Raw genomic sequence first — 57,671 nt, 5'->3', positions numbered from 1 at the left:
GCTGGCCGCCACGCGAGGCGGCCTTCACACTCTCGCCCCGGGCGAGCAGCCCCTTCACCAGCGGGCGGCCGACATGCCCACTCGCGCCGAGCACCAGAATCTTGCCTGCCATAGTCACTCTCCTTAGTATCCATTGGAAACCATGTTTCGATGGACTACATACTCTCTCAACGGAGAGGCCGGAAGAGAGCACTTGCGGCTCACATGGTGGCGTCGAGGAAACCGACTTGCGGAACGCCGCCCGCCGCACGACAACGAGTGAGACCGCGATGCGCTATGCCTATGACGTTTATGAGGATCGCTGCCCGACCCGGCTGGTGCTCGACCGGCTAGCCGACAAATGGGCGCTGCTGATCCTCGACCGGCTGGAGGGCGGGCCGGTGCGGTTCAACCATCTGCGCCGCGACATCAAGCTCATTTCGCAAAAGGTTCTGTCGCAGACGCTGAAGAAGCTGGAGCGCGACGGGCTGGTGACGCGCACCGTGTACCCCACCGTGCCGGTCACGGTGGAATACGCACTCACCCCGCTCGGCCGCACGCTGGCGGAAACCGCCGCCGCCCTCACCCATTGGGCCGAGCACAATATGGACGCCATCCTGGCGTCCCAGGCCGCCTATGACGCGGCGCTGGCGGAAAGGTAAGCTGCCCTCATCCCCGGGCTTGGCCCGGGGGCCCACGCCTTCCGCTGCCTGCGTGCTTCGAGGCCGGCCGTGCGGCCGGCACCTCAGCATGACGGCCTTCGTGGACAGGAGCGCGCCGCGGCCCGTCATCCTGAGGTGCGAGCGCAGTGAGCCTCAAAGGACGCAGGGCCTCTCCCCAGCTCCCCCCTCGCCCTACTCTCACCCCTTGCGCAGAAAATCGCCGATGCGCTGCACCGCCTCGCGCATCTCGTCCGGGGCGCCGGCATAGGACAGGCGCAGATAATGGTGGCCGCGATGCGGGTCGAAATCGACCCCCGGCGTCGCCGCCACATGCGCCTCGTCGAGCAGCCGCCGGGCGAAGGCGGCAGAATCGTCGGTGAAGCGCGAGACGTCGGCATAGAGATAGAACGCACCGTCGACGGGCAGGAATTCCGGCAGGCCGACGGCGGGCAGGCCGGTGGTGAGGATCAGCCGGTTCTCCTCATAGCCATGCTTCACCGCCTCCATCTCGCTGGCGCCATCGAACGCCGCCTCGGCGGCGATCTGCGAGAGGGTGGGCACCGAGATCATCAAATTCTGCTGCAGCCGCTCCACCGCGCGCACCAGACCTTCCGGCATCACCATCCAGCCGACCCGCCAGCCGGTCATGCAGAAATATTTCGAGAAGGAATGGATGATGGTGGCCTGCAGGCTGATCGCCGCCGCCGTGGTGGCGGGGAAGGCGTAGTCCAGCCCGTGATAGATCTCGTCGGAAATGAAGCGGATGCCGGCGCCCTCGGCGGTGCGGACCAGTTCGGCCAGCGCCTCGGGCCGCATCATCGTGCCGGTCGGGTTGGCGGGGCTGGCCACCAGCACGCCCTTGAGCGGGGTGCGCCGGTGCGCCTCCAGTAGCGCCTCGGGCGTGATCACCCAGCGCGAGGCGGCATCGGTCTCGATCAGCACCGGCTCGCAGCCCAGCGCCGTCAGGATATGGCGATAGGGGGGATAGCCGGGATTGGCGATCGCCACCCGGTCTCCCGGCTCGAACTGGGCGAGGAAGGTGAGCAGGAAACCGGAGGAGGAGCCGGTCGTCACCACCACCCGCGCCGGGTCGATCTCCACGCCATAGGTCTCGCCATAATGGCGGGCGATGCGGGCGCGCAGCGAGGGAATGCCGAGCGCGGTGGTGTAGCCGATGCGGCCATGGTCGAGCGCCCGACGCGCCGCCTCGCGGGCGGTGGAGGGCGCGGGCGCCGCCGGCTGGCCGACCTCCATATGGATGACATGGCCGCCCGCCGCCTCGATGCGCGCCGCCCGCTCCATCACGTCCATGACGATGAAGGGGGCGATCTCGCTGCGGCGGGAGGCGCCAGCCAGATTTCCGCCGACCAGAGTTCCGCCGACTAGGCTTGCAGCGGCCTCGAGGCGGGGAGAGGAAGGTGTTGCGCTCATATGTACCAACCTTGCCGAACCTGCCGTATCGCCGCCGCATTTTCCGGGCCGTTTCGGCGAATGTTCAATAGAAGATGATGAGGCCGAGGCTTGACCCTGCCGTCCCGACAGCGTCAGTTCGCCGCGAACCCACCGTGTCGATGGATGATGCCTTCCCTGCTGCTTGACAAGCCCTCGCCCACGCGGCGCCTGCACCTCGCCCGCCACCTCCCCGGCGGCCGCCTTGTCGCGCGCCTTGGCGCCGGGCTGGCGCGGGGCGCCACGCTGCTGGCCGCCGCCGCGCTTCTCGCCCCCGCCGGGCCGGCGCAGGCCCAGAGCCGCTCGCCGGGCATCATCCGCGACGCCGAGATCGAAACGCTGATGCGCGACTATACGCGCCCGATCTTCAAGGCCGCCGGGCTGCAGCAGCAGAACATCCAGGTGGTGCTGGTCGGCAGCGACAGTTTCAACGCCTTCGTCGCCGACGGGCGGCGCATCTTCATCAATACCGGCGCGCTCAAGCAGTCAAAGGTGCCGAACGAGATCATCGGCGTGCTGGCGCATGAGACCGGCCATATCGCCGGCGGCCACCTCGCCAATATGCGCCAGCAGCTGGAGACGGCGCAGACCGCCTCCATCGTCGCCATGCTGCTGGCCGCCGGCGGTGTCGCGGCCGGCGCGGCGAGCGGCGCCAATATGGGCGGGGCAGCGGCCGGCGCGGTCATGGCCCCGCAGGAAGTCATCCGCCGCACCCTGCTGTCCTATCAGCGCGGGCAGGAAGCCTCCGCCGACCAGGCGGCGGTGAAGTACCTCACCGCCACCAAGCAGTCGGCCAAGGGCATGCTGACGACGTTCGAGCGCTTCCAGAACGACCAGATGTTCCTGAGCCAGCGCATCGACCCCTATGTGCTCAGCCACCCCATGGCCACCGAGCGCATCGCGCTGCTGACGGAGATGGCGAAGAAGAGCCCCTATTACGACGCCAAGGATTCGCCCGCCCTGCAGGCCCGGCACGACATGATGCGGGCGAAGCTCGTCGGCTTCACCCAGCCGCCGGACTCGGTGAGCCGCACCTATCCGCGCTCGGACAATTCGATGCCGGCGCGCTACGCGCGGGCCATTTCCGGCTACCGCTTCGGCAGCATTCCCGACGCGCTGAACCAGATCGATTCGCTGATCGCCGAGCAGCCGAACAACCCCTATTTCTACGAGCTGAAGGGCCAGGCGCTGCTGGAGGCCGGGCGGGCGCGCGAGGCGGTGCCGCCGCTGCGCCGCGCGGTGGCGCTGTCGGACGGCAACCCGCTCATCCGCATGCTGCTCGGCCAGGCGCTCGTCGCCAACGAGGACAAGGCCTCGATGGAGGAGGCGGTGCGCGAGCTGACCTTCAGCCTGCAGCGCGAGCCGTCCTCGCCGGCCGGCTGGCGCTATCTTGCCATGGCCTATGGCCGCAAGGGCGACATTCCCAATGCCGACCTCGCCTCGGCGCAGGCCGCCTATATGAGCGGTGATTTCCGCCTCTCGCGCGAACTGGCGACAAGGGCCCGCAACGGCTTCAAGCTCGGCACGCCGGGCTGGCTGAAAGCGGACGACATCGTCAACTACAAGCCGCCGGTCGATCGCAACGCCCGCAGCAAGAAAGCCGGCCCATAAATGGCCGCGCCCGCCCCCTTCCCCCTGGAGAACCCCATGTCGTCCCTCAGCCTCTTCCGCCGCGCCGGCCGCGCGACCCTCGCGCTCGGCCTAGCCGCCGGCCTGCTGCTCGGCGCGGCCCACACGCCCGCCTCGGCACTGGACGACGCCCAGCGCAAGGAATTCGAGGGCGTGATCCGCGAGTATCTCGTCAACAATCCCGAGGTGATCCAGGAGGCGATCATGGTGCTCCAGAAGCGCCAGGCCGCCGCCGAGGCCAAGCAGCGCGAAACCGCCGTGGCCGAGCTCAAGCCGCGCATCTACGACACCACGCGCGGCATCGTGGTCGGCAACCCGCAGGGCGACGTCACGCTGGTGGAGTTCTTCGATTACAATTGCGGCTACTGCAAGCGCGCGCTGGCCGACCTGACCGAGCTGATCCAGGGCGACCCGAAGCTGAAGGTCATCCTCAAGGAATTCCCGGTGCTCGGGCCGGGCTCGGTGGAAGCCGCGCGGGTCGGCGTCGCGGTGCGGCTGGCGGCGCCGGACAAGTATTTCGACTTCCACAAGAAGCTGCTCGGCGAGCGCGGGCAGGTCAACAAGGACAAGGCGATCGAGGCCGCGCTGGCCGTCGGAATCAACAAGGCGGCGCTGGAGAAGGCGCTGGAGAACCCCGAGGTGAACGCCACGCTGCAGGACGACCTGCAGCTGGCCGAAGCGCTCGGCATTGACGGCACGCCGAGCTATGTGCTGGGCGACCAGGTGGTGGTCGGCGCGGTCGGCCATGACCAGCTCAAGGGCGCCATCGCCTCGGTGCGCAGCTGCGGCAAGACCCAGTGCTGATTTCCCAGCTGCCCGCCCAGTGCTGAGCTTTTACTGAACGGATCCCCCCGCCGGCGGCTGATAGTGTTGCCGGCCGGGGATAATCCTGCGGAAAGCGCGGCGGGGCTTGGCGCGGGGCTAGCCATTGCCTATAACCCCGCGGCCGTCCCGGCATGGGGCCGCCGGCGGCTGGCTGAATGAGGCGCGATGCCCGACACGGTGCATGTTCTCAACGGACCGAACCTCAACCTGCTCGGCACGCGCGAGCCGGAGGTGTACGGCCGTGCGACCCTCGCCGATGTCGAAGCCGCCTGCCGCGCCGCCTGCGAGCGCCACGGGCTGCAACTCGTGTTCCGCCAGAGCAACCATGAGGGCGAGCTCGTCACCTTCCTTCAGGAAGCGCGCGGCTCGCGCGGCGTGGTGCTGAACGCGGCCGCCTACACCCATACGTCCGTCGCCCTGGCCGACGCCATCAAGGCGGTCGGCCTCATTGTCGTCGAAGTCCACCTGTCCAACGTCTTCGCGCGCGAAGCCTTCCGCCATCATTCCTATATCTCGCCGGTCGCCCGTGGGGTGATCTGCGGCCTGGGGATCGATGGCTACCGGCTCGCCATCGACGCGCTTGCCACCGCCGGTGGCAGGATCAGCTGAGGGAGACGGGCGAGCGACCGTCACGGGATCATGATGAAAACCAACAAGCCGAACATCGACCCCGCGCTGGTGCGCGAGATCGCCAACCTGCTCTCCGAAAGCGACCTCACCGAGATCGAGGTGCAGCAGGAAGATTTGCGCATCCGCGTCGTCCGCGCCCCGCCGACCGTCTATGCCGCCGCCCCGGTGGCGGTTGCGCCCGCCCCGGCGGCGCCCGCCCCCGCGCCGGTGCCCGCCGCGCTGGCGCCGGCGGCTGTGGACGATGTCTCCAAGCATCCCGGCCTCGTCACTTCGCCGATGGTGGGCACCGCCTATCTCGGCCCGGAGCCCGGCGCCAAGTACTTCATCGATGTCGGCTCGGTGGTGAAGGAAGGCCAGACGCTGCTCATCGTCGAGGCGATGAAGACCATGAACGCGATTCCCGCGCCCCGCGCCGGCACCGTGACCCGAATCCTCGTGGAGAATGCGCAGCCGGTCGAATATGGCGAGCCACTCCTGATCATCGAGTGAGGCGCGCCTGATGTTCGGCAAGATCCTGATTGCCAATCGCGGCGAGATCGCCCTGCGCGTGCTGCGCGCCTGCAAGGAAATGGGCATCGCCACCGTGGCGGTTCATTCCACCGCCGACGCCAACGCCATGCATGTGAAGCTGGCCGACGAGAGCGTGTGCATCGGCCCGGCATCGGCCAAGGACAGCTACCTCAACATTCCCGCCCTGCTCGCCGCCTGCGAGATAACAGGCGCCGAGGCGGTGCATCCGGGCTACGGATTCCTCTCCGAGAATGCGCGCTTCGCCGAGATCCTGATCGATCACGGCGTCGCCTTCATCGGGCCCAAGCCCGAGCATATCCGCGTCATGGGCGACAAGATCGAAGCCAAGCGCACCGCCAAGAAGCTTGGCATTCCGTGCGTGCCGGGTTCCGAGGGCGGCGTCACCTCCGATGACGAGGCGATCAAGGTCGCCAATGAGATCGGCTACCCCGTGCTGATCAAGGCCGCTGCCGGCGGTGGCGGACGTGGCATGAAGGTGGCGCGCTCTGAAGACGAGCTGTCCGCCGCCCTGTCCACCGCGCGTTCGGAAGCGCGGGCCAATTTCGGCGACGACGCGGTCTATATCGAGAAATATCTCGGCACGCCCCGCCACATCGAAATCCAGGTTTTCGGCGACGGCAAGGGCAATGCGGTGCATCTGGGCGAGCGCGACTGCTCGCTGCAGCGCCGGCACCAGAAGGTGCTGGAGGAAGCCCCCTCCCCGACCATCACCGCCGAGCAGCGCGCCCGCATTGGCGAGACCTGCGCCAAGGCGATGCGCGACATGAAGTATCTCGGCGCCGGAACCATCGAGTTCCTGTACGAGAATGGCGAGTTCTACTTCATCGAGATGAACACCCGCATCCAGGTGGAGCATCCGGTGACGGAAGCCATCACCGGCTTCGACCTGATCCGCGAGCAGATCCGCGTCGCGGCAGGCGAGGCGTTGAGCTTCACCCAGGACGATGTGGTGCTGAACGGCCATGCGATCGAGTGCCGGGTCAACGCCGAGCACCCGCGCACCTTCCGGCCCTCGCCGGGCAAGATCGGCTACTGGCATGTGCCCGGTGGCCTCGGCGTGCGGATCGATTCGGCGGTCTATCAGGGCTATTCGATCCCGCCCTATTACGACAGCATGATCGGCAAGCTGATCGTCCACGCCGCCACCCGCGAGGAGTGCCTGGCACGTCTGCGCCGGGCGCTGAACGAGTTCGTGGTGGAAGGCATCGAGACCACGCTGCCGCTGTTCCGCGAGCTGGTCGAGAATGACGACATCAAGCGCGGCGCCTACGACATCCATTGGCTGGAGCATTTTCTGGCCGAAGGCGAACCGGGCGCCTGAGGCACCTGCGCGATCACCATTCGATCAACGTCATGGCCGGGCTTGTCCCGGCCATTCACGTTTTTAGGACACGGGGCCTTGTAGAATTGTGGATGCCCGCCCCAAGGCCGGGCATGACGGCGCCCCCCTTCCTGCTTGCCGTTTGCCCTGCCCCCGCCTTCACAGCGCCGCCCATCTCCGTCATGCTGGCGCGATGTCACGCCCGCGCGAACACCAGGTCGAGATCACCCCGGAAGTGCTGCTGAAGGCCTATGCCTGCGGCATCTTCCCCATGGCCGAGAGCGCCGACGACCCCGGCCTCTACTGGATCGAGCCGGAACGGCGCGGCGTCATTCCGCTCGACGGCTTCGCCATTTCCAGCCGCCTCGCCCGCACCATCCGCTCGGACAAGTTCGAGATCCGCATCGACCATGACTTCGAGGCTGTGATCGACGGCTGCGCCGCCCCGGCCGACGGGCGCGGCTCGACCTGGATCAACCGGCGCATCCGCAAGCTCTATTGCGACCTCTATGCGCGCGGCCATTGCCATTCGGTGGAAGCCTGGCAGGACGGGGCGCTGGTCGGTGGGCTTTATGGCGTGCGGCTCGGGCGCGCCTTCTTCGGCGAGAGCATGTTCCACACCGCGCGCGACGCCTCGAAAGTGGCGCTGGTGCATCTGGTGGCGCGGCTGAAGAAGGGAGGCTTCGTGCTGCTCGACACCCAGTTCGTCACCGACCATCTGAAGAGCTTCGGCGCCATCGAGGTGCCGCGGCGCCAGTATCACCGCCTGCTGGCGCAGGCGCTGGAGGCGGGCGAGGGTGATTTCTACTGCTGGCCGCCGGGCGAGGCGATCACCGGGGCGGTCTGCTTGCAGTCGGTCAGCCAGACATCATAGATCGGGTGCTCGACGCCGTGCAGGCCGGGGCTGGAGGCGAACATCCAGCCGCCGAACAGCGGCTCAACCTTGCCATCCAGCGAAATCTCCTGGATCTCGACAAAGCCGGTCGTGTTCTGCTGCTCGGTCTCGGGCCGCGTGTAGCAGGCGCGCGGGGTGATGCGCAGCGCGCCGAACTGCACCGTCTCGTTGATCGCCACGTCGAAGCTGGTGATGCGGCCGGTGATCTTGTCGAGGCCGGAAAACACCGCCGTGCGGTTCTCAACCTTCTGTTCCGGCGGCTGGATCACCTCGATATCGCCGCTGGGGCCGACGGTGGCCTGGCCCGGCACTTCCGCCGGGGCCTGCGCCGGGGCGCGCGGCGCCCCCGCATCGGGGTCGTCCATGATCGAGGGCACGCCCACCCCGCCGGGCGGCGAATCGGGGTCCTGCACCGGCCCGTCCATCACGCCGGGGGGCGGTGCCAGCGGCTGCGATTCGACGCCGCCCTGCCAGCTCTGCTGGGCGGCGAGCGGGGAAGCGAACGCGGCAAACGCCACGGCGGCAAGCAGCGTGGACCGCAGGAAGGGTCGGAAGGCGGAAATGCCGTGCACCGGAAAGCCTCGCGAAGCGCACCAGCCCTCCGGCGCGCGCAGGGGGCCAAGATGCCGGGCAATGCGGCGATGTCGGGGCGGGCGCGAAAATGCCGCGCGCGGCCCCGCCTGCCCTGCCGGCGCGGCGAGCCTCACTCGGGCGTCCAGGCCTTGTAGTCGCCCGTCACTTCCGGGCGATGGCCGAAGCCGATGGCGGAGCCCGGCGGGTGATAGGCGTTGACCGTGCCGGTCGGGTTCGGCCGGTGCGGCTTTTCCCATTCATGCGCCACATAGGTTTCCTGGCTCGGCGGCACGTCGGAGCGCTGGTGCATCCAGGCGTGCCAGCCCGGCGGAATGGCGGTGGCCTCGGCGACGCCGTTATAGATCACCCAGCGCCGCTCGAAGCCGAGCGCGGGGTCGATCTTGCCGCCCTTGGTGCGGAAATAACGGTTGCCGAAATCGTCCGTGCCGACGAACTCCCCATACCGCCAGGTGTGGAAGCGCGTGCCCATGGTCTGGGCATTCCACCAGGTGAAGGTCTCGGTGATGAAGTCGGAAAGCTTCACGAAAATCGTCCCTGCGCCGGCCGTAAATCTCGCGCGGAACATGCCATCCGCACCGCCCGAAGTCCAGTCGCACAAAGTCCCGCCGCACGACGTCCCGCCGCGCACGCGCCGGCGCGGCGCTTAACCACGTCGGCGGAACTCGGTGGCGTAATAGGCCAGCGCCAGAACCAGCACCGCGCTGCCCGCCACCGTCACCGCGCTCCAGCCGCCCAGCGCATAAAGCGGGCTGGCCAGCGCCGAACCCAGCGCCCCGCCGAAGAAGAAGGTGGCGATATAGAGCGCGTTCAGCCGCGAGCGGATCTCCGGCGCCAGCATGAAGATGGCGCGCTGGCCGAACACCAGATTGGCCGTCGCCGCGCAGTCGAGCACGATGGCGCCAAGCGCCAGCACTACCACCGAGGAGGTAGCGACGCCGAGCTGGGTGACGAGCAGGCCGGCGATCGCCAGCAGCAGCGCCGCCCCGGTCGCCAGCTTTGAGAATCCCCGGTCAGCCAGCCAGCCGGCAAGCGGCGAGACCACGACGCTGGCGGCTCCGGCCAGCGCGAACAGCGCGATGCCCTGCTGGCCAAGGCCGAAGGCGGGCGACGAGAGTTCCAGCGGCGCCGCGGTCCAGAACAGGGTGAAGGCGCCGAACATCGCCGCCTGATAGGCCGCGCGCCGGCGCAGCACCGGCTGCGTCCGCAGCAGCGGTCCCAGCGAGCCGACGAGGCGGCGATAGCTGGAGCGCCCGCTCGGGCGGCGTGCCGGCAAGGCGAGCCGCAGTCCCACCGCCAGCGCCAGCATCGCCAGCGCGGCGATGAGGAACACCGCCCGCCAGCCGAACCAGTGCGCCAGCAGCGAGGAGACCGGCCGCGCCAGCAAGATGCCGGTCATCAGCCCGCTGACCACGCTGCCGACCTTGCGCCCGCGCTCTTCCGGCCGGGCGAGATGGGCGGCGAAGGGCACCGCCACCTGCGCCACCACCGAGCCGATGCCGAACACCAGCGCCGCCAACAGGAACAGCGCCGGCGCGGTGGCAACGAAGGCGACGCCCAGCCCCGCCGCCGCGCAGAGCAGGATGGCGCCGATCAGCCGGCGGTTCTCGACAATGTCGCCGAGCGGCACCAGCAGCAGCAGGCCCACGATGTAGCCCAGCTGCCCCACCGTGACGACGAGGCTCGCCAGCGTTTCGTCAAGCCCGATATCGTCGGCGATCAGCGCGATCAGCGGCTGGGCGTAATAGAGATTGGCCGCGCCGAGGCCGGCCGCCAGCGCCAGCAGGAAAAAGGTCAGGGCGCCGGCGGCGGGGGGCGCGACGGGGGCGGAGGTCATGCAATGGCCGGGTTGGATGGCAGGGTTGCTGCCATTTGAGCCCCCTCGCCGCCGCTGTCCAGATGCCGGTGGGTCAGCGCGGCCTTGCCAGCGTGCCAAGAGACAAAGGCGAAAGCCAAAACGTCACGCCATGCCCGTCATCCCCGCTGTCCACCGCCCGCGCGGAAAGACGCGATTGGCTCTGGACTCAGGGGCCGAATCCCCCACGGATTGTCGTTCGGCCCTGGCAGCCGGACTGTTGCATCACCATCTACATTTAGAGATTTTTCACATACTCCACACTAGAGTTTGTGACATCAGGTTGACGCGTAACAGGGAGTCGGCCAGTTTGGCGCCGTCGCCCGCAGCGTGTGTTTTGTGGGCCGGCATCATCCATATTGAAGCGGGCTCCAGCGCCGGTACCACCTTCCGGCGGGCGTTTGTGCGTGCCACGTGCGTAGCAACAACACACCGGAACGGTGCGGCCATTCGGCCGTTCGATTCCGGGATGACGGGGTTATGCGGACGCAGGTCCGAGGCTTTGAAGATCGACACGCGGGCCGCGGACAGGTCCGCCCGAACCGGGGACGAACCAGAATGCGCATCCAGCGCCGTTACACGCAGGCCGGCCGTTCACCCTATGCGGACATCGCGTTCCGCAAGGCGACGAGCGAGATTCGCAATCCGGACGGGTCGGTGGTGTTCCGTCTCGAAGCCATCGACGTGCCCGAGCATTTCTCGCAGGTCGCCACCGACATCATCGCGCAGAAGTATTTCCGCAAGGCGGGCGTACCGGCGCGGCTGAAGAAGGCCGAGGAAGAGACCGTCCCGTCCTTCCTCTGGCGCGGCGTCGCCGACGAGAAGGCGCTCGGTGCCCTGGCCGAGAAGGACCGCTTCATCGGCGAGACCGATTCCCGCCAGGTCTTCGATCGTCTGGCCGGCACCTGGACCTATTGGGGCTGGAAGGGCGGCTATTTCGATTCGGAAGAGGACGCGCAGGCCTTCTTCGACGAGCACCGCTACATGCTGGCGATGCAGATGGCGGCGCCGAACTCGCCGCAATGGTTCAACACCGGCCTGCACTGGGCCTATGGCATTGACGGCCCCAGCCAGGGCCATTTCTATGTCGACCATGTCACCGGCCAGCTCACCCGCTCGGCGACCTCCTATGAGCACCCCCAGCCGCATGCCTGCTTCATCCAGTCCGTCTCCGACGATCTGGTGAACGATGGCGGCATCATGGACCTGTGGGTGCGCGAGGCGCGCCTGTTCAAGTATGGCTCCGGCACCGGCTCCAACTTCTCCGCCCTGCGCGGCGAGGGCGAGAAGCTCTCCGGCGGCGGCCGCTCCTCCGGCCTGATGAGCTTCCTCAAGATCGGCGACCGCGCGGCGGGCGCCATCAAGTCCGGCGGCACCACCCGGCGCGCCGCCAAGATGGTGGTGGTCGATGTCGATCACCCCGACATCGAGACCTATGTCGACTGGAAGGTGAAGGAGGAGCAGAAGGTCGCCGCTCTCGTCACCGGCTCCAAGACCGTCGCCAAGCACATGAAGGCCGTGATGAAGGCCTGCGTGAACTGCGAGGGCGAAGGCGACGATTGCTACGACCCTTCGATGAACCCCGCCCTGAAGCGCGAGATCCGCGCCGCCAAGAAGGCGCAGGTGCCGGAGAACTATATCCGCCGCGTCGTGCAGTTCGCCAAGCAGGGCTACACCGACATCGAATTCCCGATCTACGACACCGATTGGGATTCCGAGGCCTATCTCACCGTCTCCGGCCAGAACTCGAACAATTCGGTGCGCGTCGACGACGCCTTCCTGAATGCCGTCGAGGCCGATGCCGACTGGAACCTGACCTCGCGCATCACCGGCAAGGTGACGAAGACGCTGAAGGCGCAGGACCTGTGGGAGAAGATCGGCCACGCCGCCTGGGCCTGCGCCGATCCCGGCATCCAGTTCCACACCACGATCAATGACTGGCACACCAGCCCGGCCGGCGGCCCGATCCGCGCCTCCAACCCGTGCTCCGAGTACATGTTCCTCGACGACACGGCGTGCAACCTCGCCTCGCTGAACCTGCTGCAGTTCCGCAACGCGGACGGCACGTTCGATGTCGAGAGCTATGAGCATGCCTGCCGGCTGTGGACCGTCGTGCTCGAAATCTCGATCCTGATGGCGCAGTTCCCCTCGAAGGAGATCGCGCAGCTCTCCTACGACTACCGCACCCTCGGCCTCGGCTACGCCAATATTGGCGGCCTGCTGATGACCTCCGGCATCCCCTATGATTCGGACGCCGGCCGCGCCTATTGCGGCGCGCTCACCGCCATCATGACCGGCGTCGCCTATGCCACCTCGGCCGAAATGGCCAAGCAGCTCGGCCCGTTCCCGGAATATCAGCCCAACGCCGCCCACATGCTGCGGGTGATGCGCAACCACCGCCGCGCCGCCTATGGCGAGCGCGAGGGCTATGAAGGGCTGAGCACCAACCCGGTGCCGCTCGACCATGCCAAGGTGCCCGAGGCGCTGCTCGTCGAGCGCGCCAAGGCGACCTGGGACCTCGCCCTCTCGCTCGGCGAGGCGCATGGCTACCGCAACGCCCAGACCACGCTGCTCGCGCCCACCGGCACGATCGGCCTTGTCATGGATTGCGACACGACCGGCATCGAGCCCGACTTCGCGCTGGTGAAGTTCAAGAAGCTGGCTGGCGGCGGCTATTTCAAGATCATCAACCGCGCCGTGCCGGAGGCGCTGCGCACGCTCGGCTATTCCGAGAGCCAGCTCGCCGAGATCGAGGCCTATGCGGTCGGCCACGGCTCCATCACCCAGGCGCCGGCGATCAACCACTCGACCCTGCGCACCAAGGGCTTCGACGACGCCATGCTGTCGAAGATCGACGGCAGCGTGAAGGCGGCCTTCGACATCAAGTTCGTGTTCAACCGCTGGACCCTGGGCGACGAGGCGCTGGCCAAGCTCGGCGTGCCGGCCGACAAGCTGGCCGATCCGGCCTTCGAGCTGCTGCCCTTCCTCGGCTTCTCCAAGAAGGACGTCGAAGCCGCGAACATCCATGTCTGCGGCGCGATGACCCTGGAGGGTGCGCCCTTCCTCAAGCCCGAGCACTATCCCGTCTTCGACTGCGCCAATCCGTGCGGGCGCATCGGCAAGCGCTATCTCTCGGTGGTCAGCCACATTCTGATGATGGCGGCGGCGCAGCCCTTCCTCTCGGGCGCGATCTCCAAGACCATCAACATGCCGAACGAGGCGACGGTCGAGGACTGCAAGGAGGCCTATCTGCTCTCCTGGCGCCTCGCGCTGAAGGCCAACGCGCTCTACCGCGACGGCTCCAAGCTCTCCCAGCCGCTGAACTCGCAGCTCATCTCCGACGAGGATGACGAGGAAGACGCGGTCGAGGCGCTGCTGGAAAAGCCCGCCGCCGCCCGCGCCACCCAGATCACCGAGAAGGTGGTGGAGAAGATCGTCGAGCGCGTCATCGCCATGCGCGACCGCGAGAAGATGCCGGACCGCCGCAAGGGCTACACCCAGAAGGCAGTGGTCGGCGGGCACAAGGTCTATCTGCGCACCGGTGAATATGATGATGGCCGCCTCGGCGAGATCTTCATCGACATGCACAAGGAAGGCGCGGCGCTGCGCTCCTTCATCAACAATTTCGCCATCTCGGTGTCGCTGGGCCTCCAGTACGGCGTGCCGCTGGAGGAATATGTCGACGCCTTCACCTTCACCCGCTTCGAGCCCGCCGGCCCGGTGCAGGGCAATGAGGTGATCAAATACGCCACCTCGATCCTCGACTACATCTTCCGCGAGCTCGCCGTGTCCTATCTCGGCCGCCACGAGCTCGGCCATGTCGAGCCGGGCGAGTCGAATTTCGACGCGCTGGGCAAGGGCGTGGACGAGGGCAAGGCCTCGGCGACCTCGGCCGCCTCGCGCATGGTCTCCAAGGGGCTGATGCGCGGCAAGAATGTGAGCCTGATGGTGGTGCCGGCCGGCACCCCCATCGCGCCCACCAGCGCGGCGTCGAACGTCACCGCGCTGCGCGGCGGCATCCAGGGCGCCACCGCGCTCAAGGCCGAGCCGATGGACGAGGACGAGCCGGAGCTTGGCAGCACCGACGCCCTCCCCTGGGCCGCTCCCGCAGCGGCGCCGGCCGCCGCCGGCCCGACCAAGGCGGAAGCCCGCGCCATGGCCCGCGCCAAGGGCTATGAGGGCGAATCCTGCCCCGAGTGCCAGAACTTCACCATGGTGAGGAACGGGACCTGCCTGAAGTGCGAGACCTGCGGCTCGACGACGGGGTGCAGCTGAGCTTCGGCAGAGAGTTGACTTGACGCGTCACTGAATCTCGCTCAACGGCGCAATAGTTCGCTCAAACGTCGCACGAAGTTCGCTCACCCCGATTTTTAGGGGTGAGCGAGGGTTCGAAGCGGCATTTGCATGATGTGTTGGATTTGCGGCGTGACGACAGACTGGCGTTTCGCTCGAAAGCTGAGCTGTTGTCGTGCCACCCAAAGGTTGAGCATTTGACGCCATAGTTTGGCTCAATGGCAGCCAAAGGTTGGCGCGGACCAGAAAATCAAGGGCTGACGACGCTTCAATGCGTTGTCAGCCCTTATTTTTCCCGAAATGCGAAACGGCGAGACCAATGGCATGGGCGAGGCCGAAGGACGTCGGCTGATCTCCCTTAGAAGCCCCTCGAGTGCCCCCTCAAAGACGTCCGCTTTGCGCCGCATCAACATCGACGATGACGGCGTGGTCGAGATCGATCAGGTAGTTGGTCGCGTAGGCGAAGAAGGCATGCCCATTCAGCGCGCCGGTCCACTGCGCGGGGGGCCGATTTCGACACGAACTTCGGCTTCACCTCGCTGGCCGCACCCCAGGCCGCCTCGTCGAGCGTGTCGAGATATTCCTGAACCGAGCGGCGGCTCTCGGCGAGGGCGTTCCAATCGACCGCTTCCAAACCCACCGCAGAGCGCTGCTTGTTAGCGTCCGCCTTGATCAGGCTGGCATCTACGGCGAATCCTTCGCCCCCGACAAGACCTTCCTCGATGCAGCGACGGACCGTCGTCTCGAACAGCTCGCGCAGTAGGTCACTGTCGCGGAAGCGGCCATGCCGGTTCTTTGAGAAGGTGGAATGGTCAGGCACGTACCCTCCCAGCCCGAGCCGACAGAACCAACGGTAGGCGAGGTTGAGATGCACCTCCTCGCATAGCCGCCGCTCCGAGCGGATGCCGAAGCAATCGCCGACGAGCAGCATACGGATCATCAGTTCCGGGTCGATCGAGGGGCGCCCGGTCTCGCTGTAAAATTGGCGGAGATGTTGACGTGCTCCCGCCGATTTAGGCCGGTCTGAACTGGAATTTTCCACTTATGATCCCTGTGTCGGGGACGAGGAGAGTTCCATGAAGACGTCGAAGTTCACGGAGGCGCAAATCGCCTTCGTGCTGAAGCAGGCGGAGGATGGTGCGCCGGTCGCGGAGGTCTGCCGGAAGGCGGGCATCTCGGACGCGACGTTCTATAATTGGCGGAAGAAGTATGCGGGGTTGATGCCCTCGGAGATGAAGCGGCTGCGTCAGCTCGAGGAGGAGAACGCCAAGCTGAAGCGGATCGTCGCGGACCTGTCGCTCGACAAGGCCATGCTCCAGGACGTGCTGTCAAAAAAGCTCTGAGGCCTGCGCGTAAGCGGGAGCTTGTCGACAAGGTTCGCAGCGATTGGAAGGTGTCGGCCAGGCGCGCCTGCGCCGCCCTCCGGATCGATCGGGCTCTTTACGTCTACAAGTCGAAGCGTGGCACGCAGGCCGAGCTGAAGCAGCGCATCAAGGAGATCTGCGAGACGCGGGTACGGTACGGATATCGCCGGGTCCACGTCCTGTTGCGCAGAGACGGATGGGCGGTCAATCCAAAGCGGATCTATCGTCTTTACAAGGAGTTGGGGCTGCAATTGCGCAACAAGGTACCCAAGCGCCGGGTGAAGGCGAAGCTGCGGGACGACCGTCGGGTGGCCACCCGAACGAACGAGACCTGGGCCATGGACTTCGTTCATGACCAACTGGCGACCGGGCGAAAGATCCGCGTGCTGACGATCGTCGATACATTCTCCCGGTTCTCACCGGTCGTGGATGCGCGGTTCAGCTATCGGGGTGAGGATGTGGTGCTGACCCTTGAACGGGTCTGCGCGACTGAACCGCCCCTAGATTCCTGGACGCCTTCTTCCCTAAATTTTGAGGCAAGGAGGCCCCAATGGGCAAGGCGAACTTCACCGAGGACTTCAAGCGCGACGCGGTCCTTCAGATCACCGAGCGGGGCTATCCGGTTGCGGAGGTGGCGGCGCGACTGGGGATCAGCAAGTACTCGCTCTACGAGTGGAGGAAACGGTACGGCAAGCCTGCCGCCGTGGCCCGCGATGACGATCAGGCTGCGGAGGTCCGCCGGCTGAAGCGCGAGTTGCAACGCGTTACGGAGGAGCGCGACATCCTAAAAAAAGCAGCCGCGTACTTCGCCAAGGATGCAAAGTGAAGTACGCGTTCATCGCTGAGCATCGCCTGCTGTTTTCGATCCGTGCCATGTGTCGGTGCCTGCGTGTCCAGCCCAGTGGCTTCTACGCCTGGCTGAAGGATCCGCTGAGCAAGCGCGCGCAGGAAGACCACCGACAGACCGAGCTGATCCGCGCGGCATGGAGCGAGAGCGGCAAGGTCTATGGCTACCGAAAGCTCCACGATGACTTGGCGGACATGGGCGAGAGCTGCTGTCCCAACCGAGTTGCGCGGCTGACGCGGCTTGCCGGCATCCGAGCGCAGATCGGCTACAAGCGCCGCCCCGGCCACTATGGAGGCAAGCCATCCCTGGCGGTCGACAACACGCTCGATCGCCGGTTTGACGCGGAGGCGCCGGACAAGGCCTGGGTGACCGACATCACCTACATCCGCACCCACGAAGGCTTCGCCTATCTGGCGGTCGTGATCGACCTCTTCTCCCGCCGCGTCGTCGGCTGGTCCATGCAGGCCCGGCAGACGACCAACGTCGTGCTTCAGGCGCTGCTGGCCGCCGTCTGGCGACGCAAGCCGAAGGGCCGTGTGCTGGTGCATTCGGACCAGGGGAGCCAGTTCACCAGCATGGAATGGGCGTCGTTCCTGAAGCACCACGACCTGGAGCCATCCATGAGCCGGCGCGGCAACTGCCATGACAACGCCGTGGCCGAGAGCTTCTTCAACCTGCTCAAGCGCGAGCGTATCCGCCGCAAGGTCTACCGCACGCGCGACGAGGCACGCGGGGACGTGTTCGATTACATCGAGATGTTCTACAACCCCACCCGCAAGCACGCACGCAATGGGATGCTGTCCCCAATCGAGTTCGAACGGCAGCACAAAGCCAAAGCCGAGGGCGTCTAGAAAACGCGGGGCGGTTCAGGCCGTAGTCGCACGCTCAACTAACGACGCTACCAAAGCAAGGGCCACCCCTAAACTCAGGCGTGTGTTTTCCCGCCCCACCTCAGAGGCTGCCAACAGCTTCGAGCTGATTGGCTACGGCGGTCTTCGTTGGATCGAACAGCCGCGTCGCGACAAGCGGACGCTCTTAACATCCGATAAGGGGCAGTTTCGGCCTCGGACATTCATCGGCGATATGTCCGCTTCTCGTCTGAATTCCCCAAGACCGGCCAGTCGTCTTCCGGCCCCAAGGCCGCCGACAAACCCTCGCTTGCCGTTGCTGGCCGGCGCAAGTCGCACGGGCGACCTGACCGTTGTCACATACCAGCAACATTTCGCGTAAAATGGCGACTCAACCACAAGTAAGCCAGCAACCCATCTTGGCTTCCCCTCCTTTCTCGTCCATTCAGGAGCGGGGAATCGACTAAAGTCGGAGGCGGGAATGAGGGTCGTTGGCACACCATCGGTTGTGGCGGGGTTGGTATTGTCGGGAAGCGTCTGGCTGGCGTTCCCTTCCGCTCATGCCGACCCGGCCTGCACGAATGCCGGCACGGTGACCTATGAAGGCACCGTCACGATACTCACCTGCACCGATGAACGTCTGTCGGCGACGGCCACCGGGCCCGCCGCGACGCTGAATGTCGACAATGGCTATTTCGATTCCGACACTGATGGTGGCCCGGGCATCCTGTTCAAGGCCAATGACGACGCCGCCAATCCCACCGACATCACCTTGAATCTGACCGGGTCCACCACGGTTCTCGGGCAGCTTTACGATGGCGTCGACGTGCGCACCGTGCGCGGCGACATCACGGTCAATATCGGCGAGGGAGTCCTCATCTCGCCGGACCAGACCGGCGTCTACGTCGCCGCCACCGAACCGGGAAGCTGGCCGGACGGCGATACCTATGTCGGCGGCAACGTCATCATCACCAATTACGGCACCGTCATCGCCGGCACCTCGCCCGATCCGATGGGCACAAACGGCATTTTGGGCCTCGCCAATGGCGGAGGCGTGTCGATCGCCAATTACGGGACGGTTTCGACCACCTACACCACGTACAGCGCCTGGGATACGTACGGCATTCTGGCTGACGGCGGCTACGCTGCGCCGGAACCTGTCGCGGTCAGCATCTACAATGACGGTTCGGTCACGGCGCTGAACGACGGTCTTCGCGTCAACAGCTATAACGGCCTCGCCAGCGTGGTGAACGATGTCAACGGCGTCGTGACCTCGAATGGTCGCCGTGGCGTGGTCGTGTGGTCGGACAAGAACACCGCCATCCTCACCAACCGCGGGACGATAACGTCCTATGATGGACCGGGCGCCAATGTGTGGGCCGGCGGATCGGTCTCCGGCGACGCCACCATCGTCAATAGCGGCTCGATCACCGCCTATGACAACCCCGACCGGACCGTTTACACGACGCTCTACAACGGCGTGCACATCTGGTCGCAGACCGTCGGCAAGGCGGAACTGGTCAACCTCGCCGGCGGCCGCATTGTCGCGCCGAACGGCTGGGGCGCCTGGATGATGAGCACCGATGGCGACGTGGTCGTCGACAATGCTGGCCTCATCAAGGGCGCGACCACCGCCATCCACGTCGGCGCGCAGGACGGCGCCGTCATCGTCGGCGACATTCCCGGCTATGAAGGCGCCATGGGCGGCGACCTTACCGTCACCAACAGCGGAATCATCACGGCCTTCGCCACCGTGGCGGATCCTCAGGGCACCTTTGGCCTGGTCACTCTGTCGGGTGACGTGGGCACCGCCTCCTTCACTAATGAAGCCGGCGGCGTCGTAGGGGCAGGCCTCGACCTTGATGACGGCTTCGTCGCCGGGCGCATCGGCTCCCTGTCGATGACCGAGCTGGGCGGCCTGGCCGACGCCGCGGGCAACCTTGCCATCTTTGCAGCGGTCAAGGCCGACGAGGTGAACATCACCAATGCGGGCCTGATGTTCGGGCGCGTCGTCGTGGAGGCGCCGGCCGCCGTCTCGGAGGGCATCGACGTGCCGGACACGACCGGTGCGGTCGAGGTCAGCAATTCCGGCACCTGGGTTGTCACCGGCGTGTCGTCCATCACGCCGAACGCCCTCTCGGGCGTCTTCAGCAATAGCGGGGCGCTCTGGGCCCTGGACAAGACCGGCTTCGAGGGCGACTTCGCCAATAGCGGCGTGATCCATCTCGTTTCGACCGGCTCGCAGGCCGGCGCGACCGCGATCTTCGGCGACTACGCCGCCAGTGGTGCCGCCCGACTGCTGCTTCATTCGTCGCCCGGCTTCGGCCTTTCCGCCCTTCCCAGCCTCACCATCGATGGCGACGTGAGCGGCCGGACCGAAGTTCTGCTGGCCAATCCCTTGCAACTTGCCACGCTCGACTGGCGAGGCACGGCACCTGTCACGGTGGTCACGGTGGCAGGCGACGCACCGGCGGGCGCGGGCCACTTCTACATGGACCAAGACGTGGGTCTCATCAGCTATGGGCTGAACTACGCCAGCGGCGAGGACGAGACCTGGTCACTGAGCCGTGGGCTGAATGTCGATGCTGCCGCGGCCCTCAGCAGCACCGCCTATGCCGCGCGCAATCTTCTCACACTGTCGACCCAGCTCGTCACCGAGCGCCTCGACGACCTGCGTGATTCCCTCTTCACCGGGATGCCCGTTCCGGCCGCACCAATGGCCTATGCGCCGACCAAGGCACCGTCGTCGGCCTTCTCCGGCGTCGACAAGGGGTCTTCGTCTCCGACGGCACGTGCGTGGCTGAAGGCGAGCGGCATGACGTCGACAGGCGACGGCTATGACATGGATACCGGCATCTTCCAGGGCGGCATCGATGTCGCCCGCGAGCTCGGCCATGACTTCGTCGCCGCGGGACTTATTGCCGGCTACGGGCGCTCGACCCTCGACTTCAACGCCACCGCCACGGATGCCACGGTCGATGGGCCGGTGTTTGGTGCCTATGGCACCTATGTCACCGAAAGCGGGATGTTCGTGAACGGCATCCTGATGGGGCAGGTGTTCGACGTCGACATGTCGCTCGCCTCCGTCAGTACCGATTTCAGCGGATCGAGCGTCGGCGGTCGGGTCGAGACGGGCATTCGCCTCACTTATGGTGAGCTGCTGGTCGAACCCTCCGTGGCGATGCAGGCGAGCTACACCTCCTTCGATACGGTCGATGTCGCCAACATCGCCGCCGGCTTCGACGACACCACCGGGCTCGCCGCCGAGGGGCGCCTGCGCGTCGCGGCCAATATCCGGCGCGAGACCGTCCTGCTCAAGCCCTACGCCATTGCGACGCTGGGCTATGAGTTTTTGGCGGACGACAATGTCACCGTCACGGCGCTGGATGCGAGCTATGTTGGTGACCAGAAGGGCCTCTATGGCGATCTGAGCCTGGGCCTTGCGGTCAGCGACCTGAGCAACAGCTATAGTGGGTTCGTGCAGGGCAGCTTCGACTTCACCGAGGACCGTACCGGTGTCGGCATCAAGCTGGGCGGTCAGCTGCGTTTCTGAGAAACGCCTCAAACAGGTGCGGGTTCTGTCGTCCGCCGGCTGCCTCGCGGGTACAGTCATCCACGATTATCCGTACAGCGTTCTTTCTGCGCCGCATGGTGTAGCCCCGGCGGATGGCGTTGGCACCCTGGTGCGCCAACTGGCGCTCGATTGAGTCGGCACTCCATTGGCCCATCTCATCTCAGCGGGACCGTGATCGCGGGCCTTCCAACGCGCGCCGACCCGGCAGGATCATGCCGCCAGAAACAGGTGTTTTGCGACGGGTGGTGCCGTCCGAGTGTGAGCAACCAGGACGGCCTGCGGAAGAGACCGATAATCCCCGCCGCATTGGCTCGATTGCGAGCCACGGCAAGCGAGGGCTTGTCGGCGGCTTTGGGGCCGTATCCGGAATGGCGGCTTTTGGCGTCAGATCAGTCAAGAGCGGCCGTCGTCGTTAACCGACGTGGCGTCCTGAGCTGACCCTTTTCGGACCGAAAGCTTGCTTACGGGGTGGATGCTAACCGAGCGGATCGCTTTCTCTCAGCGTTCCGCGTCCGGAAAAGGATCGAGCGCGCCAGAGATCTGAAATGGGCGGACAGCGATCTCATGACTTTGGACGACATGTCATAGGTGACGCCGGTCGGCTGCTCTTCGGGCTCGCGTGCCCGCCCACTCATCGAAGAGGTCGCTGCCGACCAGCGGCGCAGTGGAATCCCAGCTCAGTCACGAAGCGGGAGTACGAATATCGGCCTAACGCCTGTGCCAATCCCGCCCCAGGAGCGTGAGGCCGAATATAGCGAGACCGGCGAGCGTGAGGCCGAAGCCGGCCCAGACTGCCGAGAGGAGGCCAAAGCCCGCGTCAATGGCGAGCCCGCCGCTCCAAGCGCCGAGTGCATTGGCTGCATTCAGCGAAGCGAGGTTCATCGCGCCCATCAAGGTCGGGGCTTCCGGGGCGAAGGTGGTGAGGCGCACCTGGATGGTGGGGATCGCCACCATCATCGCCGCTCCAACGCCAAACAGACCCGGCAGCAGCAGCCAGACTGACGTGCCACCCATGGCCAGCCCAGCCATCACGACCAACGCGCTGCCATAGCCAATTGCGATCCCCAGCGCCGGATGGCGATCCGCAAGCCAGCCGCCAAACAGGTTGCCGGCCGTCATGCCCAGCCCAAAGGCGCCCAACGCGATCGGGATCATGGCAGCGGGCAGGCCAGCGGCGTCCGTAACGATGGGACCGATGAACGTGTAGACGGCGAAGATGCTGCCGACGCCGCTGGCGGCGACCATCATCATGCCCCACACCGACACCTTGCGAAGCGCGGACAGCTCCTGGATCACCGGCACCCCATCCAGCGCCGAAGTGCGCGGCACCCACTGCCAGAGGGCCGCGAAGGCGAAAGCGGCGAGGATCGCGACGGCTAGGTAAGTCTCGCGCCATCCCAGAGCCTGCCCCATGAAGGTGGCCAACGGCGAGCCAAAAATGGTGGCGACGGTCAGCCCCGTCATGACGATAGCGAAGGCCCGTCCCGCCTGTCCGGCGCCGACCACATGGGCCGCGACCACGGCGCCGGCACCAAAATAGGCGCCCTGCGGAAGGCCGCTAATGAACCGCGCCGTCATCAGCCAGCCTAGGTCGCTTGCCACCGCGGACAACAGATTGCCAGCCATGAACAGGGCCATCAACGCCAGCAGCAGCGTGCGGCGATTGAGCCGGGCGGCGGTCAGGGTGACCAGGGGAGCGCCAACGACCACGCCGAAGGCATAAGCGGTGATCGCGCCGGTTGCTTGCGGCACCGTAAGTCCGAGGCTTTCGGAAAAGAGCTGGATGATGCCCATGCTCGCGAATTCCGACGTGCCGATCACGAAACTCCCCAAGGCGAGCGCGAGGAGCGTCGGGGTGCCCCCGCGATCAGCGGCGGTGTCCCGAGTTTGCTGTCGGGACGAGGAACGATCGACATCGACCGGAAGGGAGGCGGAGGGGGAGGCGGACATGTCTGCGATCCTTTCATTGCGGGCCGAGCCGGTGGGCGGTGGCCGTCGCGGGTTGAGATCGCATGGCGCCGTCGCGCTGATTAGACGGCCGCTTTTCACTGGATTTTGGAGATTGCTTCACAGATCGCGGGACGGAAATCAGATGGCGTGTTAGGTCGCCCGTTCGGGCAATCCAGATCAAAGGTCCGGCATGGACAATCGCGCTGGCGAGATGATGGTGTTCGTTCGCGTCGTCGAGGCGGGAAGCTTTTCCGAAGCGGCCCGGCTGATGCTGATGACGCCGTCGACGGTGTCCAAGCTGATCGCGCGCCTGGAAACGCGGCTGGGGGTGCGCCTGATCGAGCGATCCACCCGCCGGCTGGCTCTGACCAGGGAAGGCCAGTTCTATTACGAGCGCAGCCAGGCCCTACTTGGCCAGCTCGACGAAACCGAGCAGCAGATCGCCCAGGGCGGCGCCGAGGCCGAGGGCGTGGTCCGCGTGACCTCATCGGTCAGCTTCGGCTCCGCGGCCCTGGAGCCAGTCCTGCCGGCCTTTTTCGAGGCTTACCCGAAAGTCATCGTCGATCTCTCACTCTCGGACGAGGTGGTCGACCTCTATCTCGATCGTACCGATGTTGCGATCCGGGTGGGCAAGCTCATGGATTCCAATCTGATGGCGCGCAAGATAGGCGAGACGCGACGGCGCATTGTCGCCTCTCCGGCCTATCTCGCGCGCCACGGCACGCCCGCCACGCCGGAGGATCTCGTCCACCACAACTGTCTCGGCTTCAATTTCCGGCGGGCGATGCCGGTCTGGCCCATGCGCGAGGGCGGACGGATCGTTGAGCGGATGTTGAGCGGGTCCCTGCTCGTCAACAACGGCGACACGCTCCGCCGCATGGCGATTGCTGGCGTCGGCATCATCAGGCTCGCCGACTACCATCTGCGTGAACCCATCGCCCGGGGCGAACTGGTCGAGCTTCTGGCCGATAGCGACCTCGGCGTCGCGGACGATGTCCATGCCCTCTTCCGGGGCGCGCAGTTTCTGCCCGCGCGCGTCCGGGCGTTCCTGGATTTCGCCGTGCCGCGCATGCAAAAATTTCTGGTGCACGGCTAGGCGCTTCACGCCATGTGCCCCTTTACACGCAATGCCACCGCGTCCGAGGCGGGGCCTTTGACGCGGTGGCGGGAGATTAGATCGGAGTGTCAGCCCACGCTGGGGAGTGGCGCCGCCGGATTGACGAGGTTGCGCTCGCGCAGTTCAGCCCAGAACGCTGCCGGGATGGTCTCGCGTAGGGCGGCGCCGTCCTCGGCGATCCGCTCAGGGCGGCTGGCGCCGGGAATGACAGCAGCGACGGCAGGATGGGCGAGCGCGAACTGTAGCCCGGCCGCCTTCATAGAGATGCCGTGGCGGTCCGTGATGGCCTTGATCTCCGCTATGCGGGCGTTCATGGCGGGCGTCACCGGGGCGTACTCGAAGTTGGGTCCGCCGACGAGCGCGCCCGAGCTGTAGGGACCACCGACCACGATGCCGAGGCCGCGCTGTTGGACTAAAGGCATCACGCGCTGCAGGGCGTGATCGTGGTCGAGCAGCGTGTAGCGCCCGGCCAGGAGGAAACCATCAGGGCGCGGCTCCTCCAGCGCCAGCAGCAGCTCGATAGGCTCGACTCGATTGACGCCCAGGCCCCAGGCCTTGATGACGCCTTCGTCGCGCATGCGGTCGAGTGCGCGGAAGGCGCCCTTACGCGCTTCCTCGAACCGGGCGAGCCATTCGTCGCCATAGAAGTCCTGCGCCACGTCATGGACGAAGGCGATATCGATATGGTCGACCTTCAGGCGCTTGAGGCTGTCCTCGATGGACCGATAGGTGGCGTCTTCCGAGTAGTCATTCACGATCTTGTTGGGGCGGCCATACTTGAAGACCTCGCCCTTCTCCCCGAGATCGCGGGCGCTGACGTCCTCGATCTCGTCGAGGATCACGCGTCCGACCTTGGTGCTGATAACGAATTCGTTTCGCGGTTTGCCGGCCAGCACCTCGCCCATGCGGATTTCGGCGAGGCCCGCGCCGTAGAAGGGTGCGTTGTCGTAGTAGCGGATGCCGTCATGCCAGGCTGCCTCGACAGTCGCGCGCGCCTCAGCCTCCGGGATGTCCCGGAACATGTTGCCGAGGGGCGCCGCGCCAAAACCGAGTTGCCCGCGCAGAATATCCTTGAGTGCCATCGTCTGAACCTTCCATTGTCGGCCCGAACCCAACGTTCGGTGTCTCGGAAGGGATAGGGTGCGCGAGAGATCCGAAATAGCCGGGCAGTGCTCTCAGGACTTTGGAAGGAGGTTCATAGGTGGCCGCTTTGGTGGCGCATCCAAGACCCGTAAAACGGTAAGAAGCAAAGTCTGCTTTCAGGAAATCGCAGGTGCGATCTCTACGGCCGAGATGAGGGCGCAAAGCGGACACTTTCGATTCGGCAGCCATGCGTCTTTAAAGGGCAGAGATGGCCGCATTTTCCTGACGCTGACGTGCCGGCGGCCGCCGACGCATGGCCAGTTGATCGGCACCGCGCCATGGGCTGCCAGCGTCATCTCGCACAACGGGTGCGTGGTAGCTTCTCTGGCATCGGTTCAAAAATAACGAGTCTCGCATTTTTTGCCAGTCCCGTTATTTTTGAAATCGTCGGTCTTGTGTCTCGACCTTACTGTCGCCTGCTGCCCAGGGACTTCCAGCGAATCCGGTCAGGCCCGCTCTGACCCAAAGCAGCCCTCCCGACACACTGATGCGAAAGTCCGCCGTGCGCCGCCATCTCGGGCATTCAGGCACGCAGAAGGGTCAGGCCCTCGCCAGCCGCTCGATGATGAGGTCCGAGAGGGCGCGCAGACGTGGCAGGCGCCGCAAGTTACGACGAAAGCCGATCGAGGTGTCCCAGGAGCGCAGCTCCTCGTAAGCTTTTCTGGGCGACGCTCGTCAGTGGTAGTGCTTGGAAAGGGGCTCCTTGGGGGGCGGCAATGCGGACGTGCCGAGGCGATACCAGCGACTGAGAGTGCGCGCGATTGTCCGGTCCTCGCTGATCCACAGAACAGGACTGGTCGTGATCCATTGATCGCCCAGATGCGGATGGCCCACCGACTCCCCGATCAGCACCGGCATCTCGCCGTCGATCGCAACCATCCAGTTTTTCAGACCGACGGCGCCGATGAGATCGGTCTCCGAAGGCCGCCATCCTTTTGCCAGACGACGCAGATCGGCCGTCGCGGAAGCGACTTTTTCAGCCAAGCTGGGCATCGCTCGTTCTCCTGTCATTTGCATGGGAGTGATGCAATTCCGTTCAGACGGAAGGCACGCCAGCGCCGCGCCAGTCGCGCAGCGCCGCCGAGAGGTTGGCCCACCTTCGCTCGCGTGAGGGCAGCGGTGCCGAGCGCCGACTGCCCGAGATGCTGGTCAGCGGGTCCGGGCGTCCGCGCCGAACTCGGCTTTCGCTCGCTCAAAAGCGATCCGTCTCCGGATTATGTCCGCCAGCGCTCCGATGATTGTCTCGATCTCGGAATCCAGGATCTCCGCGAGCTCACCCGCGGCGCCGAGCAGCCTCTCAACGTCCGGCCCGGCGTTTGTCTGTTTGTCCACTATGAACCTCCATTGACGGGCATCAGGCACCCTCGGCACTGGCGTGGGCGGCGTGCGCCTCTTCGCGGCAGGCATGTGCACGCGAAAATTACCCGCGGCCCCGGGCTATGCGCCTGCGTCGAGAGCAGAACTCGTCTTCAATGGCCTCGCCGAACGAGCAATCGAGGATGAAGCTCAGATTTGGTTTGCCACTCTCAGCAGCGTACTCGGCTCGCACCGTAGATCATCGAAATCGGCATCGATGACGTCATAGATTTCGTCATCGATGAGAATTGCCAACCTGCTTTGATCCCTCACCTTGTAGCGTTGGAGTGTTGCCAGATTTCTTTTGCGCCTGCCGGGACCTCGGCGCTCACCGCTGTTGGCGGTCAGTAGAGCATTCGTAGATTGAAAACGTCGGTCCGTGATCATGCGGCTCTCCACGGTTCATTGATGCCCGCAGCCAATCATGGCTGCCAAAGCCCTTGAATGATGGGAACGAAACGCACTTCCGATGAACGGATGGATGGGTCGCTCGGCTAGATTGCTTGCAGCGAACCTAACGGCATCGCCGAGGCAAATGAGACGCCTTCATCCTATGAAAATAATTATAGCATTGATATAAATTTTGTCCACACGTTATGTCATATATGTTTAACGCCCAACTTCATCTGGTCCGCCTCTTGGCCGATCGCGAACTGAGACTCTCTTCCTCGCTCGACCGATATACGACCACTCCGAGGACATCTTCACCGAACACGAACTGCGCGCCTCCGGCTTCGAGTGCACGTCGTATACGGCCGATTATCTCATCGCGGGGCTCGACAAACCCGTTTTCGAAATCATTGATGGTCTTCTTCGACACGGCGGCCTGATGCCAAAGCCACGCCTGCGACACGTTGAGCAGGGTCCGCGCGGCCTGGCAAAGAAATCCAGGAATTGGCACTCCCGGCCGCAGAGGCATGAAGCTTGTCGAGGCCAATGGAAGGGGAGAGGCATTCTTCAGGTGAAATATTTTTATAGCACTGGTATAATGCCAGGATTGGATTTGGTCGAGCTGCCGTTCCGGCTGGTCCAAATGACGACCGCCTTTCGAATGGGATACGTTCGTCGAAATCGCTCGCCTCATCGGATTGCCGTCGCGCTTCCGTCACCACTCGCCGCGAATTCCAAGCAGATCAACGCTCGAAATCTCTACCGTCGGCCAACAGCGTATGACGAATCCGTGGGCCTTGACGTAATGATACACCAGCGAAGCCCTAATGCGGTTAGGCATAGGATATGGGCCTTTCCGACAGACAAGTTGCGGAGTGCCCTGGACGGCCGATCGCGCCGTGAATCCTTGCTCTTCAATCCTGAGGGACCAGGCAGCCCTCAGGAGATGACACATGCGCAGCCCGAACCGAGGACGGGGTGCCGTGAACACCAAGCCGAGTAATTTCCAGGTATTCGCCTTTCGGATCTTGCATTGCCTCTCGACGCCGGGTATCAGGGTGAACTCTTCAGAGGTAACCATGCACTCCAACGACATCATAGCGATACGCGATCGGCGGCACGTCCGCGGTCGGGTCAATGTCTTGGCAGTGCGCACTGCCTGAGAGCTACCCTATCCGCTACGTCCCGCCGTCAAGGCCTCGGATTTGATCCGTGGCTCGTGCGGGAATGCAAAGCTGATCACTTCCCTCCCGGACTGACTTCGAACCCCGCGAGTGATCGCGGGCTCACCTAGAGGATGCCGCGCCCACCGGTGACGATCGACAGATCGAATCCGGGCGGGTCTGACCATCCTCCGTCGTCTGCAACCAGCGCCAAGCGCTCACCAGGAGGAGTGGTCAATGTTCGACGTCATCGATTTCCGCCGCGCCCTCCCCAGCACCCGTCTCCCGATAGCGCGCTCGATACGCAGCGCGGGCTGAGCCCCGTTCTGCTTCGACCGCCGAAATCAACCGCGCTGTTTCAGCCGCGGAATCAGGAGATATGCGCCGTGAATACTTCGTCTGACGCAGAAATTTATTTCCCTGAGCGGAGCCGCGCCTCGCGCCCCATGCCTCTGCGCTCCACCGCTTCCTATCGTGGAACCATCGTCGACCGCGCGCGGAACAGAGCGTTCAACTATGAGAGCCACCTTGAGCGAGACTTCCTTTACGTAACGTTGGTCTCCCGCGACGTGGCCGATGTCCATGAGCAGCCGCCCGCGGTCTATTACAAGGATCGGTCCGGCCGCCAGAAGAAGCACACCTTTGACGCACTGTTGCTCCTGCGCGATGGCCGGCGGGTCGCGGTGGCGCTCAAGCCGAGCGGGCGTGTCGCTCGGTCCGGGATCCAGAGCACTCTGGAACTCATCCGGGCCCAGGTCGGCCCCAACTTCGCCGATCTCTACGTGCTCCGCACCGAGCAGCATGCTCATCCCGATGACGCCGCCGATGCTCGCCTCGTTCTTCGCGCACGGGGCTTTGTCGACCCGATGGCGGATCGCATCGCGATGGAACTGGCGGCGAAGCTTGATGGCTGGTGCCGCCTTGGAGACCTCGCGCGCGCAATCGGCGCCGGTGGCTCCGGCTTCAATGCCGCGGTGCGCTTGATCGGTTCGGGCGTCCTGATCGTCAAGGACCAGACCCGCATCTCGGCCGACTGCCTCGTCCGCATCCGGCCGAACTGAAACCAACCCGAACAACGGAGGTGCACATGATGACCAGCGCGCAGCCTGATTACAGGCCCCGCGGAAACTTTGGCTTTCCGGTCGGGCATGTCTTCGCCATCACCGGTCCGGAAGAACGGCTCTATCAGTTCGTCAGCCGGATTCGCGATGTGGTGACCATCCGCCCGGTGGCACCGCCGCATTTGGACCAGCTCATCAGCGGACGGGAGTTCGACGACCTTGTCGCCACCGGCAAGATCGATCCGCGCTACGAGGACAACAAGCCGAGCATGCGCGCGGCCCGTATCCGCCATCACGGTGCCTGCCTCGATGTTCCGCAGGAAGAACGGAACGTGCTGGATTTTCATTGGAAGCTCTGTCGGCGCATCCACGACATGCATGCAGCCCGTGAGATCAGCATGACCGACGAAGCCATGCGTCCTGCCATCGCCCAGGTGGCAGCTGCGCTGACCTTTGGCGAAGAGGCGGCCGCCGAGGAGATGTCGAACGGGAATATCGGTCGCAGGCGCGGCAGCAAGAAGGCGCTTCCCGCCGCAAGAGAACGCAGGCTCAAGGCCCGCAAGGCTCGGGTGGTGTTCGAGGCCCCCAGCCCGAGCACGGTCCGCGCCTACATCCGTCGGCTTGTCGACGGTGAATGGGACATCCGGGAACTCAGGGATCGGCGGAAGGGGCGCAGCGGGTTTCACGCCCCTCGGCTCGCGACCGCCCAGTCCTACCAGATCATGCAGCGCTGGGTGATGGCCTATCTCGACCGGAACCGCCCCACTGCCGCTCTGCTGCACAAGCTGATGATCGGGTCTGCTTGCATCGAGAATCTCCGTGCAACCGGAGAGCATGAAGACCTCGACACCTTTGCGAGCGTGAACGCGAAGCGGGCCAACGATAATCTGCCGCCTTTGCAGGTTCCCTCGCTGAGCACATTCGAACGCGCCATTCGAAGGATCGACAAGTTTCAGGTCGTGTGCGCGCGGCACGGGCCCAAGGCGGCCCGTGCGCAGTGCCACATCGTCGGTCGTCGCGTCGGCCCCCTGGCTGCGGGCGAACGCGTCGCCATCGACAATTGGCTCGGCCAGCTCATGGTGCTGAAGCTTCCCAAGGAATTCTGGAGCGGCCTGGACGACGAGAGCGTCAACACCCTCCTCAAGCAGCGGCTTACCGTCTGCATCGCGATCTGCGAAGCGACCAAGGTCGTTCTCGGCATCCGGCTGTCGCTCAACCCGAATGAGCAGACGTCGCTGGAAACGCTGGAGATGGTGTGTCGGGACAGGACCGACGTGGCATTGGCCGCCGGTTGCCGTGAAGCATGGAACCATGTGCTTACCCCCGAGGAGGTGGTCAGCGACTCGGGTAGCGAGTTCATCGCGTACCGTTTCCGCGCCGCCGTGACGGATCTGGCGTCCCACAATGAGATCGGCAAGGCGGGGCATCCGGACGCGAGAGCCTGCATCGAACGGTTCAACGGGACGCTGGATCGCCAGCTCATGCCCCTGTTCCAGGGGCGCACCTTCTCCGGGATCGCAGAGAAGGGGAAATACGATCCGGCCGCCGTTGCCAATGTCACGGCTGAGGTTCTCGGCAAGGCGCTGGTCCGCTGGGTCGTGGATGTCTACCACAACGAGCCTCATGCCGGTCTCGGCGGAGAAACCCCGAATGACGCCTGGGCGCGGCTTAGCGAGGAATACCAGGTGCGCCCTCCGCCGTCCCCGGCCGTGATGCGTGCCGTCTTCGGCTTCAATGACCTTCGTCAGATCCAGAACCGGGGCATCCGGTTCATGGGCCTCTTCTATCGCCGCAGCGCCGACAACAGGCTCGCCAAGCTGCGCCAGCGGATCGGACAGAAGAAAGTCCGCATTCGTGCTGATCTGCGCAACCTCGGCGCGATCTCGGTCTGCGCGGATGAAGCAGGGGCCACCTGGTTCACCGTTCATTGCGACTTCGACTGGATGGAGGGGGTGAGCGCCCATGAATGGCTCGCCACCGTGAACCGCACTCGGCAGCGGCACGCTGACCTCGCGAAGCTGCGCGAACCTGTCGTTCTGGCCGCCCTTCAGGACATTCGGCAGATGGCCAGGGTGTCGGCCGTGGCGGCTGGGATCGGTCCCTCCACCATGACGGCGGAGATGCTGCTGCACCACGAACAGGAGGCGTGCAAGCACCTGGACATCAGGCCCGCTGAAGAGAGGGGCACCACTTTCGAGGGGATCATCGACGCGCCTTGGAATTCGTGTGTGGCGAGCGTTGACGAAGGCGGCGGTGAACCCGTGGCGATGAATGAAGATGCAGCGGACAAGCCCGAAGGCTCCGTTTCCCGCCGGCGCCGTGGTCTCGGGTCCAGCTTTCTGAAGGAGGGGGAATGACCACGACCATTTCGGAACCGACGAAGGACGACGCGTTCCTTCAGCGCGTCCTCGAAAATCAGTCCGAGAAGCGGCGCCGCGTGAATGAGGCGATGGCGCGCGTCACGTCCGTTTACCTGCCGACGGAGTTCGGTGACCAGGTGAGTCAGCAGATCGACTGGCTGCTGGATTCCATGCTGGTTGAACTCGGTCGGCAGCCCGGAGCGCCCGTGCCGAAAGGGACCATTCGGGGTGGTCGGGCATTGGTGATCGTCGGTGAGGCGGGTGCCGGAAAGTCGCGAATCCTGCGGCACACCTTCCAGTCGCGCCCGGAATTCAGCGGGTTCGGAACGGAAGATCGGTCCTCGCCGCTCCTGTCCGTGGTCGCGCCCTCGCCCTTCACCCTCGGCGCCCTCGGCAACGAGATCGCCCGGCGCCTTGGCTACCATGGCAGGAGAGAGATCAAGCACTCCCAGGTGTGGGGCTTCGTTCGGACTCTCATGAAGGAGAATGGAATTCGCATCCTCCACATCGACGAGGGGCAGCACGGTGCCGAGATCATCTCCGGCAGCATGCTTCAGGAGATGGAGAACACCCTCAAGCGCATGATGGAGGAAAGCGAATGGCAGACCTGGCTCATCCTGTCGGGCTGCCCGACGCTGGCCCGTTTCTGCCAGTCCGATGAATCCATGATGCGGCGGGTGCGCGTGCTGAGGTTCCATCGGCTGCGCTTCCCGGACCACGCGGAAGCGGTCAAGGGCATCGTGCGGAGCATCGCGCGGCTGTGCCCTGGCATCGAGCATGAAGCGATCCTCACCGACGAGTTCGCTGCCCGGCTCCTGCATGCGGCCCTGTATCAGTTCGGCATCCTCGTCGAATACGTCCAGGATGCCATCGGCGAGTGCCTGTTGGCCTCCTCGGACAGCTTGTCGGTCGCCCATTTCGCCGACGTCTACGCGATCCGGACGGGTGAGCTGGCGGACGATCTCAATCCATTCATCGCCAGGGATTGGGAGACGGTCACCGTCGAGCGCGCGCTTCATGAAGAGCCCACCGATGCGACGCGGGCAGCTCCGTCGCGCCAGAAACGCAAAGGTTGAAAGGAACCCGGAAGTGAATTTGCCTTGGACCCTCACGCCCGGCTTGCTCGAGATGCCGTCCGACTTCGCCTCCCGCCTTGCAGCGCGGAACTGTCGGGATGACCTCCACGATTTTTGCCGGGATTTCGATCTCGATGTGCAAGGACTCGTGGACGGCAGCACGGAAGTGATCGTCCAACTTGCACGTCTCGCCGGGATCGATGCAGAGACGATCGGTCGGGAGGCCTTCGTCCGCATCGGTCGCGAGCGCCGCTACCTTCATAAGGGGCATGAATTCCTCATCTCCAACCTGTCCCGGGACCGGGTGCGGGTGTGCCCCGCCTGTCTCGAAGAGGATGTCTCCCGCCACGATTTCCGTGTCCTGGCCCGCCCCTATCGGCGTAGCACCTGGCTGATCGACTATGTGCGCACGTGCCCCCTCCACGACCTCTCGCTGGTTACGGTCGGCACCGGCTCGATGGTGGCGCGCCGGCACGACACGTCCCAGGTGCTGGCGATGGCGCTGCCGCAGCTGGGCACGCTTACCGGACAGGCGGTGAAGAGAGAGCCGTCTTCATTCGAAACCTATGTCCGGGGATGCCTCGATGGAACGGCCGCGCCTTCGCCGTGGCCGGATGCACTTCCCCTCCATGCCGTCATGCGCCTGAGCGCGATGGTCGGAGGTTCGGAAGTCCGTGGCCCGCAAGTGGCTATAGACAGCCTGGCGGACCCGGAAAGATGGGAGGCGGAGGCCGTGGGCTTCGATATCCTGGCGGGCGGCGAGGTGGAGATCTTCGCCTTCCTGGATCGCCTGCAATCTTCCTTCCTAGACGGCCATGTGCGCCATGGCCCCCATCCGCTGTTCGGGCACCTGTATGAATGGTTGGCTGTTGAATTCCATTGAGATCTGACCCGTCTGCCGGGGATTTTTCCATCGAGAAGTGACCCATGTTTTCACCACGTCTCACGCGGGCTACGCGGGGGACAGCGGAGTGATCGACATGGAGTTATTGAGCGTCATCAGACGCTGGCATCATCGGGATCGTCGCTCGATCCGAGAGATATCCCGCAGCACCGGCCTCTCGAGGAACACCGTGCGCAAGTATCTGCGGGCGGACAGCGTCGAGCCGCAGTTTCAGGCTCCTGACCGGCCGAGCAAACTCGATCCCTATGCCGACAAGCTTGCGGCGATGCTGCAGGTCGAGGCTGGCGAGTCGCGTAAGCACAAGCGCACGGTGAAGCAGCTGCACGCCGATCTTGTGACGCTGGGCTATGAGGGATCGTACAATCGGGTGGCGGCCTTCGCCCGGGACTGGAAGGCAGCCCGGCTGCGCGAGCAGCAGACCAGCGGCCGCGGCACCTTCGTGCCGCTGGCTTTTGTGCCCGGAGAGGCCTTCCAGTTCGACTGGTCTGAGGACTGGGCGATCATCGCCGGCGAGCGCACCAAGCTGCAGGTCGCTCATGTGAAGCTGTCCTACAGCCGCGCCTTCATGCTGCGCGCCTACCCACTCCAGACCCATGAGATGCTGTTCGATGCCCATAACCACGCCTTCCGGGTTTTCGGCGGCGTGCCGCGGCGGGGCATTTACGACAACATGAAAACGGCCGTCGACAAGGTCGGCCGTGGCAAGCAGCGCCAGGTCAACATCCGCTTCTCGGCCATGGTGAGCCACCTCCTGTTCGAGGCCGAGTTTTGCAATCCGGCCTCGGGCTGGGAGAAGGGGCAGATCGAGAAGAACGTACAGGATGCCCGCCATCGGCTCTGGCAGCCCCTGCCCAACGTCCCGTCCCTGGCAGCCTTGAATGACTGGCTGGAGAAGCGATGCCGGGAGTTGTGGTCACAGATCGAGCATGGCTCGCAACCCGGTACGATCGCCGATGTGTGGGCCGAAGAGGTCCGGCACCTTATGGCGATGCCCCGCCCCTTCGACGGCTTCGTCGAGCACACCAAACGGGTGACGCCAACCTGCTTGGTTCATCTGGAGCGCAATCGATACAGCGTGCCGGCGTCCTTCGCCAATCGACCCGTCAGCTTGCGCGTCTATCCCGACCGGATCGTCATCGTCGCCGAGGGGCACGCGATCTGCGAGCATCGCCGAGCCTTTGTCCGATCTCATGATCGCCAGAGCCAGACGATCTACGACTGGCGGCACTATCTGGCGGTCGTCCAGCGCAAACCCGGAGCCCTGCGGAACGGGGCTCCCTTCGCCGAGATGCCAACTGCCTTCCGTTCCCTCCAGCAACATCTGCTCAAAACACCGGGTGGCGACCGCGAGATGGTCGAGATCCTGTCCCTGGTCTTGCAGCATGACGAACAGGTCGTGCTCACGGCCGTCGAGTTGGCATGCAAGGCCGGCGTGCCGACCAAGACCCACATCCTCAACCTTCTGCACCGACTGATCGATGGTACGCCGCTGACCACACCAACGATCGACGCCCCTCAGGCCCTCACGCTGACCACCGAACCGCAGGCCAACGTCGAACGCTATGACGCCCTGCGGCGGGCCAGGGAGGTGCGCCATGCGTCATAATCCGGCCAGCGGGGCTATCGTCATCATGTTGCGCAGCCTCAAGATGCACGGCATGGCCCAAGCCGTTAGCGAACTGACGGAACAAGGCTCTCCGGCCTTCGAGACCGCCATGCCGATCCTATCGCAGTTGCTGAAGGCCGAGACCGCCGAGCGGGAGGTCCGATCAACGGCCTATCAGCTCAAGACCGCACGCTTCCCGGCCTACCGCGACCTCAATGGCTTCGACTTCGCCAGCAGCGAGGTCAATGAAGCACTCGTTCGCCAGCTCCACCGCTGTGAGTTCCTCGACGAGGCCCATAACGTCGTCCTCGTCGGCGGTCCCGGCACCGGCAAGACGCACATCGCAACGGCGCTGGGCGTTCAGGCCGTCGAGCACCATCACAAGCGGATCCGCTTCTTCTCCACCGTCGAACTCGTCAATGCCCTCGAACAGGAAAAGGCCCAGGGAAAAGCCGGACAGATCGCCACCAGGCTCGCGCACTCCGATCTCGTCATCCTCGATGAGCTCGGCTATCTGCCCTTCAGCGCATCAGGCGGCGCCTTGCTCTTCCACCTGCTGAGCAAGCTTTATGAGCGCACCAGCGTCGTCATCACCACCAATCTCAGCTTCTCGGAATGGGCCACCGTCTTCGGCGACGCCAAGATGACCACGGCCCTGCTCGACCGCCTTACCCATCACTGCCACATCCTGGAGACCGGGAACGACAGTTTCCGTTTCCGGAATAGCTCGGCAAAACCCGCCAAAACAACCAAGGAGAAATCCAGGAACTTGACCGCCACCTGACCACAGACCACCATCCGGCCGGGTCACTTCTCAGTGGAAATCCAGGGTCAAATCTCCGCGGAAATCAACAGTTGAACGTCACCCCCATTCCAACCGACCTTCCTGCATACATCAGCACATTCTGGCTTCGCGTCCGGTCCTGGTCTTCCACAGTATGACCAGCACGACGCGAGAGCAGGGCGGCAGCTCCCCCAACTTGGCAGGTCGAATCGCTGGCGCAGCGCCGTGTCGAACAGCCGCGCCGGCATAAGGCGGCTCAGCAGGCTGACCTGTTTCGCCACCTTGCCAACGGGGTAGCGGAGCCTGTGGCGGGCCGCCGTCGTCGTCCGAAGCACCGCCTCCGTCACATCTTCGGGTGTGACCGCCGTCAGCAAGGCCTTCCGGATGAACTCATTCACCCAGGCGTGGCCGCCATCTTAAGCCGTCTTCTTTGTGTCGGGCTCGAGCGCGCTCTGGTCGAAATTGCTGGTCACCGTGCCGGGCTCGATCAAGCCAACGTGGACATTGAAGGCGCGTACCTCGTGATCGAGCGACTCGGAATAGCCCTCGACGGCGAGCTTGCTTCCGGCATTATGATCCGAGTACTGCGCGGGATGAACCCGAGCGCGTTGCTGAGATTGATGATGCGGCTCTCCCCGCACGCTGGCATTGACGGCAACACCGGGTTGATGACCCCGACAACGCCGAACAGATTGACGTCGTAGAAGCGCTGAACCTGGGCGGCCGCGGATCTCTCGGCGCCTCCAAACTTGCCGACGCCGCATTGTTGACGAGAACGTCGACGCGGCCGGTGCGCGCGCGTACCTGCGATACGAGGACTATTGCCTCCACTGGTAGAGCGAGTACTTGCTGATCTCCAGCCGCGCAGCCGCTCCGCAACCGGAGCGCTCCGCTCGGTGATCTGAAGGTGAACTCCTCGGTGAAGTTCGCTGTGCCCATCGGGGCCTCCTTGCCTCAGAATTTAAGGGAAGAAGGCGTCCCGAAATCTAGGGGCGGTTCAATACATGCCTTTTTTTCAGCCAATATTGGGAAACGCGACGTTGCGCGCATCGCGCAAGTGCGAGATCAACCCGCTCGGCAAATATGCAACAGTTTTGTGCTTAGCGCGCTTGGGGGACGTTATCGGGGCGCTATGCGCAGCATCAGACTATCGCGGTATCAGGGTCATCGCGCATAGTGCGGCGGGGGCTCGCGAAGTTGGCGAGGGCCGAGCTTCGGGCAGGGTGGCATGCAAGACGAGAACGCTGGGGTTGTTTGCGCGCGAGCGTCGGCGCGGCCGGCGTCTGGCCGACCCGCTTCGTCGGGACCGCTTGCGGCACCAGCCTGTTGATCGTGCAACAGCAAAGGCGTCAGCCAGGGGAGGCCACCGGCCGCCCCTCGGGCAAGCGATGCCTGTCAGCCAAAACAAATCGGGAAATCGTGCGGGGCGTGCGCCGTCCGGCTGAGCTTCAGATCCTGGATATGCGTCCGGCGGCATTTCCGCCAGACGCGCCTCCCGGCTCGGCTCGCTTTCGGCGCGCGGTTACGGACCATGTGGGAATGTGCAGATGAAGCGTTTCGAGACCGTCGGTAGCCGTGCGGCATCCTGCGTCGTGTCCCTTGCCGGCAAAGGCCCCGGCGGGGCGCGGCGCGCGTTTCGGCGCGGGCTGCTGCTGTCATCGGCGTTGATCTCGGCGCTGAGCCTCGCCGCCCCCGCGAGCCATGCCGAGCCGCTCCCTGCCAACCCCTACTGGAACGGCGCGGTCGACCAGCCGGGCGGCGCTGAAGTCGTCGGCGGGGCGGGCACGTGGAACGCCGCCAACACCAACTGGACCGACGCCGCCGGGGCCACGGCCACGGCGTGGGACGGCACTCTGGCGATCTTCGCGGGCACGGGCGGCGCGGTGAGCGTGGCCGGCGCGCCGGGCGTGATTTCCGTCACCGGCATGCAGTTCGACGTCGACGGCTACGCGCTCTCCGGCGACAGCATCACGCTGGCGGCGATTTCGGGCCAGACGGGTATTTCCGTCGCCGCCGACGCCAGCGCCACCATCGGCTCGGCACTTCTCGGCACCACCGGCCTTGAGAAGACCGGCGACGGAACGCTGATCCTGTCAGGCAACAACACTTGGTCCGGCGGTACCACGGCCAGCGCCGGCACGCTGGAGTTCACCGGCAGCAACACAATTGGCGGATTCACGTTCGTTTCCGACGGGTCGCTTGTCTTCTCCGGTGGCAACTCCACGGCCGAAGCGGTCTTTGTCGCCCAGGGTGAGGGCACGTCGGGCGAGCTGACGGTGACTGGAGAGGACACGAGCCTGGCTCTCAGCTCCCAGGAGGGGCTGGTGGTCGGTAACCGCGGCACCGGCACGCTGACCATTTCGGATGGCGCGAGCGTGACGGCGATCCGGGCCTCGCTCGGAAGCAAAAGCGGATCGGACGGCACGGCCACGGTGACGGGGGCGGGATCGAACCTGACCCTCCAGGAAGGTCTCGTCGTGGGCGAAAATGGCACAGGCACACTGACGGTTTCCGACGGTGGCGCGGCGAGCGCCGTCTTCGTCTCGATCGCCTCTCGGGACGGCTCGTCGGGCTCGCTGACGGTGACGGGGGAGGACTCGACCGTCACCAGCTCGGGCGGCGTGACCGTCGGCGGATCCGGCGTGGGCGCGATGACGATTTCCGATGGCGGCTCGGTGACCGGCACGTACGGCGTGATCGGGCAGTATGCGACCGTTATGTCCACGGCGACAGTGACCGGCGCCGGCTCCAGCTGGACCAATAGCGGCTCTCTGACGATCGGCGCGAATACCGGTGCCAAGGGAACGCTCACTGTCGCCGCCGGCGGCAAGGTGTCGAGCACATCGGCCGCTCTCGGTAGCTACCGGGGATCCCAGGGCATCGTGACGGTCACGGGTGCCGGGTCCACGCTGGACCTGGCGGGCGGCAGCTTCAGTGTCGGAGTCGCGGGCGAGGGCGTCGTCACGGTCGCCGCCGGGGGCACGGTGCTGAGCGGCTATGTCACAATGGCCCTTTCCTACTACGGCACGGGCGCCATCACGGTGACGGGCGCCGGCTCGCTGTGGGATGCTGGCACCAACTCGGTCTCCATGGGCTCTTACGGCACCGATGCGAGCATCACCGTCGAGGACGGCGGCACCATGGCGGCGAGCTATTTCTACCAGGACTACTCGCCGGGGACCCGACTGATCACCCTCGACGGTGGCACGCTGCGGGCTACGGCCACCCTGTCGTACTTCCTCTCCGGCTTCGATGCGGGCGATGTCACGCTCGCGGCGGGCGGCGGCACGATTGATTCCAACGGGTTCGACATTGGCGTCGACAGCGTGCTCGGCGGCGAAGGGGCGCTGACCAAGGCCGGCCTTGGCACGCTGACGCTGACCGGCACCAACACCTATACCGGCGGCACCGTCATTTCCGGCGGCACGCTGCAGATCGGCGATGGCGGCGCGTCGGGGTCGATCCTGGGCGATGTGACCAATAACAGCGTGCTGGCGTTCAACCGTAGCGACGCATTCACCATGGCGGGGGCGATCTCCGGCACCGGCGCGGTGGTACAGGCGGGCAGCGGCACGCTGTACCTGACCGGCGCCAACACCTATTCCGGCGGCACCACCATCACCACCGGCACGCTGCGCGTCGACACCGCAAACGCACTCGGCAGCGGCGGGCTGACGGTCGGCGAGGCCGGCACGTTCCGCGCCAGCGGCAGCTTCACTTTCGGTGGGGCGGTGGTGCTGGCCGGCAGCGTCGGCACGGCGGGCACGTTCGAGGTGGACCCGGCGCAGGCGCTGACCCTCTCGGGCGTGATCTCGGGCGCCAGCGGCCTGACCAAGACCGGCGACGGCCTGCTGATCCTGACCGCAGCCAACACCTTCACCGGCGTCACCACCATCTCCACCGGCACGCTGCAGATCGGCAATGGCGGCACCACCGGCTCGCTCATAGGCGACGTGGTGAACAACGCCCATCTGGTGTTCAACCGTTCCGGCACCTACGCCTTCACCGACGCGGTCACCGGCAACGGCACGGTGACGTTCACCGGCGGCGGCACCGTGCTGTTCTCGGGGGCCTATAGCGGCGCGGTGACTGCGGACGATACCGTCGTCCAACTGGCCTCCGGGTCGAGCAACGCTTCGGCCTTCACCCTCAATGAGGGCGGCGTGCTGAGTGGCACAGCGACCATCGGCGGGCTCACGGTGAACAGCGGCGGCACGGTGGCGCCGGGCACTTCGCCGGGCACGCTCACCGTGAACGGCCCGGTCGCCTTCAACGCCGGCTCGACCTATGTGGTGGATATCACGGCGGACGGCGAACACGACCTGATCACCGCCACCGGCGCGGTGACGCTGTCCTCGGATGCGGGCGTCGAGGTGGTGGCGACCCCGGGGAACTATTCCTCGATGGGCACGATCACCATCCTGTCCACATCAAGCACGCTGACCGGCACCTTCGGCCCGGCCACCTCGGACTTCGCCTTCCTGACGCCCGAGCTGACCTATGACGCCCAGAACGTCTACCTGACGCTGATCAGCAATGGCATGGACTTCGTCGACTATGCGCGCACGCCGAACGAGGCGAAGGTGGCCGTCGCGGCGCAGGCGCTGGGCTCCGGGAACACCCTGTTCGAGGCGATCTTCTCCCTGCCGGAAGGGGCGGTGACGCCGGTGTTCAACCAGCTCTCGGGCGAGGCCTACGCCTCGGCCCAGACGGTGATCCAGCAGCAGTCGATCTATCTGCGTGACACGGTCGGCAGCCGGCTGCGCCAGTCGCTCACCGCCCCGTCCGCCGGCGCGCTGTCCTATGCCGCCAAGGCGGCAGGGCCGGCGACGGCCGCGCTCGGCCAGGGCTTCACCCCCACTTTGTGGGCGGAAGGCTTCGGCGGCTGGGGCGAGGTCTCGGGCAATGCCAATGCCGCCTCGGTCAACACCACGGTCGGCGGCGTGTTCGGCGGCGTCGATGTCGCCGTGCTCGACAATGTGCGGGTCGGCCTCGTCGGCGGCTACAGCCGGACCTCGTTCGACATCGACGCGCGCTCCTCGCAGGGGTCAATGGATAATTACGACATCGGCCTCTATGCCGGTGCGCAGTTCGATGCCGTCGCGCTGCGCGGCGGCGCCTCCTACACCTGGCACGACATCTCGGTGTCGCGCTCGGTGCTGTTCCCGGGCTTCTACGGCGCCAATGACGGCGACTACACGCTGGGCACCACCCAGCTGTTCGGCGAGATCGGCTACGACATGTCGGTCGGGGCCTATGCCTTCGAGCCCTTTGTTGGCCTCGCTTATGTGCACGTCTCCGGCGACGATTTCACCGAAAGCGGCACGCTCGCCTCGGCGCTGTCGGTTGATAGAGCCTCGCAGGGCACGTTCTACTCCACGCTGGGCGTTCGTGCCGCCACCACCTTCACCGTGGCAGGCCGCACCCTCACCACGAGCGCGACGCTGGGCTGGCAGCATGCCTTCGGCGACACCAACTCGTCGGCCGACATGCTGTTCGCCAATGGCGGTGCCACCTCCTTCACCATCCAGGGCGTGCCGATTGCCGAGGATGTGGCGCTGGTCGGGCTCGGGCTGGGCTACCAATTGTCCGACGGTGCGGCGCTACAGTTCAACTATTCGGGCCAGCTGTCCGACCAGGCCAACCAGAACACCTTCAGCGCGCAGTTCTCTCTCAAGTTCTGAGAAAACGGCGCCTGCCCTCCGATCCGCTTTCTCGTGACCGAGCTGCAAGATGACGCATCGTTTCCTCATGCTGGCGGGCTTGCTGGCCGGCCTCAGCCTCGCCGGCACGGCGTCGGCGCAGCAGCCGGCAGCACCGGCGGCCGCGCGGCCCGGCCTCACCACTGCCACCTATGAGGACTGGGTGGTGCGGTGCGTGGCGAGCGATACGGGACGGACCTGCGAGGTGGTGCAGAATCTCCAGGCGCAGGGCAAGGGGTTGATCGCCAGCGTCGCGGTTGGCCGGGCCGATGCCAAAGCGCCGCTGCGGCTGGTGATACAGCTGCCCGCCGGCGTGTGGCTTCCCGCCGGGGTGAAGGTTCAGGTCAGTGAAAAGGCCAAGCCGCTGCAGCTCGCTTTCACGCGCTGCCCGCAGGGGTGCTTCGCCGAAGCCGAGCTGGATGCCGCCTCGGTGCAGGCGCTGAAGGCCGCCGCCGGTGCCGGCAGCTTCTCCTTCGAGGACGGCGCCCGCCGCCCGGTGACGCTGCCGCTCTCCTTCAAAGGCTTCGCCCCCGCCCTCGACGCCAGCCTCAAGCCGTAGGTCGGCAGCGCCCGGGGTCATTAAATGGCGTGTTCCGTCGCATCATCGGGCAGATGCGCTCTCGGCCGAAACGTAGAAGTACTGCTCCCCCCCTGACGCGGTGACCGGCAGGGTCATCGAAGAGGCAATTCAGCCTCGACATTCATCGGCGACATGTCAGCTTCTCGTTTGAATTCCCCCAATAGCGGCCGGTCCGCTCCCGGCCCCAAACCGGCCATCGTCGTCATCCTAGCGAACTTCTGTTCTGGCGGGTCGTTAGCTTCAGCAGCGGTGGCCAATAACCAATTTGGATTGTGTTTTCGTTTTGAGCGCGGTGCTTTCGCAAGAGCAAGGTGCTATCGCGTCTCGCGCTGCTCGACCGTTCTCGGAGCAAGCTGTATCGACCGCAGAGCTCCCGGCGCATGCCCCATCGTCCGCTTGAAGGCACGGCTGAACGCCGCGTGCGAGCCATAGCCGAGCCGGTCGGCGGCCGTTTCGATGGAAATCTGGTCCCGCGTGATCCACTGTGCCGCAAGACGCATGCGCAGTTCGGTGAGATAGCGCAGCGGCGTCATCCCTGTGACGTCGAGAAAGCGTGCGGCGAACACGGAGCGGGAACTGCCCATGACCGAAGCAAGTTCGGCCACCGTCCATTCGCGGCCGGGATCGCGGTGCACGGCGGCGATGACGCGCGCAAGCCGGGAATCGCGCAGCGCGGCCACCCATCCGGCGGCGGTGCCACAGCCGCATTCGACCCATGCCCTGACGATGAAGACCGACACCACCTCGGCGAGGCGCGCGAGGATGCCGGCGAAACCTGCACGGTCGCCGCGGGTTTCCCGTTCCATCGCCTCCAGCATCGGCAGCAATTCGGGATAGCGATCCAGCAACGTGCCGACCGACATCACCGATGGCATCAAGGCGACCAACGGGGTCATGCCACCGAGTTCGAGCTCCATGCAGCCACTGAAGATCACGACATCGGTACTGCGGCAGAGCTCGCTATCGCAGGCATTGATCGCGGCGACGGTGCCGCAGAGCGGAGCCTCCGCAAAGGCGGATACTGTGCGGCATGGCAGGTCCGGCGCGGAGAGCAGGTCGTGCGCCCCGCCATGCGGCAGCAACACCGCTGATCCGGCCTCCAGCTTTTCGACGTCGCCCTCGGGTCGCCGCAGATAGACCGTGCCGCGCGAAATGAAATGAAACTGCGCGCGTCCCGCCTCATTGCCGAAATGCACGCCGAAGGGCGGGGATATCTGAATACGGCGGTATTTCAGGCCGACAAACCGCATGCCGCCGAGCAGCTCGCTCACGACGTCGGCGTAGGTGGCGGGCCCGGCGGAGGTCGCATCTTCGGACGAATGATCAAGCATGACGGATATTCTGGCATAGTTCGTCTTGCCAAACCAGCCTAGCTTGTTGCAACGCAACATCCTTCTCTGGAAAGGCACACGAATGAGTGACACGCTTGCGGTGGACGCGACACCAGCGCCCGCCATCTCCCCGGCATGGGCGGCCGTCGGCTCGATGACGCTGGGGGTTTTCGGTCTGGTAACGGCAGAGTTTCTCCCCGCCAGCCTGCTGACCCCGATGGCAGCTGATCTTGGCATCACCGAAGGAACTGCGGGTCAGGCCGTGACGGCAACGGCTCTGGTGGCGATGGCTGCCAGTCTTCTGGTCTCGGCGGCGACCCAGCGCATCGATCGGCGCAACCTCATGGTCGCCTTCTCAATCATGCTGGTGATCTCGAACCTTATCGTGGCGTTCGCACCGAACCTGCCTCTGCTCATCCTCGGCCGCGTGCTGCTGGGGTTGGCGCTTGGCGGCTTCTGGGCAATGTCGGCGGCGCTCACCATGCGGCTCGTGCCTGAGGCGATGATACCGCGTGCGCTGTCGATCCTGTTTAGCGGGGTTTCGGCGGCGACGATCTTCGCCGCTCCGGTCGGAAGCTATCTCGGCCATCTCGTCGGTTGGCGTGCCGTGTTCCTGCTGGCGGCGGCCATGGGCGTCGTGACGATCATCGCCCAGATCATGACCTTGCCCCGCATGGCACCGACCGGCGCTGCTGGGCTGCGCACGCTGGTCGATGTTCTGCGCCGGCCGGGCGTTGCGTTGGGCATGTCGGCGGCAATGCTGGCTTTCGCTGGTCATTTCGCGGTCTTTACCTATATCCGGCCGTTCCTCGAGACGGTCACGGGCATCGGCATCAACGCGCTCTCCGGCATTCTGCTCGGCTTTGGACTGGCGAACTTTGTCGGCACGCTGGCGGCCGGCCCGCTGATCGAGCGTAGCCTGAAAGCGGCGCTGCTCGGCGTGCCGCTGCTGATGGCCGCACTCGGTGTCGCCCTCGTCACTCTTCCGGCGGATCCCATGGTGCATACCCTGCTGTTCGCCCTCTGGGGCTTTGCCTTCGGCGGCGTTCCGGTCGCATGGTCGACCTGGCTCACCCGCGCCGTGCCGGATCAGACCGAGACCGCCGGCGGCCTGCTCGTCGCGTCCGTTCAGTTGGCGATCTCGGTAGGCGCGGCCGGTGGCGGCGCGATCCTCGCGGTCGATGGCGTGACCGGCACCTTTGCCGCCGCCTGCCTGCTTCTAGTGGTCGCCGCGCTGATCGTCCTGTTCGGCGTGCGGACTCTGCCGGGCAGCGGTCGCGCAACCGCGCTGCACTAGACTCCTGATGCGGTGGCTGAATGGCGTGGGACGCTCAGCCATCGCATCGCTCTACGTATTGGACTCGAAGCCTTATCCCAACTTGGAGATCAGGGCTGCCATCGTCGGTCGCCACTGATCAAACCGTCCTCCCGACGCGCGCCGTCGCCGATGACGACCTCCTTCGACGTTGCCGATTATTTCGATTGCGGCCGGAGCGACGGCTGCCCGCCTGCGTGCCGGGGAGCCCGACTAGAAGAACCCCTTCGCGGGCAACTTGGTCCCTTTCGCCTCGAAGGCGCCGATGGCAGTGGCCTTGGTGACGCCGGGATTGTGGGTGGCGAGGGTGCGGGCGTTGCGCCAGCGGCGGTCGGGATTGCGGGCGCGGCTGGCGGCGCTGGCGCCGGCGAGATCGAAGATGCGCCCGCCAACCCGGATGGCGAGCTCGTCGACAATCAGCTTGGCCTTGCGGGGGCCAGTGCCGCCTCATGGGGGAGGCCATCGTCGTCGCGTCGCTGTCGCGAGCCGCGCCGACGTCATCGAGCGCCCGCTCGCCGCAAGGGCCGGGCCGGGGCCGGCGAGGCCGGCCGACGCGACGCAATTAATGGCGGGACCGGTCGCCCCGCGACAATTACCAAGAAAGGAGTGCCATCTCGATAATTTCACAGCGTTAGGTCGTGTTTTGCTGGATATCCCTGCCCCCCGCGCCGCGCAGATTCACGAATTGACGGCCCGCGAACTGGCCGCTCTCTACCGCACTGGCGCGCTTTCGCCTGTCGAGGCGACGACGCAGATCCTCGCGCGCATCGCGGCGCTCGAACCCGCGGTGAACGCCTTCGCGCTGCTCGACCGCGAAGCCGCCCTCGACGCCGCGAGCGCCTCCGAAGCGCGCTGGCGCCGGGGCGAGCCGCTAAGCCCGGTCGATGGCGTACCGGCGGCGGTCAAGGATCTTCTCTGGACCAAGGGCTGGCCGACGCGGCGCGGTAGCCATGCGATCGACCCCGACCAGAGCTGGGATGAAGACTCTCCCGCCGTCGCCCGCCTGCGCGAGGCCGGTGCGGTCCTGCTGGGCAAGACGACAACCTCGGAATTCGGCTGGAAAGGGCTTGCCGACAGCCCGCTTACCGGCGTCACGCGCAACCCATGGAACCTGAAGCACACGCCGGGCGGCAGCTCCGGCGGCTCGGCGGTGGCCGCCGCGCTCGGCTTCGGCCCGCTGCAGGTGGCCACCGATGGCGGCGGTTCGACCCGGCTGCCGGCCTCCTTCTCCGGTGTCTTCGGGTTCAAGCCGAGCTTCGGGCGGGTGCCGGGCTATCCCTCGGCCCACACCGGCACGCTCTTTCACATCGCGCCGCTGACGCGAACCGTGTCCGATGCGGCCTCGCTGCTGGAGATCATCGCGCGGCCCGATCCCCGCGACTGGCACGCTTTGCCGGCGGCGGAGATCGACTGGCACGGTGCACTGGAGGCCGGGGTCGCGGGTCTGCGCATCGGCTTCAGCCCGACGCTCGGCTACGCGCAGGTCGATCCCGAGATCGCGGCCGCCGTCGCCTCCGCCGTTCGCCGGCTGGAACAGGCGGGTGCCCACGTCGAGGAGATCGACCCCGGCATCGATGATCCCTTCCCGGTCTTCCGCACGCTTTGGTTCGCCGCCGCCGCCCGGCTCCTTGCCAACCTGCCGGAGGAACGGCGCGGTCTGGTCGAACCGGGACTGGCCGAGGTCGCCGCGCAGGGGCGCGCCATCGATGTCGTGGCCTATCTCGGCGCGCTGGAGGCGCGCGAGGCGCTGGGCCGGAAGCTGGCGCAGTTCCACCAGCGCTATAACCTGCTGATCACCCCGACCACGGCGCGCACCGCGCCGCTGGCCGAGGGCGACAGCGCGGGGCTGACGGCGCGGCCAATCCCCTCGCCCTTCACCTACCCGTTCAATCTCACCCAGCAGCCGGCCGCCTCGGTGCCGGTCGGGCTGAATTCAGCCGGCCTGCCCATCGGCCTGCAGCTGATCGCGGCCAAATATCAGGATGCGACCGTGCTCCGGGCCGCCCGGGTGCTCGAACAGGCCCTTCCTTTCGCGCGACCGGCGGATCCGGCATGAGCCTCGCCCCGCCTCCGCTCGATCTCACCCGGCTGCGGGCCGCCTATGCGCGGGGGCTGTCGCCCGTCACCCTCGTCGAGCGGCTTCTCGCCGGCATCGAGGCGCGCGGCGACGACGGGGTGTGGATCAGCCGCGTCCCCAAACCAAAGCTGCTCGCCCGCGCGCGTGAACTCGCGGCCCTTCCGCGCTTTGAGCGGGAACGTCTTCATCTGTTCGGCGTGCCGTTCAGCGTCAAGGACTGCATCGACGCTGCCGGGCTTCCCACCACCTCCGCCTGCCCGGCCTATGCCTATCAGCCCGAACGGTCGAACCTCGCCGTCGAACGGCTGGTGCGCGCCGGGGCGATACTGGTCGGCAAGACCAATATGGACCAGTTCGCCACCGGGCTGAACGGCACGCGCACGCCCTATGGCATCGCCCGCAACCCGTTCGATGCGGCCTATATTCCCGGTGGCTCGTCGTCCGGGGCGGCGGTGTCGGTGGCGGCGGGGCTGGTGAGCTTTGCCCTGGGCACCGACACAGGCGGCTCCGGCCGGGTGCCGGCCGCCTTCAACAATGTGGTGGGGCTGAAGCCGACGCGCGGGCGCCTGAGCGGCATCGGCGTGGTGCCGGCCTGCCGGTCAATCGAGACGGTCTCGGTCTTCGCACTCACCGCACCGGACGCGCTGGCGGTGCTCGACATTGCCGAGGAGTTCGACGTCGACGACCCCTTCGCCCGCCTGCCCGGCCGGGGGAAACCCATTCTTGATCAGGGGTTCCGCGTCGGCGTACCTCATGATCCCGCGTTCTTCGGCGATGCGGGCGCCCGCGCCCTGTTCCTTGAGGGCATCGATACGCTGGCCGCGCTGGGCGGGCAGGTCCGCACGGTGGACTATGCGCCGTTCGCGGCCCTGAACGAGCTGCTGTTCAACGGGCCCTGGCTGGCCGAACGCTATGGCGCGCTGGCGGAATTCATCGACAACGCGCCCGACGGCGTACTGCCGCTCACCCGCGACATCCTGCTCGGCGGCCGCCGTTTCTCCGGCGCCGATGTATTCGCGGGGCTACGACACCTGCTGCAGCAGCGGCGCGAGATCGAGACGCTTTGGCGCGAGATCGACGTGCTGGTGGTGCCGACCACGCCCACCATTTACCGCATCGACGAGATGCTGGCCGATCCGCTGGTGCTGAATGCCCGGCTCGGCACCTATACCAGCTTCGTCAATTTCGCCGATCTCGCCGGCGTCGCGGTGCCGAACGGCTTCCTCCCCAACGGCCTGCCCCAGGGCGTCACCCTGCTCGCGCCGGCCTGGTCCGAACCGGCGCTGACACGCCTCGCCGACCGCTTCCACCGCGCCCGCGGCGTGCCCCTGGGCGCGACGGGTGCCGCCCACCCCGATATTCCCCTTGCTGAGAGAGAAAGCGCATGAGCATCGCCAAAACGACCACGCGGCCGACCTGGCTGCGCTTTGCCCTTCTTGCCGCCCTCGGCCTTGGTCTTTGCAGCCACACGCCGGCCCGGGCCGACAGCGCGCCGCAGGACATCGTCATCGGCGAAGGGTTCGCCCTCGGCTGGGGGCAGTTCTTCGTCGCCGACAGCCAGAAGACCTGGCAGGCGCAGGGACTGAAGCCGGAGGTCGTCACCTTCGCCAGCGGCCGCCTCGCGCTCGACGCGCTGGTCGGCGGCCGCATCGCCATCGCCACCGCCGCAGAGACGCCCGTCGTCTTCGCCAATCTCAACGGCCTGCCGGTGCGGATCATCGGCACGCTCAACCGGCACGAGCCTTTCGATCTGGTGGCGAGTACGAGCATCGCCACCGCCAAGGATATCAAGGGCAAGCGCATCGGCTACGCCCAGGGGACCAATGCGCATTACTATCTCGGCAAGCTGCTCGCCGCGAACGGGCTGACGCTGGCCGACATCACGGCGGTCAATCTCAGCCCGGGTGACTTTGTCACCAGCCTCGTCAACGGCTCGCTTGACGCCTTCATCTGGACCGAGCCGCATTTGTCGCAGGCGCTGGCGCAGGGGGGCGACAAGGTACATGTCATCCGCAGCCCGGAACTGTACGAGACCTTCTCCAGCATCATCACGCTGCAATCGACCATCGACGAGAAGCCCGAACTGCTGGTGAAGGCGCTGAAGGCGCTGATCGCCGCCGACAGCTACATCAAGGCCAATCCCGAGCAATCGATAGCCATCGTCGCCGAGCGCATCAAGCTCGACCCGAAGGTCGCGGCGGCGTTCTGGGACCGGACCCGCTTCAACCTGACGCTGGACAAGCCGGCGGTGGTGAAGCTGCTGCAGGAGGAGGCCGAGTGGGCGGTCGCCAACAAGCTGACCCGCCCCGACGCCAAGATCCCGGATTTCAACGCGGTTGTCGTGACCGACCTGTATGAGCGGGCCGTGGCGAAGTGAACATGCCGCTCGCCTCATGGCGTGCCGAGGAGCGACCGGTCGTCGCCTCCGGCACGCAGGCCGTGCCAGCCCTGATCGATATCAACGGCGTCAGCCATTCCTACCGCTCGGCCGGCGGACAGAACCATGCCGCGCTCGCCGAGGTTTCACTGACGATTGGCGCGGGCGAGTTCGTGTGCCTGCTGGGGCCGAGCGGCTGCGGAAAGACTACGCTGCTCAACATGATCGCCGGCTTCCTCACCCCAACCCACGGCGAGGTGCGGGTCGGGGGCGAGGTGGTGCGCGGTCCCGGTCCCGAGCGGGGCGTGGTGTTTCAGGATTACTCGCTGTTCGGCTGGCTGACGGCGCTTGGAAATGTCGCCTTCGGCCTGCGCATGGCCGGCGTTCCGCGGGCGCTGCGCCGGCGCAAGGCGGAGGAAGGGCTGCGCGCCATGGGCCTTGAGGGCGTGGCGGGGCGCTACCCGTTCGAACTTTCCGGCGGCATGAAGCAGCGCGTCGCCATTGCCCGTGCGCTGGCAACCGAGCCGCAGGTTCTGCTGGCGGACGAGCCCTTTGCGGCGCTGGACGCCATGACGCGGGCCAGCCTGCAGGCCCAGCTGCTCGACATCCAGCAGCGCTCCGGCACGACGGTGGTGTTCGTCACCCACAACATCGCCGAGGCGGTGTTCCTCGGCAGCCGCATCCTCGTGATGTCGGCGCATCCCGGCCGGGTGGTCGAGGACGTCAGGATCGACCTGCCGCGCCCCCGGCGGCGCACCAGCACCCCGTTCAACGCGCTCTATGAGCATCTCAGCCGTGCCATAGGGCTGGAGGGGGACGAATAAGCATGCGCCTTCCCGCCCGATCTGTTTTCCTCGGAAGCCTCGGAGCACTCGCCTTCTTTGGTGGCTGGGAGGCGCTGAGCCATAGCGGGCTGGTCAATCCGATCATGCTGCCGGCGCCCTCGCTGGTGGTGCGGTCCGGTGCCGAGCTGCTGGGGAGCGGGGAACTCGCGCGACATCTCGCGGCCAGCCTCTGGCGTGCGGCGCTCGGCTTCGTCTCCGGTGCGCTCCTCGCTATCGGCCTTGGTATCGCCATGGCGAGAAGTGCCGGCTTGTACGACCTCATCAACCCGCTGGTGCAGATGTTCCGCGCCATTCCCTCGCTCGCCTTCGTGCCGATCGCCATCTTCTGGTTCGGCATCGGCGAGACCTCCAAGATATTCCTTGTGGCCTGGGGCGTCTTCTTCCCGGTCTGGGTCAACACCTATATCGGCGTGCGCGACACCTCGCCCCTGCTGCTGCGCGCCGGTGCCAGCCTCGGCGCGGGGAACTGGCGGCTGCTGGCCTTCGTCGTGCTGCCGGCCGCGCTGCCGCTCATTCTCGCCGGGCTGAGGGTGGGGCTTTCGATTGCGCTGGTCGTGCTCGTGGCGGCGGAACTGGCCGGGGCCGCGTTCGGCGTCGGCTATCTGATCCAGATGTCGCAAACCGTGTTTCGCGTCGACCAGATGTTTGTCGGCCTCGTGGTGCTCGGCATGATGGGCTATCTCGCCGACTTCCTGTTCGAGTGGGCGGTTCGGACGCTGTTGCCCTGGTACGGCGCCGAGCGGGGCCGGGGCTGACGCAATTTATTGCGCGAGCTGCCCTCCCGCTTCTGCAATGGTGACGCCATGACACCCGATGAAGCCGTCCCGCTCGAACTCAAGCTCACGGATAACCGCAGCGTCCTCGCCATCACCTGGGAGAACGGGGCCGTATCCCGCCTTGACGCGCCACTGCTGCGCCGGCACAGCCGCTCCGCATCAGCGGTTCGGGCGGCGCTGGAAGGGGTAGCGGCACCGGCAGATGGCGTGACGCTCACCCGCGTCGAACCCATCGGAGCCTACGCCGTACGGCTATCCTTTTCCGACGGACATGATCGCGGCATCTATCCCTGGCGCCATCTGCGCGCCATCGCCGACGGCACGGCGTGAGGACGTCTTCCATGGATGCGATAAAGGACGGCCTCTCGCAGGTCGATTGCGACGTGCTGGTGATCGGCGGCGGCACCGCCGGGCCGATGGCGGCGCTGAAGGTGAAGCAGAACAACCCGAAGGCGCGCGTCGTCCTGCTGGAAAAGGCCAATGTGAAGCGCTCCGGCGCCATCTCCATGGGCATGGACGGGCTGAACAACGCCGTGGTGCCGGGCTACGCCACCCCGGAGCAGTACACCAAGGAAATCACCATCGCCAATGACGGTATCGTCGACCAGGCGCCGGTGCTGAAGTATGCCGAGCGCTGCTTCGAGATCATCCAGGAACTGGACCGCTTCGGCATCCGCTTCCAGAAGACCGGCAATGGCGACTACGACGTCAAGAAGGTGCACCATCTCGGCACCTATGTCCTGCCGATGCCCAATGGCGACACGGTGAAGAAGGCGCTCTATCGCCAGCTGCGCCGCGAGCAGGTGCTGATTTCCAACCGCTACATGGCGACCCGGCTGCTCACCGCGCCGGACGGGCGGATTGCCGGCGCCATCGCGGTGAACACACGCAGCGCCGAATTTCTGGTGCTGCGCGCCAAGGCGGTGATCCTGTGCCTCGGCGCGGCCGGTCGGCTGGGCCTGCCGCAGTCCGGCTATCTCTGGGGCACCTATGAGAACGCCACCAATTCCGGCGACGGCTACGCCATGGCGTTCCATGCCGGGGCGGCGCTGGCCAATCTCGAATGCTACCAGATCAACCCGCTGATCAAGGACTATAACGGCCCGGCCTGCGCCTATGTCGCCGGCCCCTTCGGCGCCTATACCGCCAATGCGGAGGGCAATCGCTTCATCGAGAGCGACTACTGGTCGGGCCAGATGATGCAGGAATTCTACAACGAGCTGCAGTCGGGCAAGGGGCCGGTGTTCCTCAAGCTCAACCATCTTCATCCCGACACGGTGGGCGAGATCGAAACCATCCTGCACAAGGTGGAGCGCCCCTCGCGCGGCCGCTTCCACGCGACGCGCGGCACGGATTACCGCGAGAAGATGATCGAGATGCACATTTCGGAAATCGGCTTCTGCTCGGGCCACAGCGCCTCGGGCGTCTTCGTGGATGAGTTCGCCCGCACCACGGTGCAGGGGCTCTACGCCGCCGGCGACATGGCGAACGTGCCGCACAACTACATGCTGGGCGCCTTCACCAATGGCGCCGTCGCCGGCGAGCACGCCGCCTCCTATATCGGCGAGGTCGACCTTCCCGAGATCGACGCCGAGTTCATCGCCAAAGAGCGCGCCCGCGTGCTGGCGCCGACCAAGCGCGAGGACGGCATTCCGCCGAACCAGCTCGAATACAAGACGCGGCGCTTCGTGAACGACTATCTCCAGCCGCCCAAGGTGACGGCGCGGATGAAGATCGGCCAGCAGCGTTTCGCCGAGATCCGCGAGGACCTCGACACCGCGATGGTTGCCCGCGATTCGCACGAGCTGATGCGGGCGCTGGAGATCGCCTCGATTCTCGACTGCGCCGACATGGCCGCGCACGCCTCGCTGTTCCGCACCGAAAGCCGTTGGGGGCTCTACCACAACCGTGTCGAGTACCCTGAGAAGGACGACGAGAACTGGTTCTGCCACACGCTGCTGCGCAAGAAGGACGGCCGCATGGTCTCCGAAAAGCAGCCGATCGCGCCCTATAGCGTTCCCATCGAGGACGAGGAACGCGGCGCCTACGACCAGTTGCGCGTCCGCAAGCAGGCCTGAGGAACCACCATGCCCCTCGCATTCTCTCCCACGACTGTTCCCGTCGTCGTCGACGACGCCAAGTGCATCGCCGAGAAGGGCTGCACGGTCTGCGTCGATGTCTGCCCTCTCGACGTGCTGCGGATCAGCGAAGAAACCGGCAAGGCCTACATGAAATATGACGAATGCTGGTACTGCATGCCGTGCGAGGCCGACTGTCCGACCGGGGCGGTGACGGTCAACATTCCCTATCTGCTGCGCTGAGGTCCGATCGTGCTGTTCGAGCCCTTCGAGGATTTCGGCGATGTCGGGGAGATCGCGGCACGCTTGCGCGAGTCCGATCCTGCGGTGCGGCGCCTCGCCGTCATCGAACTTGCCGGCACGGCAAGCCCGGATGCCATCGGGCCGATCGGCTCATTGACCGAGGACCCGGACGCCGGTGTCCGTCTCCAGGTCGCCCTCGCGCTGGGCGAGTTCGACGGCGCGGCGGCGGCCGAGGGGCTGGCCCGGCTGGTCGTCGATGCCGACCCAAATGTCGCGGCGGCGGCGGCGGCCAGCCTCACCGAGCTGAAGCAACCCGAGGCCGGCGCCCCGCTGCTGCCGCTCGCCGCCCATGCCTCGCCCTTCGTGCGGGCGGCGGTGCTGGGCGGGCTGCGCGGGCTTCGGCTGGACGCGGCGCTGGGCCCTGCTCTCATCGCCCTTACCGATCCGGAACCCGGGGTGCGTGTGCAGGCGGCCGGCGTCATCGCCTATCTCAAGCGGGAAGACGCCCTGCCCTCGCTGATCGCGGCCGCCCGTGACCCCGAGCCGGATGTGCGCACAGTCGCGGTCGACGCGCTCGCCTTCAGCCGCCACGATGGCGCCGCTGACGCCGTCGTCCAGGCTCTGGAGGATGCGCATTGGCAGGTGCGCGCTTCGGCCGCCGAGACGCTGGGGCGCATCGGCCTCGTCTCAGCCATACCGGGGCTCACCCGCACGCTCGGCGACACGTTCTGGCAGGTGCGGCAGAAGGCGCTGCGTAGCCTCGGATCGCTGAAGGCCCGCACGGCCATTCCGCTCATCCTGCCGCTGCTCGGCCATGAGGTGGCGATCCTGCGCAAGGAGGCCGCGGCGGCGCTCGGCGAGATGGCCGATCCCGTGGCACGGGTGGAACTGGAGCAGCGGGCCGACGACCCCGATCCCGAGGTGCGCAAGACGGTGCGGTGGGCGCTGGGACGCCTCACGGCCTGAACCGCGCACCGGCGCACCGGTGTGCGGGTTCAATTCTCCTTCGAGACGAGATGGAGCAGCAGGTCCGGCCGGTCGATGCGGATCGCCTTTGGCGTTACCGACACGACGCCGTCCTTCTGGAACCGCTTGAGCATCATCGTCACCCATTGGCGGGTGGAGCCGACCATGGCGGCGATCTGATCATGAGTGATGCGCCGGTGGATGACGATGGCGCGCCCTTCGCGCTCGCCATAGAGCGCGCCGAGATTGATCAGGAACTGCGCCAGTCGTTCGATCACCGAGCGGGTGCCCAGCATCTGGGCCATGGCGGAATAGCTCTTGCCCTTGGCGACGAGCCCCTCGATGAGGCACAGAGCGAAATTGGGGAGCTGGGTGACGAGGCCATGCAGCGCGCTGCTCGGCACCAGCAGCACGCGGCACTCCTCCAGCGCCTCGCCGGACCAGATATGCGTGCCGCCGCCGCTAATCTCGGGGCCGCCGCAGAAATGGCCGGGCGTCCAATAGGCGAGCGTGATCTCGCGGCCGGACGGCGCGGTGTAGAAGACGCGCACCCGGCCTTCCTCGATGATGAAGATGCCGGCATGGGGCTCGCCCTGCGCAAACACGCTCTCGCCGGGATGGAAGGTGACCTGCCGGCCGACATCGCGCAGCCGCTGGCGTTCGGTGGCGCTGAGCCGATCAAGAAAATGGGCGCCCTCGTTCAGTCCCTCCACACTTTCACTGAGGAACAGCGCATGGTCGCCGGGCAGGATACCCGGCGTGGCGTCCCGCGCCTGGGCCAGGCTGGCAGGTCTCGATTTGGCGGCGACCTCGCCAGCCTTGCGGGCATCAAGCTGCATCCGGGCGCTCCCTGATTATAGTCTAGTTAAACAGTAGAATTTTGGGACGCGCAAGGCGCCGGCGCGTTTTCTTTAGCGGTGCGGGCGGCCGGAGACGGGCAAATTAATTGCTTCAAGCACACTAGCTCGCATGTAACCACAGACAGCAGAAGGGATCCTCCGTAATTGCGGACGGGTTCTGTTGAATGGCGCCACGAGGCGCCGATCCGCTCCTGTCATGAGGTTCACCATGCAGATACGCACGACGATCGCCGCCGCGCTGCTCGCCGCCACAAGCGTCTTCTCGGTTGCTGCGGGAGCTGAGACCGTCCGCGTCGCCATCGGCACACAGGACACCACCATCAACACCGCCACCGGCGGCCTGCTGGTGCGGGAATTGAAGCTTCTCGACAAGTACCTGCCTCGCGACGGCAAGTACAAGGACGTGACCTACGACATCGTCTGGAAGAATTTCACCTCCGGCGCGCCCATCACCAACGAGCAGATCGCGGGAAAACTGGATTTCGGCATCATGGCCGATTTCCCCGGCTCGCTGAACGGCGTCGCGCACGAGAAGGCCGGCCGGAAGAGCCTGTTCGTCGGCGTGCTGTCCGGCAGCGTGAAGGGCTCGGGCAACGGCATCGTGGTGCCAGCGGTCTCGCAGGCGCAGTCGCTGGCCGACCTCAAGGGCAAGACCATTTCGGTGCCCTTCGCCTCCACGGCGCACGGCCTGCTGCTGCGGGCCGTCAAGGCGCAGGGCTGGGACCCGGAAAAGGACGTGAAGATCATCACCCAGGCGCCGGAAGTGGCGGGCTCGGCGCTGCAATCGAACCAGATTGATGCCCATGCCGACTTCGTACCCTTCGCCGAGCTGTTTCCCTGGCGCGGCTTCGCCCGCAAGATCTATGACGGCTCGCAGGCCAATGGCGCCACCTTCCACGGCGTGCTGGTCGATGCCGACTACGCCAAGAAGTACCCCGAAGTCGTGACCGCCTATTTCCAGGCGGTGATCGAGGCCGACCGGCTGTTCGCCCAGGAGCCGGAAAAATACTCCGAGCTGATCGCCAAGACGGCCGGGATCGAGGCGGAGGTGAACTACCTGTTCCACGGCCCGCTCGGCCTGCAGACGCGCGACCTCACCTGGAAGCCGGAATACAAGCAGGCGGTGTCGACCTCGATCGACACGCTGAAGCTGCTCAAGCGCGCCGATCAGGGCATCGATGTCGGCAGCTTCGTCGACGACACCTATATCCGCGCCGCGTTCACGGCCTCCGGCCTCGATTATGAAAAGGCGCTAAAGAACTACGCCCCCTCGCCGCTCGATGCCAAGGACGCGCTGACCGGCGAGGCGATCACCGATCCCAAGCGCGTGGCGCAGATCTGGGTCAAGGGCGAGCCGCTGGTGCGCCCTTACGCCTCGGCCGAGAACGCCTTCAAGGCGCTCAAGCAGCTCGAAACAGAAGAGAAGATCGCCCGCGTGGTCTACGCCCAGGACCGCGAGAGCGGCATCAAGCTGCTGGCCGCGCAAGCCTGGTTCGTCAGGGGCGACACTGGCGAGGTGAGCGCCTTCCTGCTCAAGACCAGCGCGGATGACTGGGCGAAGAAGAACGGCGGAAAGGTGCTGGACTTCCCGGGCGTGAAGTCCGCCACCCTCGCCAGCAACTGACGGCCGGGTCGCACGCAATGGCACGTCCGCGCCCTCTTCCCTCCGGCCGATCCGTCCCGGACACGGCCCGTTTCGCCGGAGTTGGGCGCTGGCTGCTGCGCGCGGCCTCGCTCGGGGTCTGCCTCCTCGCCTGGCAGGCGGCGGCGCAGCTGCGCCTCGACCTCGGCATCGTCACCTTTCGCAATGTGCCGCCGCCGGTGGAGGTGGCACAGGCGGGCATCGAGCTGCTGCAATCCTCGAAGCTGTTCGATCATGTGACGAGCAGCCTGTCGCGCGTGTTTGCGGGCTACGGACTCGCCGCCCTTGCCGGCGTCATGCTCGGCCTCGCGGTGGGGCGCTCGCGCCTTGCCGGCGACGTGCTGATGCCGCCGCTGGAAATCCTGCGCCCGATCCCGGCGGTCGCGTGGATCCCGCTGGCAGTCCTCATGTTCCCGTCCTCCGAGCTGTCGATGATCTTCATCACCTTCACCGGCGCGCTGTTCCCGATCCTGCTCAGCACGATCCACGGCGTGGAGAATGTCGACCCGCGCCTCGTCGCCTCCGCCCGCAGCCTCGGCGCCGGCTGGGGCGCGATCCTGCGCGAAGTGGTGCTGCCGGCGGCGGCGCCGAGCATCGTCACCGGCCTCGCCATCGGCATGGGCACGTCGTGGTTCTGCCTGGTGACGGCGGAAATGATCTCCGGCCAGTACGGCAT

General features: G+C 65.8%; 46 protein-coding genes and 2 pseudogenes (2 of these 48 cut by a window edge). 33 read left to right on the top strand and 15 right to left on the bottom strand.

Annotated elements, in window-relative coordinates:
* Positions 1-112: the 5' portion of an NAD(P)H-binding protein gene (locus A3M1_RS0118555; protein ID WP_018390490.1), read on the bottom strand. 728 nt of this gene lie to the left of the window's left edge; the window shows 112 of its 840 coding nt (coding positions 1-112); its start codon is at positions 110-112; its stop codon lies off the left edge, out of view.
* Between the two features lie 157 nt (positions 113-269).
* On the opposite strand from A3M1_RS0118555, the gene A3M1_RS0118550 reads away from it, so the two are divergent.
* Positions 270-641 (top strand): helix-turn-helix domain-containing protein, encoded by a 372-nt coding sequence (locus A3M1_RS0118550; protein ID WP_018390489.1) that lies wholly within the window; start codon positions 270-272, stop codon positions 639-641.
* Between the two features lie 198 nt (positions 642-839).
* Here A3M1_RS0118550 and A3M1_RS0118545 read toward each other — a convergent pair whose 3' ends face one another.
* Positions 840-1,952 carry an aminotransferase class I/II-fold pyridoxal phosphate-dependent enzyme gene (locus A3M1_RS0118545; RefSeq protein WP_018390488.1) on the bottom strand — a complete coding sequence of 371 codons (1,113 nt, stop codon included), beginning with the start codon at positions 1,950-1,952 and terminating at the stop codon, positions 840-842.
* Between the two features lie 264 nt (positions 1,953-2,216).
* Between A3M1_RS0118545 and A3M1_RS0118540 the strand changes: the two genes are divergently transcribed.
* The 6 genes from A3M1_RS0118540 to aat all read left to right on the top strand — a co-directional run bounded on the left by A3M1_RS0118540 (position 2,217) and on the right by aat (position 7,900).
* Positions 2,217-3,701, top strand: coding sequence for a M48 family metalloprotease (locus A3M1_RS0118540; RefSeq protein ID WP_018390487.1), 1,485 nt, complete (start codon positions 2,217-2,219; stop codon positions 3,699-3,701).
* A 36-nt stretch (positions 3,702-3,737) separates the two neighbouring features.
* Positions 3,738-4,523 (top strand): DsbA family protein, encoded by a 786-nt coding sequence (locus A3M1_RS0118535; RefSeq protein WP_018390486.1) that lies wholly within the window; start codon positions 3,738-3,740, stop codon positions 4,521-4,523.
* 186 nt (positions 4,524-4,709) lie between these two features.
* Positions 4,710-5,153 carry a type II 3-dehydroquinate dehydratase gene (aroQ, locus tag A3M1_RS0118530; RefSeq protein ID WP_018390485.1) on the top strand — a complete coding sequence of 148 codons (444 nt, stop codon included), beginning with the start codon at positions 4,710-4,712 and terminating at the stop codon, positions 5,151-5,153.
* A gap of 33 nt (positions 5,154-5,186) precedes the next feature.
* Positions 5,187-5,663, top strand: coding sequence for an acetyl-CoA carboxylase biotin carboxyl carrier protein (accB, locus tag A3M1_RS0118525; RefSeq protein ID WP_026221388.1), 477 nt, complete (start codon positions 5,187-5,189; stop codon positions 5,661-5,663).
* A 10-nt stretch (positions 5,664-5,673) separates the two neighbouring features.
* Positions 5,674-7,026, top strand: coding sequence for an acetyl-CoA carboxylase biotin carboxylase subunit (gene accC / locus A3M1_RS0118520; RefSeq protein WP_018390483.1), 1,353 nt, complete (start codon positions 5,674-5,676; stop codon positions 7,024-7,026).
* A 193-nt stretch (positions 7,027-7,219) separates the two neighbouring features.
* Positions 7,220-7,900 (top strand): leucyl/phenylalanyl-tRNA--protein transferase, encoded by a 681-nt coding sequence (gene aat, locus A3M1_RS0118515; protein WP_018390482.1) that lies wholly within the window; start codon positions 7,220-7,222, stop codon positions 7,898-7,900.
* Here aat and A3M1_RS27215 read toward each other — a convergent pair.
* The 3 genes from A3M1_RS27215 to A3M1_RS0118500 all read right to left on the bottom strand — a co-directional run bounded on the left by A3M1_RS27215 (position 7,831) and on the right by A3M1_RS0118500 (position 10,349).
* A complete protein-coding gene (locus tag A3M1_RS27215; RefSeq protein WP_051087031.1) occupies positions 7,831-8,493 on the bottom strand; it encodes a DUF2155 domain-containing protein in 663 nt (220 codons plus the stop codon). The genes aat and A3M1_RS27215 overlap by 70 nt on opposite strands.
* Before the next feature lie 131 nt (positions 8,494-8,624).
* Entirely contained in the window at positions 8,625-9,080 is a 456-nt protein-coding gene (locus A3M1_RS0118505) for an NADH:ubiquinone oxidoreductase subunit NDUFA12 (protein ID WP_018390481.1), read from the bottom strand.
* Positions 9,081-9,158: 78 nt separating this feature from the next.
* A complete protein-coding gene (locus tag A3M1_RS0118500) occupies positions 9,159-10,349 on the bottom strand; it encodes an MFS transporter (RefSeq protein WP_018390480.1) in 1,191 nt (396 codons plus the stop codon).
* Between the two features lie 576 nt (positions 10,350-10,925).
* Here A3M1_RS0118500 and A3M1_RS0118495 point away from each other — a divergent pair.
* A complete protein-coding gene (locus A3M1_RS0118495) occupies positions 10,926-14,642 on the top strand; it encodes a vitamin B12-dependent ribonucleotide reductase (protein WP_018390479.1) in 3,717 nt (1,238 codons plus the stop codon).
* 405 nt (positions 14,643-15,047) lie between these two features.
* Here the strand turns inward: A3M1_RS0118495 and A3M1_RS25165 are convergent.
* Positions 15,048-15,669: pseudogene (locus A3M1_RS25165) on the bottom strand (transposase); the annotation flags it as partial.
* A 67-nt stretch (positions 15,670-15,736) separates the two neighbouring features.
* On the opposite strand from A3M1_RS25165, the pseudogene A3M1_RS26020 reads away from it, so the two are divergent.
* The 3 genes and pseudogenes from A3M1_RS26020 to A3M1_RS0118470 form a co-directional block, all read left to right on the top strand.
* A pseudogene (locus A3M1_RS26020) lies at positions 15,737-16,509 on the top strand (IS3 family transposase); the annotation flags it as partial.
* Between the two features lie 65 nt (positions 16,510-16,574).
* A protein-coding gene (locus A3M1_RS0118475) for an IS3 family transposase (protein WP_085930251.1) occupies positions 16,575-17,722 on the top strand; the annotation gives its coding sequence in 2 pieces (ribosomal slippage) (positions 16,575-16,821 and positions 16,821-17,722; 1,149 coding nt in all).
* 478 nt (positions 17,723-18,200) lie between these two features.
* Positions 18,201-21,272: an autotransporter domain-containing protein gene (locus A3M1_RS0118470; RefSeq protein ID WP_245261741.1), complete on the top strand. Its 3,072-nt coding sequence runs from the start codon at positions 18,201-18,203 to the stop codon at positions 21,270-21,272.
* A gap of 729 nt (positions 21,273-22,001) precedes the next feature.
* Here A3M1_RS0118470 and A3M1_RS0118465 read toward each other — a convergent pair.
* A complete protein-coding gene (locus A3M1_RS0118465) occupies positions 22,002-23,243 on the bottom strand; it encodes an MFS transporter (RefSeq protein ID WP_018390476.1) in 1,242 nt (413 codons plus the stop codon).
* 190 nt (positions 23,244-23,433) lie between these two features.
* Between A3M1_RS0118465 and A3M1_RS0118460 the strand changes: the two genes are divergently transcribed.
* Positions 23,434-24,339, top strand: coding sequence for a LysR family transcriptional regulator (locus tag A3M1_RS0118460; RefSeq protein ID WP_018390475.1), 906 nt, complete (start codon positions 23,434-23,436; stop codon positions 24,337-24,339).
* 89 nt (positions 24,340-24,428) lie between these two features.
* Here A3M1_RS0118460 and A3M1_RS0118455 read toward each other — a convergent pair whose 3' ends face one another.
* From A3M1_RS0118455 to A3M1_RS26510, 5 genes are all read right to left on the bottom strand, one after another.
* Positions 24,429-25,442: an aldo/keto reductase gene (locus A3M1_RS0118455; protein WP_018390474.1), complete on the bottom strand. Its 1,014-nt coding sequence runs from the start codon at positions 25,440-25,442 to the stop codon at positions 24,429-24,431.
* Positions 25,443-26,178: 736 nt separating this feature from the next.
* A complete protein-coding gene (locus tag A3M1_RS0118450; RefSeq protein WP_018390473.1) occupies positions 26,179-26,496 on the bottom strand; it encodes a DUF6634 family protein in 318 nt (105 codons plus the stop codon).
* A gap of 156 nt (positions 26,497-26,652) precedes the next feature.
* Positions 26,653-26,835 (bottom strand): hypothetical protein, encoded by a 183-nt coding sequence (locus A3M1_RS0118445; protein ID WP_018390472.1) that lies wholly within the window; start codon positions 26,833-26,835, stop codon positions 26,653-26,655.
* A 174-nt stretch (positions 26,836-27,009) separates the two neighbouring features.
* Positions 27,010-27,246, bottom strand: coding sequence for a hypothetical protein (locus A3M1_RS26750; RefSeq protein WP_156029607.1), 237 nt, complete (start codon positions 27,244-27,246; stop codon positions 27,010-27,012).
* A gap of 235 nt (positions 27,247-27,481) precedes the next feature.
* Positions 27,482-27,892 carry a helix-turn-helix transcriptional regulator gene (locus A3M1_RS26510; RefSeq protein ID WP_156029609.1) on the bottom strand — a complete coding sequence of 137 codons (411 nt, stop codon included), beginning with the start codon at positions 27,890-27,892 and terminating at the stop codon, positions 27,482-27,484.
* 906 nt (positions 27,893-28,798) lie between these two features.
* On the opposite strand from A3M1_RS26510, the gene A3M1_RS0118435 reads away from it, so the two are divergent.
* The 9 genes from A3M1_RS0118435 (at position 28,799) to A3M1_RS0118395 (ending at position 42,464) form a co-directional block, all read left to right on the top strand.
* Positions 28,799-29,473, top strand: coding sequence for a hypothetical protein (locus tag A3M1_RS0118435; protein WP_245261740.1), 675 nt, complete (start codon positions 28,799-28,801; stop codon positions 29,471-29,473).
* A 26-nt stretch (positions 29,474-29,499) separates the two neighbouring features.
* Positions 29,500-31,830, top strand: a complete 2,331-nt coding sequence (locus tag A3M1_RS0118430; protein WP_018390470.1) for a DDE-type integrase/transposase/recombinase — start codon at positions 29,500-29,502, stop codon at positions 31,828-31,830.
* Positions 31,827-32,909, top strand: a complete 1,083-nt coding sequence (locus A3M1_RS0118425; protein ID WP_018390469.1) for an ATP-binding protein — start codon at positions 31,827-31,829, stop codon at positions 32,907-32,909. Before A3M1_RS0118430 ends, A3M1_RS0118425 begins: the two co-directional genes overlap by 4 nt.
* Positions 32,910-32,922: 13 nt before the next feature.
* Positions 32,923-33,792, top strand: a complete 870-nt coding sequence (locus A3M1_RS0118420; RefSeq protein WP_018964015.1) for a TniQ family protein — start codon at positions 32,923-32,925, stop codon at positions 33,790-33,792.
* A gap of 97 nt (positions 33,793-33,889) precedes the next feature.
* Positions 33,890-35,419: an IS21 family transposase gene (gene istA / locus A3M1_RS0118415; RefSeq protein ID WP_026221262.1), complete on the top strand. Its 1,530-nt coding sequence runs from the start codon at positions 33,890-33,892 to the stop codon at positions 35,417-35,419.
* Entirely contained in the window at positions 35,409-36,203 is a 795-nt protein-coding gene (istB, locus tag A3M1_RS0118410; RefSeq protein WP_018388938.1) for an IS21-like element helper ATPase IstB, read from the top strand. The genes istA and istB overlap by 11 nt, the downstream gene beginning before the upstream one ends.
* A gap of 404 nt (positions 36,204-36,607) precedes the next feature.
* The gene (locus A3M1_RS0118405) at positions 36,608-36,907 is read left to right on the top strand and encodes a hypothetical protein (protein WP_018390467.1); all 300 of its coding nucleotides are present in this window, start codon (positions 36,608-36,610) and stop codon (positions 36,905-36,907) included.
* Between the two features lie 843 nt (positions 36,908-37,750).
* Complete coding sequence (locus A3M1_RS0118400) at positions 37,751-41,887, top strand: autotransporter domain-containing protein (protein ID WP_018390466.1); 4,137 nt, start codon at positions 37,751-37,753, stop codon at positions 41,885-41,887.
* A 49-nt stretch (positions 41,888-41,936) separates the two neighbouring features.
* The gene (locus A3M1_RS0118395; RefSeq protein ID WP_018390465.1) at positions 41,937-42,464 is read left to right on the top strand and encodes an invasion associated locus B family protein; all 528 of its coding nucleotides are present in this window, start codon (positions 41,937-41,939) and stop codon (positions 42,462-42,464) included.
* Positions 42,465-42,799: 335 nt separating this feature from the next.
* Here A3M1_RS0118395 and A3M1_RS0118390 read toward each other — a convergent pair whose 3' ends face one another.
* Complete coding sequence (locus A3M1_RS0118390; RefSeq protein ID WP_018390464.1) at positions 42,800-43,816, bottom strand: AraC family transcriptional regulator; 1,017 nt, start codon at positions 43,814-43,816, stop codon at positions 42,800-42,802.
* A gap of 82 nt (positions 43,817-43,898) precedes the next feature.
* On the opposite strand from A3M1_RS0118390, the gene A3M1_RS0118385 reads away from it, so the two are divergent.
* Positions 43,899-45,113: an MFS transporter gene (locus tag A3M1_RS0118385; RefSeq protein WP_018390463.1), complete on the top strand. Its 1,215-nt coding sequence runs from the start codon at positions 43,899-43,901 to the stop codon at positions 45,111-45,113.
* 231 nt (positions 45,114-45,344) lie between these two features.
* On the opposite strand, the gene A3M1_RS26015 is transcribed toward A3M1_RS0118385, so the two are convergent.
* Positions 45,345-45,512, bottom strand: a complete 168-nt coding sequence (locus A3M1_RS26015; RefSeq protein WP_245261899.1) for a hypothetical protein — start codon at positions 45,510-45,512, stop codon at positions 45,345-45,347.
* Positions 45,513-45,774: 262 nt separating this feature from the next.
* Between A3M1_RS26015 and A3M1_RS0118380 the strand changes: the two genes are divergently transcribed.
* From A3M1_RS0118380 to A3M1_RS0118340, 9 genes are read left to right on the top strand one after another with little or no spacing between them, the layout of a single operon-like run.
* The gene (locus tag A3M1_RS0118380) at positions 45,775-47,187 is read left to right on the top strand and encodes an amidase (protein ID WP_018390462.1); all 1,413 of its coding nucleotides are present in this window, start codon (positions 45,775-45,777) and stop codon (positions 47,185-47,187) included.
* On the top strand, positions 47,184-48,596 hold the full coding sequence (gene atzF, locus A3M1_RS0118375) for an allophanate hydrolase (protein WP_018390461.1): 1,413 nt from the start codon (positions 47,184-47,186) through the stop codon (positions 48,594-48,596). The genes A3M1_RS0118380 and atzF overlap by 4 nt, the downstream gene beginning before the upstream one ends.
* On the top strand, positions 48,593-49,585 hold the full coding sequence (locus tag A3M1_RS0118370; protein ID WP_018390460.1) for an ABC transporter substrate-binding protein: 993 nt from the start codon (positions 48,593-48,595) through the stop codon (positions 49,583-49,585). The genes atzF and A3M1_RS0118370 overlap by 4 nt, the downstream gene beginning before the upstream one ends.
* A 2-nt stretch (positions 49,586-49,587) precedes the next feature.
* Positions 49,588-50,409 carry an ABC transporter ATP-binding protein gene (locus A3M1_RS0118365; RefSeq protein WP_018390459.1) on the top strand — a complete coding sequence of 274 codons (822 nt, stop codon included), beginning with the start codon at positions 49,588-49,590 and terminating at the stop codon, positions 50,407-50,409.
* A 2-nt stretch (positions 50,410-50,411) separates the two neighbouring features.
* The gene (locus tag A3M1_RS0118360; RefSeq protein ID WP_018390458.1) at positions 50,412-51,185 is read left to right on the top strand and encodes an ABC transporter permease; all 774 of its coding nucleotides are present in this window, start codon (positions 50,412-50,414) and stop codon (positions 51,183-51,185) included.
* A gap of 48 nt (positions 51,186-51,233) precedes the next feature.
* Positions 51,234-51,536, top strand: a complete 303-nt coding sequence (locus A3M1_RS0118355; RefSeq protein ID WP_026221386.1) for a gamma-butyrobetaine hydroxylase-like domain-containing protein — start codon at positions 51,234-51,236, stop codon at positions 51,534-51,536.
* A gap of 11 nt (positions 51,537-51,547) precedes the next feature.
* Entirely contained in the window at positions 51,548-53,284 is a 1,737-nt protein-coding gene (locus A3M1_RS0118350) for a fumarate reductase/succinate dehydrogenase flavoprotein subunit (protein WP_018390456.1), read from the top strand.
* A 9-nt stretch (positions 53,285-53,293) separates the two neighbouring features.
* The gene (locus A3M1_RS0118345; protein WP_018390455.1) at positions 53,294-53,527 is read left to right on the top strand and encodes a ferredoxin family protein; all 234 of its coding nucleotides are present in this window, start codon (positions 53,294-53,296) and stop codon (positions 53,525-53,527) included.
* A gap of 9 nt (positions 53,528-53,536) precedes the next feature.
* Positions 53,537-54,493 carry a HEAT repeat domain-containing protein gene (locus A3M1_RS0118340; protein ID WP_018390454.1) on the top strand — a complete coding sequence of 319 codons (957 nt, stop codon included), beginning with the start codon at positions 53,537-53,539 and terminating at the stop codon, positions 54,491-54,493.
* A 29-nt stretch (positions 54,494-54,522) separates the two neighbouring features.
* Here the strand turns inward: A3M1_RS0118340 and A3M1_RS0118335 are convergent, their stop codons facing one another.
* A complete protein-coding gene (locus tag A3M1_RS0118335; RefSeq protein WP_018390453.1) occupies positions 54,523-55,332 on the bottom strand; it encodes a Crp/Fnr family transcriptional regulator in 810 nt (269 codons plus the stop codon).
* 229 nt (positions 55,333-55,561) lie between these two features.
* Between A3M1_RS0118335 and A3M1_RS0118330 the strand changes: the two genes are divergently transcribed.
* Together A3M1_RS0118330 and A3M1_RS0118325 are read left to right on the top strand one after the other, a co-directional pair.
* Positions 55,562-56,977 (top strand): ABC transporter substrate-binding protein, encoded by a 1,416-nt coding sequence (locus A3M1_RS0118330; protein ID WP_018390452.1) that lies wholly within the window; start codon positions 55,562-55,564, stop codon positions 56,975-56,977.
* 17 nt (positions 56,978-56,994) lie between these two features.
* Positions 56,995-57,671: the 5' portion of an ABC transporter permease gene (locus A3M1_RS0118325; protein ID WP_018390451.1), read on the top strand. 160 nt of this gene lie beyond the right edge of the window; 677 of the gene's 837 nt are visible here — the first part of the coding sequence; it begins with the start codon at positions 56,995-56,997; the stop codon falls past the right edge of the window.

Source organism: Ancylobacter sp. FA202 (assembly GCF_000380205.1).
Classification (GTDB): Bacteria; Pseudomonadota; Alphaproteobacteria; order Rhizobiales; family Xanthobacteraceae; genus Ancylobacter.
Note: the sequence above shows the minus strand (reverse complement) of the source record. Positions and strands in the feature narration are given on the sequence as shown.

Bases quoted from the DNA above. Each gene is read 5' to 3' on its own strand.
- A3M1_RS0118550 (WP_018390489.1), top strand. From the start codon at position 270: ATGCGCTATGCCTATGACGTTTATGAGGATCGCTGCCCGACCCGGCTG.
- A3M1_RS0118545 (WP_018390488.1), bottom strand. From the start codon at position 1,952: ATGGACGTGATGGAGCGGGCGGCGCGCATCGAGGCGGCGGGCGGCCAT.
- A3M1_RS0118540 (WP_018390487.1), top strand. From the start codon at position 2,217: ATGATGCCTTCCCTGCTGCTTGACAAGCCCTCGCCCACGCGGCGCCTG.
- A3M1_RS0118535 (WP_018390486.1), top strand. From the start codon at position 3,738: ATGTCGTCCCTCAGCCTCTTCCGCCGCGCCGGCCGCGCGACCCTCGCG.
- aroQ (WP_018390485.1), top strand. From the start codon at position 4,710: ATGCCCGACACGGTGCATGTTCTCAACGGACCGAACCTCAACCTGCTC.
- accB (WP_026221388.1), top strand. From the start codon at position 5,187: ATGAAAACCAACAAGCCGAACATCGACCCCGCGCTGGTGCGCGAGATC.
- accC (WP_018390483.1), top strand. From the start codon at position 5,674: ATGTTCGGCAAGATCCTGATTGCCAATCGCGGCGAGATCGCCCTGCGC.
- aat (WP_018390482.1), top strand. From the start codon at position 7,220: ATGTCACGCCCGCGCGAACACCAGGTCGAGATCACCCCGGAAGTGCTG.
- A3M1_RS0118505 (WP_018390481.1), bottom strand. From the start codon at position 9,080: ATGTTCCGCGCGAGATTTACGGCCGGCGCAGGGACGATTTTCGTGAAG.
- A3M1_RS0118500 (WP_018390480.1), bottom strand. From the start codon at position 10,349: ATGACCTCCGCCCCCGTCGCGCCCCCCGCCGCCGGCGCCCTGACCTTT.
- A3M1_RS0118495 (WP_018390479.1), top strand. From the start codon at position 10,926: ATGCGCATCCAGCGCCGTTACACGCAGGCCGGCCGTTCACCCTATGCG.
- A3M1_RS0118470 (WP_245261741.1), top strand. From the start codon at position 18,201: ATGAGGGTCGTTGGCACACCATCGGTTGTGGCGGGGTTGGTATTGTCG.
- A3M1_RS0118465 (WP_018390476.1), bottom strand. From the start codon at position 23,243: ATGTCCGCCTCCCCCTCCGCCTCCCTTCCGGTCGATGTCGATCGTTCC.
- A3M1_RS0118460 (WP_018390475.1), top strand. From the start codon at position 23,434: ATGGACAATCGCGCTGGCGAGATGATGGTGTTCGTTCGCGTCGTCGAG.
- A3M1_RS0118455 (WP_018390474.1), bottom strand. From the start codon at position 25,442: ATGGCACTCAAGGATATTCTGCGCGGGCAACTCGGTTTTGGCGCGGCG.
- A3M1_RS0118450 (WP_018390473.1), bottom strand. From the start codon at position 26,496: ATGCCCAGCTTGGCTGAAAAAGTCGCTTCCGCGACGGCCGATCTGCGT.
- A3M1_RS26750 (WP_156029607.1), bottom strand. From the start codon at position 27,246: ATGATCACGGACCGACGTTTTCAATCTACGAATGCTCTACTGACCGCC.
- A3M1_RS0118430 (WP_018390470.1), top strand. From the start codon at position 29,500: ATGATGACCAGCGCGCAGCCTGATTACAGGCCCCGCGGAAACTTTGGC.
- A3M1_RS0118425 (WP_018390469.1), top strand. From the start codon at position 31,827: ATGACCACGACCATTTCGGAACCGACGAAGGACGACGCGTTCCTTCAG.
- istA (WP_026221262.1), top strand. From the start codon at position 33,890: ATGGAGTTATTGAGCGTCATCAGACGCTGGCATCATCGGGATCGTCGC.
- istB (WP_018388938.1), top strand. From the start codon at position 35,409: ATGCGTCATAATCCGGCCAGCGGGGCTATCGTCATCATGTTGCGCAGC.
- A3M1_RS0118400 (WP_018390466.1), top strand. From the start codon at position 37,751: ATGAAGCGTTTCGAGACCGTCGGTAGCCGTGCGGCATCCTGCGTCGTG.
- A3M1_RS0118395 (WP_018390465.1), top strand. From the start codon at position 41,937: ATGACGCATCGTTTCCTCATGCTGGCGGGCTTGCTGGCCGGCCTCAGC.
- A3M1_RS0118390 (WP_018390464.1), bottom strand. From the start codon at position 43,816: ATGCTTGATCATTCGTCCGAAGATGCGACCTCCGCCGGGCCCGCCACC.
- A3M1_RS0118385 (WP_018390463.1), top strand. From the start codon at position 43,899: ATGAGTGACACGCTTGCGGTGGACGCGACACCAGCGCCCGCCATCTCC.
- atzF (WP_018390461.1), top strand. From the start codon at position 47,184: ATGAGCCTCGCCCCGCCTCCGCTCGATCTCACCCGGCTGCGGGCCGCC.
- A3M1_RS0118370 (WP_018390460.1), top strand. From the start codon at position 48,593: ATGAGCATCGCCAAAACGACCACGCGGCCGACCTGGCTGCGCTTTGCC.
- A3M1_RS0118365 (WP_018390459.1), top strand. From the start codon at position 49,588: ATGCCGCTCGCCTCATGGCGTGCCGAGGAGCGACCGGTCGTCGCCTCC.
- A3M1_RS0118360 (WP_018390458.1), top strand. From the start codon at position 50,412: ATGCGCCTTCCCGCCCGATCTGTTTTCCTCGGAAGCCTCGGAGCACTC.
- A3M1_RS0118355 (WP_026221386.1), top strand. From the start codon at position 51,234: ATGACACCCGATGAAGCCGTCCCGCTCGAACTCAAGCTCACGGATAAC.
- A3M1_RS0118350 (WP_018390456.1), top strand. From the start codon at position 51,548: ATGGATGCGATAAAGGACGGCCTCTCGCAGGTCGATTGCGACGTGCTG.
- A3M1_RS0118345 (WP_018390455.1), top strand. From the start codon at position 53,294: ATGCCCCTCGCATTCTCTCCCACGACTGTTCCCGTCGTCGTCGACGAC.
- A3M1_RS0118335 (WP_018390453.1), bottom strand. From the start codon at position 55,332: ATGCAGCTTGATGCCCGCAAGGCTGGCGAGGTCGCCGCCAAATCGAGA.
- A3M1_RS0118330 (WP_018390452.1), top strand. From the start codon at position 55,562: ATGCAGATACGCACGACGATCGCCGCCGCGCTGCTCGCCGCCACAAGC.